The following is a 57,671-nucleotide window of genomic DNA, read 5'->3' on the forward strand; positions in this document are numbered from 1 at the left end:
CCTCCACGTCCGACCACCTGGTACTTGCGAAGGGAGACGGAAAGAGTGCCACCGTCCTCTTTGGCAAGCACGAGTTCTTCCTCTTTTGAAGACAATAATCTAAATCCAACCACGGTATCGTTCTGGTCCAATTTCAAGACGATGACTCCACGGCCGGGTCCGGCCAATTGCGCCACCTCTTCGGCCTGACAAAGCAAGGCTCGTCCTCGCGCGGAGACGACCGCCACGACGGTTTTTTGCAGAGGAGCGGTTACCTGGCTGACCCCGATAACTTCTTCCCCTTCCTTGAGTTTACAAAATTTTCGGCCCAGTCGGGTCGAGGGCTCCTGGAAGGGGTCAAGCTCAAACCGGATCCCCATCCCGCTTGAAGTCATGGCGACGGCTTCTCCGTATAGACCGGATGGGGTGCCGTCGAAGAGTGGCAGGTTGCGACCTTTTGACGGTGCAAGGGCGGACAGTCCCGTTGTCCGCATACGCGGGTCGAAGCTCAGCCCTTCAATAATACGTTCGCCATCTTTGAATTTAAAGAGCTTTTGCGCCGGATCTCCAAAGCCACTTCGGGCCGGTGGAATATCGCCGATGCGAATAGAGTAGGCGCTGCCGTAATTGGAAAAGAACACCACCGATTCCAGGGTACTCCCGCCTAAAATCGTCATGACCCGATCGCCTTCCCGAACCCGGGCTTTGGAAAGATCTTTAATAAGGCCGACTCGCCGGATCCATCCATCTGCGGAAACGGTGATCACCGCATCTTCTTTAACCCGGAACGCGTCCGGATCAAACTCGACTTCCTCGGTTTGTCGCCGGCCGATTTTGGTCCGACGTTTGTCCCCAAAAGCCGTGGCGACCTCTTCCAGTTCTTTTTTGACCACATCCCATAATTTGGTATTGGAAGCCAGAAGGGTTTTGAGATTCTTGGCCTGACGCAGCTTGTCGGCCAGCTCATCCAGCATTTTTTTAATTTCGGTTCGGGATAATTTATAGATGGGCGTTTCCAAAATCGCGTCGGTTTGAATGGGTTCGAGTCCGAATCGTTGTTGGAGTTTATTGGCAGAATCGGCTTTACCCTCACTTTGCCGGATGATCTTGAGCACCTGATCCAGAGCGTCGAAAATGAGTTTGAACCCATTCAGGATGTGGATGCGCTTTTCCAGCACTTGCAAATCGTAGCTGAATCTTCGCTTAACGGTGACAAAGCGAAAGTCGATGAACTGTTCCAGCATCTGCTTGAGATTCAAGCAATCAGGACGCGCCACGGTCGATCCCGGTACCGGAACCAGGCACGTCAAATTGACGGAAAAGTTATTTTGCAGCGGCGTATGTTTAAACAGATAGGCCATGGCCAGATGGGGATCGGCATCTTTTTGTGTCTCGAGCGCGATTTGAACTTCGGTCGTGGACTCATCCCGGACATCCACCAATTGCGGAACCTTTTTGGTGATGATTAATTCGCCGATCCGTTCCACAATCGTGGACTTATCGACGGCAAAGGGAATGGATGTAATGAGAATGGCTGATTTCCCGTGATCCAATGCTTTGACTTCATATTCTCCGCGAAGCCGGATCGACCCCTGTCCGGTCTCATACATTTCCCGGATCTCAGTTTTGTTGTTCAAAATTTCGCCGCCGGTCGGAAAGTCCGGGCCTTTCAGGTATTTCATGAGATCGGAAATTGAGGCATCCCGTTTCGCAATCAAGGCGATCGCGGCCTCGATCACCTCTCCTAAATTATGGGGAGGGATATTGGTGGCCATGCCCACGGCAATTCCCGTTGAGCCATTCACCAGCAGATTGGGAAAGCGCGCGGGGAGTACCAGCGGTTCTTCCGCTTTGCCATCATAATTGGGTTGAAAGTCGACCGTGTTTTTATTCAGTTCATTCAGCAGTTCGAGTGCGAGAGGTGTCAGACGGGCTTCGGTATAGCGATAGGCGGCGGGACGGTCACCGTCCTGGCTGCCGAAATTTCCATGTCCATCCACCAGGGTGTTGCGTAATGACCAGGGCTGGGCCATTCGAGCCATCGCGTCATAGACCGCCGCGTCCCCATGTGGATGCCATTCACCGATAACGGACCCCACGACCTTGGCGCTCTTGATGGGAGGCCGGTCAGGCACAAGGCGATGATTGTGAAACATGGAAAATAAAATGCGCCGCTGCACGGGTTTCAACCCATCCCGGATATCCGGAAGGGCCCGTGAGGTAATAACCGAGAGCGCATAATTGAGATAGCGTTGACGCGTGGTCTCATCCAGTAGAACCGGGATGATTGCTGAAGGGTTGTTGGTGGAATTATCGGTGCCAGACCGGGTTCGTTTGGCCATACGTTCGTATCCTTTGATGACTCAGAGGGTCTTGAAATTCATGTGGGATTCAGGATCTCGGAGGGTGAAGCCGCCTTATGATATTACTGGACAGGCGCGGGCGAGGGGCCTAAGTGTGTTGTGGCCGGTTCCGGTTCTTCATCCGTTGGTTTAACCAGAGAGGGCAATCCTAACTGGTCTTTGATGCGGGTTTTCACCCAAAACGGATCCCACCATTCCGTGGGATTCACCTGTTCGCCATGCAAAATCAAACTAAAGTGCAGGTGATCGCCGGCTGCGAGACCGGTGGTGCCTGATTTGCCAATGGGTTGTCCCAGGGTGACAGCGTCACCGGGTTTGCCTTCAATCGAGGAGAGATGCGCATACAAGGAAAGCAATCCATATCCATGATCAAGAATAATTGTGTTCCCATAAATTCCCAGATATCCAGCAAATATGACAATTCCGTTATTAGCCGCTTCGACGGGATAATGCTGGGTGACGGCGAGATCAAACCCTAAATGATCTTGGGTGTCGACGACCTGTCCCTTATACATATATTTGCGGTGATCGGCGAAGGAGGCTTCGACCTGTGAGCCCGACAATTGGCGAAACGCCCCTTTCCAGAGAAATTCATGGCGGCTGCTCTTGGCCAGTTTGGAAATGGTCTCGTTATTCATTTTGCGTAACGTGTCGTTGACCAGAAGGAAATCCTTCAGTGGATCGCCCATACTCTGTAATTCAGGAGTCTGTGCCAGGATGGTTGGAACCGTTTTACGAATGAATGAGTCGGAAATCGTGATGGAACGGGTACGCCAGGCTTGAGGTTTGACCTTGAAACTCACATCCATGAGAGCGGAGTTGCCATACCCGTCGTCGGCAATAACTTGAATCGGGGTCGAGGACGGCAAATTATAAGGAAAGGCAATAAAAGCAAACATTCCGGCTTTGTCCGGGGCAGGATATCCCGGGAAAAAAGCCTCTCCAATCTTTACCCCGTGAATAGACACGTCCGGGATCACTTGATACCTGACGATACCTGCTCCACCTTGCACGATGGTCGTGGGGGGTGACAGAAGTTCTAATCTGGGTGGTGTAAATTGCGGGGTAAATTCCTTCTCCAATCGTTGTCCGTTACCTTCAAACCAGTTTCGCCAGGAATAATCCCTGGCGGTCACAATGAGTTGGGCCTGACCTTGCCTACGAGGCAGGTCCGAGTCGGCATAGGGAATCACGTTCAGGGTGAATTCATGGTCCCGTCCTCCGGCTGCCGAAAACCACCCCTCAGAAGAAAAGGATTGGTCGGCCAGACTGAATGTTTCCAAGTTGTGAATAATGCGGACTGAGATATCCCGAAGACCGGTCCCATCATCATGAATTCGAAGAACCAGTGGCGTGGTTGGGCCGACCAGATCGAACGGTTGCTCGAGAGAGATTTCAGGGGCGGTGGAATCTCCCCATCGTGCGTTCCCAATTAATCCCAGGTAAATGGCGATAAGAGCCAGGACGATGATAAACAGCAAGCCTTTTTTAGACACGATCGAGGTAACTCTTCCTCCAGAGGATGGTGCGAGCAGGACAAAAAATGTTCCTCTTCTTATACCATACCCAGCCTTCAGAGCAAGTGTATGATCTGTCTGAAGAGACGGTGAAGCGCGCGCGCCTGATTCACAACCGTAGAAATCGGCTCTCTGTACTCTTGACATGGACAGGATGATCGCCTAGCCTGTGCCGGGCCACAGCCAGGCCTCATGTCTCATATCCCCTCCTCTCGGGCCAGGGGTTTCGTCCAGATGGATGATGTGGGAATTCCCGCTTCCTGAATGGTTGATCAGGAGCTTGGTTTCATGGAAGAAGCCGGTGGTTCTTGGTGACAAACACATTCCCGTACATTTTCTCAATATTCCTTTATTTTGACAAATGGTGTTCCGATATATGTCGGTAGTGCCGAACAGGCGACAGCCTGATCGGCATTTTCTGAATCAACCGTATTTCCACATGGGGGGCTCATGCCAGGGTTGAGTGATATTCTAGGTTGGTTTTCGAGTGATTTAGCCATCGATTTAGGTACGGCGACGACACTGGTCTATGTTCGTGGTAAGGGCATTGTCCTGAGTGAACCCTCGGTGGTGGCCATCGAAAAACAATCCAATACGGTATTGGCCGTGGGTGTCGAAGCCAAACGCATGGTGGGAAGGACGCCGGGTAATATTGTGGCGATCCGCCCGATCAAAGAAGGGGTCATTGCCGATTTCGCCATGACCGAGCGCATGTTGCACTACTTTATTACCAAAGCGCATAACCGACGGGCGTTCGTCAGGCCTCGCTGTATTATTGGTGTGCCATCCCGTATCACCGAAGTAGAGCAACGGGCCGTTCGTGAATCGGCCAGCCAAGCCGGCGCCCGGGAAGTCTATCTCATCGAAGAGCCGGTTGCGGCAGCAATTGGAGCGGGGTTACCGATTACGGAACCTTCGGGGAATATGGTGGTCGACATTGGAGGAGGTACCACCGATATTGCTGTCATTTCCCTTGGGGGCATTGTCTGTAGCGAGTCGGTGAAAGTGGCGGGTGACTCCATGGATGATGCCATTATGAGTTATATTAAGCGACGATATAACCTCCTGATCGGTGATCACATGGCGGAAAAGGTGAAAATCGAAGTCGGATCTGCCTATCCGTTAGAACAAGCCAAAACGATGATGGTCAAAGGGCGGGATATGATTTCGGGTATTCCCCGGACGGTAGTGGTGAATGATTCCGAGATTCGAGAAGCATTGGAAGATCCCATACATGCCATAGTGAATGCCTTACGAAACGCCTTGGAGAATACCCCGCCTGAATTGGCCGGAGATATTATTGATAAGGGAGTGGTGATTACAGGCGGGGGTTCGTTGTTGCCGGGAATTGCCACGCGGTTTCAGGAAGAAACCAATCTGCCCATTATTACGGTAGAGGATCCCTTGACCTCCGTGGTGTATGGCGTGGGAAAAGCTCTTGATGAAGTCGATTTGTTCCAAAAGATTCAAAAATTTTAATGGTAGGCTAGGGCAAGGCAGCCGAGGCGTCAGGTGCGATCTGAAAAATCTTGCCTTGGTGACCGATCACATAGAGTTCTCCCTCACGATCTTCCCCAAAAGACGCGATTCGTAGTTCCGTATCCAGCAGTTGTGTGGTCTGACCGTCGCGATAACCCCAGATTTCTCCGGTACAATAATCCCCGAACACATAGAGTCCTTCTAGCGAAGGCACGCGTTTTCCACGATAGACATAGCCTCCGGTCACCGAGCATCGTCCCTGTTCGTGCCGGTATTCTGTAATCGGCGGCGTGACCACATGCTGGGCCGATTCGCAGTTCTTGTCGGGATTGAAACAGTGGGTCCCCTCTAAGAGTCGCCATCCATAGTTTTTCCCTTTTGCAATCACATCGATTTCTTCCCAAAGGTTCTGTCCGACATCCCCGGTCCATAAGTCTCCGGTCTGGCGGTCAAAGGAAAAGCGCCAGGGATTGCGAAGGCCAAGCGCAAAGATTTCAGGTTGGCCCGGTTGTCCGACAAAGGGATTGTCGGCAGGGATGCGGTAGGGAGGCGGTCCATCTACATCGATTCGAAGGAATTTGCCCAGCAAAGACTTGCGATCTTGGGCTCGATTCTCCGGATCACCGCCTGCTCCGCCATCTCCCGTCCCAATATACAAGAATGCATCGGGACCAAAGGCGATCATGCCTCCGTTATGGTTGCTGTAGGGTTGTGGAATGACGAGTCGAATGGATTCTTGTGGGTCCGCCCGGGCGGGGTCGGATGATACTTGGTATTCAGCAATCACCGTGGCCCCGTCTTGTGCCCTGGTGTAGTTGACAAAGAACCGGCCATTTTTCGAGTACTGAGGGTGGAATGCCAGACCCAGGAGTCCTCGTTCCCCTCCTGTGGACAGCTTTTCAGCGATATCCAGGAAAAGAGACGGATTTCGTTGGCCTGGAGTCAGGATGACAATGCGGCCATTCTGTTCTACCACGAATAAGCGATTGGTCTGATCCGGACTGGCGGTGAGAAAGACCGGCTTGGAAAAGTCGTGTTCCACCAGGGGTTGCAATCCAATGGGGCCTTTGAAAGAGGCAGGTTTTCCAGAAAGACCCCAGCCCGAGGTTGACCAAAGTCCTACCGCTATCCCTATGACGATTCCCATCATCACGGGGGCCAGGTGTTTATGAGGGGCTACGGGAAGATGGGATGGTCGATTTCGGGATTGGATTGAGCGGAATAGGGATTGCCCGGGAAATCCATGCCTTGTTATAACTTGAGAAGCCATAACGGTCACGTGAAGGAGTGTAAGATGATTTTAAAGTACGAGTCCGATATCTTAGATGATGAAAATGCCCGAGGAAATTTCTATCATGTTTGTCAGGGAAAGGTCCAGGACACGCCGGTTGGCATTCCACCTGAGGATCAGCCCTATGAATGCCCTGCGTGTGGCATTGATCTGGAACAGGAAGACTTTTTGTTAGCGCAACAACGAGGGTGGTCCTAATGTCGGTTGAGACCGCACCCACCTTAGGCAGGGAGGACGGTATGCATTTACCACGTAGCCAAGGAAGAAAAACGGTATCGGTCATGCGCGGCCTCATGATGCTTTGCCCAGCATGTTACGACAGCATTCATGAAGAAAAGTTAGTGGATGAAAAAAACTATGTGGCGGATCATGAAACATTTTTTGACGTGATTTGTCCAGGCTGCGAAGATTTGAATCGTCCCCTCATCGACGATATGCTGGGCAGTTCGGAATAGCCTCGGTCATCTCTTGATCGGGCATGCTGAACCGGTTCTTATCCTCCATCCGACCGGAACTTCTATCCGGCCTCCCGATTTTCGCGAGTTCGCTCATCTTTCCTATCCATACTAAACGTCCGCATTTGCCTTGAGGTATCACGATTATGTTTTAGTGAGATCACGTGCGCATGCAGTTTGAGATAAAGACCGCAAAATCCACTGAACTGTTTGTGCCGCCATTGCACAAACTGATCTGACGGCCCATCCCATCCAATTGTTCAATCCATTTGCCTTTTCCGCACCTTTCAGGTCGTGAACTTACCTTCTTTGTTCGTTTCCTTAATTCCTGTGCAGATGTAACCGATAAGAAGATGAGGGTTAAAAGTTGTCGTGAAGATTCCCGAGCAGGAGGTGTCCGATGGGAGGCTTCAGAGCTGGTCCACTGATCTTTGCGGTCTTTGGTTTCTCACCCATCTTCTTGATTTCTTCCCCCCCTCCAACGTTGTCGTGTGATTCTTTACTCAATCCTTCAGCCTTTCAGATAACGACCTTCACCCAAAATACCCTCCTTCCCAATGGCATGATGGCCATTCGGTATCCTGAAACGGAGCAGGAGAGCTCTCCGCATGTCAGTGTGCATCGAGTGTTGATGGTGATTCCTGGACTACAGGAATCCCTTCCTGAAGCCTCGGATATGCACTATCGAATCGTTGAAGGGGATGGCACGATTGGATGGATAACCTACATTCTTTCGGCCCAGGCACTTTTCTATGGTGTGGGTGAAGATTCGTTAGGTTTTCCCGAAAAGATTTGGATTGATCCTGAAGAAGATGGCCTGAATGGTAATGAACATCTCCATGGCAGAGAGCCTGATTCGGGGAAATGAGAGTGTCATCTACTACCTAAGGTAGGCTTCCGGACCGCCTAATTCATCGAGCAGGCGCCTGGTCCACGGGGATCTCCGCAGGATCCGCAACTGCCTGGATCAACAATGTTCATTCCACTGCCTGTTCCCCCTACGGCAAATCCCGTCAACTGTTTTTCAAGTCTATTGGCCTGACATTCCGGACATTCCGGGATCGTTGAGCCATGGACAAGCATCTCAAATTGATGCGAACATTCCTGACACCTATAGGCAAAAATCGGCATGGGTTCTGGACCTCCTTTTGAATGAAATGGTACATCTAGTATAGGCGATCATGTGAGATGAGGACAATGGAGGTTCGCGATAGGGAGTGGCCTCCCATCATGATGGAGAAGGAGAAAAAGATGTATCAAGAGGAGGAATCGTTTAATCTAAGGTTTTCCCTGGAAGCCAACTTCCCGGATGAATATGAGGGCGAGGAGGATGAGAGAGCATGGCTCGCACATTGGGAAGAAACCGTGAAGCCTGCTATTGTGAAAAGTATATTTCGCACATTGGAACAGTATCCCGACTGGGTGGCCCGTTTTCGCAATCGAGGAAAGGCAGCTACTGACGAAATTGAAATTGTGCTAGAAAAAACCTATACAGATCCATCCCTGAATTAACCCGATCATGTTCCTTATGTCATTCATGAAACGGTGCTTGATCCTAGGTGTGGCCTGGGCTTGGATGGCAGGTTGCCCTATTCCTGTGTATGCCCAGAACCTCACGTATACCCCCACCCCGAGTAATCCGGTTGGGCGCGCTCCGCAATCCATTACCGCGGGAGATTTCAATGGGGACGGATTGTCGGATATCGCGACGGTTAACGGCACATCCGACGACGTCTCAGTGCTATTAGGCAACGGCAATGGCACCTTTCGATCGGCTGTGTCCTTTGGAGTCGGGAAAATTCCGCTGGCGGTGGTTGCTGCAGATATGGATGGCGACGGTCTCCTTGATTTGGTCCTGGCATTAAGTGGCGCTGATCAGGTGGTTGTGCTGAAAGGTGAGGGTACAGGCCTGTTCCAGAAGCTGGCCAGCCAGGAGGCAGGCAAGGGGACGACCTTTCTAGCCGTTCGGGATGTGAATGGGGACGGGTGGAGTGATGTGGTGGCGATAAATAGCGGACGCTTTGGGTATTACCCGCCTTTTGATCTCTCGGTGCTCTTGAACGATGGGAAGGGTGGACTGTTGGCCCCTGTGACCTATGAACAGGACGGGCGAGACGGCATGTTTCCGACCGGAGTGCTGGTCGAGGATCTGACCGGTGATGGAAAACCGGATCTGAGCGTGACGTGGAGTCAGCCGAGTTGGCGATCCCCGAACGGGCTTGTTTCCATTCTTAAGAATACCGGTAATGGGAAATTTGTCCTTGAGAAGGAACTCAAGCCGGGCTTCACCTTAAGCGCGATCCAGGGGGCCGACATCAATCATAATGGATTGGTGGACCTCGCGGTGACCAGTCTCTTTTCGGATTCCGTACGCATTCTGCTCCAGCGCGAGGGAGGATCGTTTACGGAATTGGATCCCATTAAAGTGGGTTTTGCCCCGGTGGGAGTGGTGTTTCGTGATTTCGACGGAGATCAAGAGATGGACATGGTTGTGGTCAATCGTGATTCCAATAGTTTGTCGATTTTATTGGGGAATGGAGCCGGACTTTTTACCTCGGCGGGCCATTTTGGTGTCGGAGCCACGCCTTCAGCAGTGGTAGTGGAGGATTTTGATCAAGACCAATTTCCCGATCTGGCCACGGCCAGCACGAATGTCGATGGTGTGTCGGTCCTGCTTAGCGGAGATGGGGCTATCCCCCTCCCAAGCTTGAGCACGGATGCCATGGTCTTTGAGATGGAGTCGGGTCAAGAGGCGAATCCTTCATCCTCTCATCACATGATGCGCGTCTCCAACATCGGGTTGGGACTGCTCAAAATTGTGGAGGTGAAGATTACCGGTAATGAAGCGGATGCCTTTTCTGTTGCGGATAACACCTGTGCGGATGTGACCTTACATACGGGCGAATCGTGCACGCTCCAGGTCGGATTCGCTCCACACGAACCGGGAACCCACCATGCCATGCTCACGATTCACGATAATGCCAGCGGTAGTCCACGACGCGTGGTATTAAAAGGCCTGGTGAAAAGTTAAGTAGGCGCGTTCGTTTAGAATGAATTCATAGCTGTACAGCCCCTTTTACCCTTCCTTCCCATCACGCCATGTGATTTTTGCGCTTCAAACCTTCCCCATAATCCGGTATGCTCTTCTTCCATTCCTTGAATGGTCTGTTGCATATTTTAAACACCTTGCTGTTTCATCAGCATATGAAAACCCAAGGCTCACCGGAAAAAATAGTGGAGTGTTTAAAAAACTCGTCCAGTCCTGTCCAGAGCCTTCTCGAAGAAAAGGCCTCAGCCGATTGAAACGGGCGGAGCGTACGGAGGGGTACGTGAGCACGGCCAGGCGGCGAGAACGCATTGCCGCCCCATCCTGAAAGGTGGCCCATTTGTTTTCAACACTCCCCTGAAGAAGAGTGTGTTTGATGTCGACTTCCGGTCAATCCAGTCAAAATGTATGGGTGGGGATAGATATTGGAGGAACCTTTACCGACTTTGTCATCTATTCCTCCTCGGATCAATCTCTCCAGCGATTTAAAATTCTTTCGACCCCGGCCGATCCTGCGGAAGCGGTCCTGCAAGGGTTAGCCCAACTTTCCCACCATCCCGGTCGTCATATTGTGCATGGTTCCACCGTCGCCACCAATGCCATTCTGGAGCGCAAAGGGGCGCGGACGGCTCTCATTACGACAAAAGGCTTTCGCGATGTGCTGCTGATCGGACGGCAAAATCGTCCTGCGTTGTACGACCTGTTCCCTGTCATATCTCCGCCCTTGGTCCCGCGTGAATGGTCATTTGAAATCTCGGAGCGGGTGGATTGTGAAGGGACTATTCTGACGCCTCTTCAGGAACAAGGCCTCGTCTCAATTCTTGAAATGTTACGGCAAGAAGCGATTCAGTCGGTGGCCGTATCGTTTCTGTTTTCTTTTGTGAACCCTGTTCATGAGCAATGGGTGACAAAGCGATTGCGTGACGAAGGATTCTTTGTGACGGGTTCTTCCGAAATCCTGCCGGAATTTCGGGAATATGAACGTACCAGTACGACGGTGGTAAATGCCTATGTGTCTCCGGTTCTTGATACCTATTTGGGCCGTTTAGAACGGGAGATGAAACCGACCGAGTTTCATATTGTGCAATCGAACGGGGGGCGTATTTCGGTCGCCCAGGCGCGAGGGCATGGAGTCCGTTCCATTCTGTCTGGTCCGGCCGGAGGTGTGGTGGGCGCGCGATACCTGGCAGGGTTGGCGGGCTTCAACCGGATACTGACGTATGATATGGGCGGGACGTCCACGGACGTGGCATTGGTTCATGAGACGATTCATGTCACCACCGAAGCCAAAGTCGGGGGGAATCCTATCCGTGTGCCGGTCATCGATATTCATACGGTCGGTGCCGGAGGTGGCTCTCTGGCCACCGTCGATGCGGGCGGCAATCTTCGTGTGGGACCTCAAAGTGCCGGGGCTCAACCTGGTCCGGTGTGTTATGGGCGGGGCGGGACCATCCCGACAGTCACGGATGCTCATGTAGTGTTAGGACGATTGCCGACCGACGGGTTTTTAGGTGGCCGGATGAGATTAAATGTTGACTCGGCGCAACAGGCGTTTGATGAACTGAGCCGGCAGATGGTTTTGGTCCCTCGTTCCGGCCTGGATGTCCGGCAGACCTTGGCCTTAGGTATGATCCAAATTGCCAATGTCCATATGGAGCGCGCACTGCGTGTCATGTCAGTGGAGCGGGGAGAAGATCCCAGGGAAACCGTTCTGGTGGCATTCGGTGGGGGCGGCGGATTACATGCCTGCGATCTGGCCAGAGCACTGGGTATTCCACACGTGTTGGTGTCACCCATGGCCGCCACGCTCTCTGCTCTGGGCATGTTGGCTGCGGAGGTGCAATTGGATTATGTTCAGACGGTGATGCTGCCGGGAGACACGCCGATTGAGATTCTTGAGCAGTGCACGCAACCGTTGGTTGATCAGGGGCAAAAGGACTTGCATCGGGAAGGGGTGGATTCTGAGCAATGGGTTCTCTCTCGAACGGTCGATGTCCGTTATGTCGGTCAATCCTTCGACTTAGCGGTGCCGCTGACTTCAATGTTCCGCGAGGAATTCCATCGGATTCATTGTGTGCGCTATGGCTATAGTCAGACAGAGACTCCAATCGAAATCGTGAATGTACGCGTCTGTGCAGTCGGCCATGTGACGCCGCCCACCATTCCCACCAGGCCGCTAGGTTCAGCGGATCCGACTGCAGCTCAATGGGAAGATCGTCCGGTGGTTTTGCCTCAAGGGATGCAACCGGTCCCGCATTATTGGGGAGCCCGCTTACGTCCGGGACATGAAATCAATGGACCGGCCATTCTGGTTCTGGATGATACCACCATCTATCTTGGCCCCACGGATCACGCAGCGATTGATACCTATTCGAATATTCTCATAAAGGTTGGAGCCACCAATGAATGATCCCATTCGCACTGAAATGATGAAGCACCGGTTGGTGTCCGTGGCCGAGGAAATGGGTGCTCGCCTGCAGAGGGCCGCCTTCTCGCCCAACATCAAAGAACGCTGTGATTTTTCCTGTGCGGTGTTTGATGCATCCGGAAATCTGGTCGCGCAAGCGGCGCATATCCCGGTTCATCTTGGAGCCATGCCCTTGTCGGTGCAAGCCTGCCTTGAGTCCTTGACGATGGCGCCTGGCGATGTAGCCATGGTCAATGATCCCTATCGCGGGGGCACACATCTTCCCGATCTCACCGTGGTCTCGCCCGTTTTTGTGGAAGACACCTCTCCTCCCACTCTCTTAGGGTTGGTCGCCAACCGCGCGCACCATGCCGACATCGGCGGAATGTCGGCGGGGTCGATGCCCTTGTCACAGGAAATCTATCAAGAAGGGCTCATCATCCCTCCGGTCAAACTCATGGTGGGCAATAAAAAAAATGATGACATCTGGCGGATGTTATTGGCGAATGTCCGTACGCCAGAGGAACGCATGGGTGATCTCCAGGCTCAATTGGCCGCGAATCAGATTGGAGGTGAACGGATACGAGCGATGGCTGAACGGTTTGGCATGCAACCGCTGCTCGCCGAAATGGATGCCCTGCTTCGTTACAGCGAACGCATGACCCGCCAGTTAATCCGCACGTTACCCAATGGCTGCTACCGTTTTGAAGATGCCCTGGATAACGATGGATTCACGGAGAAACCTGCCGACATTCGTGTGGCCATCATGATTGAAGATGAACAGGTCACGGTGGATTTTTCTGGAACCGATGCGCAACGGCCTGGTAGCATCAATGCGGTCTACCCGGTCACATTGTCCGCAGTGGCCTATGTGTTTCGATGTGTATTGGGGTTGGATATCCCTGCCAATAGCGGATGTTTGCGGCCGGTTCAGATTATCGCGCCTGAAGGTACATTGGTAAACGCCAGACGCCCTGCCGCAGTTGCGGCCGGAAATGTCGAAACCTCCCAGCGAATCGTGGATGTTTTACTTGGAGCCTTGGCGCAAGCCTGTCCTGATCGCATTCCGGCGGCCAGCCAGGGCACAATGAATAATCTCACCATCGGTGGATGGGATCAACGACACAACCGCCCCTTCGCCTATTACGAAACCATCGGCGGTGGTATGGGGGCGGGTCATGAATTTGAAGGGGCGAGTGGACGCCACTCACACATGACCAATACCCTGAATACGCCGGTGGAAGCCGTTGAATATGCCTATCCGTTTCGAGTTTCCCGCTATGCCCTGCGCGAAGGCTCCGGAGGAAATGGGCAGCATCAAGGCGGGGACGGGATCGTGCGGACGTACGAATTTCTTCAGCCTGCCGAGGTGACCCTGTTGTCCGACCGCCGGATCACCAAGCCCTATGGATTGGAGGGGGGCGCACCAGGAGAGTCCGGTCGCAATAGCCTAAGGCAAAATGGAACCGAAAAAGATGTCAGTGGAAAATGTTCATTCCCCGTTGAAGCGGGCGATGAACTCACCATCGAAACTCCAGGAGGAGGTGGATATGGATATGGAATCAACTAGAATCGCGGTAAGTTCGGGAAGAGGGACTCCACAAGTATGGAAAACTTTAAATTAGAAACCTCATACGTGAGACGGGGTCTTCCCGCCTGATACTCCTGGACAATTCCCTCATGGAACCCATCAAAAACCTCGTATCCGAATAGATACAAAGCGTATCTTAGGGCCTACCTGAATCCTCCCCATTCTTTTCTTTGAATTTGTTATCACCGTTCCTTTTTTTTAACAGTGCAATAGTTTTAAAGAGTTAGGGTCTTTGCCCATTGGTCGTCAGCGTGAGGAATGGGTTTTGCTGTTACTTTCCAAAGGCACAGAAAAAAAGTGGATATAACAAATGAATATTATGGTTCATTGGGGCGTAGCACCTGATCGGTATGACTAATGGAAAATCTGTTAAAAGGACTTTGAGTCAACTTCAGGTGCAGGTACACGTTTTGACAACGAGCCAAAAAAAGGAGTAGACCATGCCGGCTATACAGCTTCAATTCTTTCAAGTGGGCTCATACCCCTATCCCTATGCAACGACCGGAACCGGCAGTGCGTTGACAGTCTGTCGGCGATACAACGATCCGTATCTGGCGTTTCTCACGCAGACCTCTTATGAGGATGAAATTGTGTTTTTGTATTTGCATTTGAGTGTGTCGCAAGAAGCCGGTCGCCTTCAGACACCTCCCGGTCATGATGTCATTAGCGGGATGGACTATGCCATTTTTCGAAATACCATTTGGGCCGTGCAATCGACACAGAATCAGGACACGATCATCGGCATCGATCCAGAGACGGGGAACGTCACGGATACGATTCTTGTTCCACCGAGAAGCGGGGCCGCTCTGGCATATAACGGTTTGTATTTTGTGCGTTCTGACGGCAACGTGCTCGAAGCGATTAGCAATTCCGGTGTTGTCCTGGGAAGCGTGAATGTCCCGCTTGGATCCAGCGTACAAGGGCTAACTGCAGCGCCCTGGTCGTATGTCGCCAGTGATGCCAGTCGAAATAGACTCATCGTCTTAAATGTGTTTGGAAATATTATCGCGAAATGTCCGAATCCTCCTGGAGCAGCCGGCGGGATTACTGCAGTGGCGTATGACAATATTCTGGACTTTGACCAAATCTCACAGTTGCCAACAGAAAACGGTGCGTGGGGTGATCCGGGGACCCTATATCATCCAGACACCCTTTGGAGTCCTGCACCGTGGATGATGCGGCATAACATCTATCTGGCCAATGAATTGGACCAGACGATTTACTTTGGATATTTCTACGATTAAGGCCATGAGACAACTCGGAGCCACATCCTCATTCACCCCCTTAAGGATGTTCTGCAATGCGGAAAGGGGTCAGTCATGAAAATTTCACCAGGAGGTCCATGATGATGAAACAGGCAAGACGTCGAACTCATACCATCGTTGTATGGGCTGCAGTGCTCTGCGTCCCACTTGGTGTGTGTGGCCAGTCTGATAGTAACCAGGGGATACCCATCCAAGAGGCCGGTCAGACAGGAATATTAATTGGAGAAGATAGGAATCAGGACGCCAAGTTTATTTCCTTCATGAATAATGGAAGGGTTCAGTGGCGTCTGTCTTCCACTCCATTCAAATATTCACGAGTGGATCATGGGAGTGATGTTCCGATACGGCTTGTGGCGCTTGATTCTGTTGATGGCCCACCGCCTTGTGGGGCGGATGGCTATTGTAACTTGAACGCGTGCTCTGCCGACCCGGATTGTCCCGCCGGCCTTCCCCAGCAGGAGAGTGAAAGCGAGCCCTATGAACCTCCGCATGATGAAAAAGGCATTGGGGGGTCAGTTTGGCTGACTACAGGTCCTGACGGATTTGAGGGTGGACATTCCTGTGATTTTGACAAAGGCACTTGTAACATCAAAGTGACCTGGAGTGTGCAGCCAGATAAGTATGATAAATGGAAAATCTGCTGGAAGGATTGGGGTGATACCTTTACCAACGCGTGTGACGTGAACCAAAAAATTCGAAAATTTGAAAACAATTATTATGTCATTCCTGATTTGAAGGAAGACCATCACTATCGTATTCGGCTCGAAGGTCGAAAGGATTCAAACGATAAGTGGAAATGCCTGGCAAAAGCGCGATTGCGAAATGTTCACTTGAATGGGACGAATATAAGAGGAGTTGTGCCATGCATCGTACCGTAATTTTGCTTTTGAACAGGTGGAATTTAACTCTGATCTCCTTGGCGAAGGTCGAAGGTTTGTCAATAAATTATTAGGAAAGATCGCTTTGATAAAGATCGGTTGAAAGGACACTACGAGGGGGTTACGCTGACGATATAGGTGAATGTAATTAAGTGGGTTCGTACAGCTACCCCATTTCCCATCCAATCCCGTCAGGTGCCCTCACGATTTTGTATCCCAATTTTGACTCCTATTTGGTTTTCTCCTACTTCATGGTCTTATGGGGTTAAAACGTTCATTGTCCCGCCATGTTTTACCATTACCCTTTCAATGTTTTAGCTTGATAAAAGTTGCAGCCAAGAGAGCTCATGGCTATGCACACTATGAAATATTGCTAGAACACTTTTCCTCAATTTCCCGCTAGTGCTCCTGCCTGGGTAAAGTTGTCCTCCCACAGGCCGATAATGCAAAGGGCATTGTTCTCCGGGTATTCCCCAAAAATCTTTTAGTCAAAGGTCTTCGCATATTTCAACACTCCCAAGAATGCATGGAATGAGGTTTTCCACTCCATGCCGCTATTGAGTGACTTTGATTGAAGGGTTTCTGGAGATTCTCATCAGGTTGGGGGAACTTCACAATCCTCACCAAGGAAACACTCACATTTTTCTCAGGAGGGTTTAACAATGAGAACCACGATATTGTGTGCGGGTTGTCTTGTTTTTAGCATGGGAATGGGAAGTGTTGTGAGTCAGGTGAATGCTCAGGAGATTTGCCGAACGGCCGGATTCTGGGGTACCCATGCAGGCGAGGAGAAGTCTGGTAGTACGAACATTTCTGAAGAAGTTATCCGAGCCTGGTTGTCAACCGTCAATTCCTATGATCAAACGGCGACGGACAAGTGTACCTATGAAATGGATGGCACGGTAATTTGTAATTTTGAACCGCCAGGCCAGGCGGGAAGTCCGAAAGCCTGTCGAGATGCGAAGAAGAATGACATCACCCTGTTGCATAATTTCCCTATCGGATATGAGGGAATTGATATTTGTGGACAAATTATTTCCGTAGACCCCAATGGCGCTGGCCAAATTCCTCCCGTTCTCGAAGCGTTATGCGTTTCCCCAGGTGGGAATTCGAAACTTCAGCTCGGTCGCCAATTAACCGCCGCAGCGCTGAATTGCCTGCTTAGTGGAGGGGGGAGCGATTGCACGGGTACCTCCATTCAAACAGTCTTTGCATCCTGCAATTCGACCTGTGCGGTTTCCGGCCAGGAAGACCAGGTAAACACCTGTATTGAAAAATTGGATTGCTTTAACAACGGTGGGGCATGGAATGAAGATGATCCTCAGGCCATGTATTGCCAAATGGATGTTGCAGAATCCTGTCATGACCAGCCACTGATCGGAACGGTCATGAGCAACTCCGGAGAACCGGAGGATCCTGGACTCCCCCCTCAGTAATTTCCAAGGAGGTTCCTGATGCAAAAAGCCCTAAATTCCTGGACCAGAGCCCAGGAATTTTGGGGCCTTGCCAGAAAATATTTTGTTTGGAAGGAAGGAAGGGATATTTCCAGATGGAGAAGCTCGTGGTATTCTTTCTTCGAGCATATTAAAGGGCAAATTTCAGATTGAAATGAGGTGTCGTTAGGGTTTTTTATAGAATAAGCTCTTGGCTGTAAGTTTGTCTCGTGACCCCTGTCTATAGAATAAGGAACTTCCATCCCGCGAACGTGTGTTCTCTTTCATGGCCGAGCTGAAACCCGGGAATCGGGTTTCACTCATCGATTCCTGCAGCGAGCTATTGCTCGCCTCTTTCCCACATTAGTTGTGCCCCTTTCGACGCATCCTCCGAGTCCCGCTAAACAACACTTCAGGCATTATGGTGTATCGGGACCTGGAATTTCCCACCGTATGTTACCAAGATTTCTCAAACGAATATCCCGTCTGCCATCAGACCGGAAAAACTTTGCGCCGGGGATCAAGCAGTCTGGTTTCAGGCATGTGAATGGTTCCGGAATTCTCTTAAGGTTTTCTGGATACTTTGTCGATGTAGGTAACGGTTTTTTTGACTTTCGGTTCGGCGACTTAATTCCCTTTTAATCACCATTGTCACAGGAGTGGAATGTGCAGACCAGTTTGGTTGATTCCGGGTTCGAAAATGAGAAAGTTTCTGTTCTCGCATGTGCTCCATCGCTTCGCCATGAGTTGTCGGTGGCCGATTGTCGTGGTCTGACCCCAAAACTCGAGCAGTTCCTGGCCGGTCGTCCTGATACACCGTTTTTAGCCCTGGACCTTGAACAGGTCCGAAAGAAGTATCTTGAGCTTCAAGGAGAATTTCCTCATGCAGCGATTCATTATGCGGTGAAAGCCAATCCTGCCCCGGAAATTATTCAACTGTTAGCCACGTTGGGGTCACGATTTGATATTGCAAGCCGGTATGAACTGGACTTGTGTTTGTCTCTCGGGGTCCCGGCCACCTGGCTGTCGTATGGCAACACGGTTAAAAAAGAGGTGGATATTGCGTATGCCTTTGGCCGCGGGGTCAGGCTCTTCGCCTTTGACAGTGAGGCCGAACTCGAAAAATTGAGTAGACAGGCGCCTGGTGCGGGAGTGCAGTGTCGAGTCCTGAGCCAAGGGAAACACGCGGATTGGCCTCTTTCTAGAAAATTCGGCTGTGACTTGACCATGGCGTATGATTTACTCCTCAACAGTCGTAACCTCGGGTTGAACCCCCTGGGAGTGACCTTCCATGTGGGGTCTCAACAAACCGATCCGCAGGAATGGGTCGAGCCTCTAAAGGTGGCTTCGGAATTGTACCGCCAATTGAGGAGACAGGATCTTGAGCTGGAATGGATTAATATTGGCGGAGGACTTCCGGCTACCTACCAAACGACTCTTCGGCCATTTTCGCACTACGCCCAAACCATTCAACAGGCTCTACAGGAATCATTTGGTGTCACGCCTCCTCAACTGATGATTGAACCCGGTCGGTTTCTGGTGGCGGATGCGGGAGTGATCCAGAGCGAGGTTATCCTGGTAGCTCACAAATCCCGAGAAGATCTTCGGCGATGGGTGTATCTCGATATTGGTAAGTTTGGCGGTTTGGCTGAAACGATGGATGAATGTATTAAGTACCGGCTACGCACCTTCCGTGAGGGTCCAACGGGACCGGTGATTTTGGCGGGTCCCACTTGCGACAGCGCGGACGTGTTATATGAAAAAACCTCCTATGAGTTGCCTCTGAATTTGGCTATCGGTGATCGAATCGAAATTTTAAGTGCCGGTGCCTATACCAGCAGTTACGCCTCTGTGGGGTTTAATGGATTTCCTCCCTTGCGGACCTACTGTCTCTAACGGATACCCCCGTTATGGTAATGGGCTCGTTCCATTGGTCATCAGGGTTCGCAGGCCGGTGATTTATTTCCTTTGGTTTTCACCCGTCTTTTACTGATTCAGATAGAGCTGCAGGGGGGCTCTCCTAGAGCTAAAAGGCCTGGACCTCGACCTTCTCGGTGGACGAAGAGGACTGCCTACATTTCAGGCAAAGAGGAAAGAGTAAGTTGTCTCAAACGTTCCTTTTTTAATACATTATATAGAATGCTAGGGGCTTTTTCCGGAAAAACTAGGGATTTCACTAGTTGTGCATGAGATAGAAACTCTTATTTACTCTTTAGAAAGATCTAAAGAGCACTGAAATACATTAGTGGGAGAATTATCTCTATGATAGGGAAAATGGATAGAAACCAGGGAGGGTTCGATGTCCAGGGAACGTTGGTCGAAGGCCATGTGGGAAGAATTCCTGAGCAGGATTTTTTCAGGGGATCATGTCTCGTTTATTCCCCATAAAATCTTTCGCTGGGATGAAAATGGAATCTATCAGGATTGTTTTTTCCCTGTTCCCTGTCAACACCTTTTAGGTGGAGAGCATCTTCTTGGACGGACCATCAAGGAGGTCTTACCTAAAGACTCAGCCAGAAGTTTGAAAAAGGCCCTGATCAAAACTCTGAAAACCCAACGGCCGCAGGATGTTCAATTGGTTTTTCCTACCCTGGGAAAGACGGTTGTCGCGGTGGTCCGGTTATTTCCTTATGAGTCTGAGGCATTGGGCTTCGTAACAGATCATTACCTAGATGGGTGTCCCGTCATCTCGGTTTCCCCGCAGGATCCCTCCTTGTCCTTTCTGAAAAGCTCCTCGACTTATACCATGTAATTCGTGTGGGAAAAATCTTCTGAAAATTTCTCGCGATGACCGGGCTGGCAATTGGTGGGAATTCTCTGCGGTTGTCCTGACAGGGCTGCTGCATCTTGTATTCAAGAGTTTTGATGCCAAGGGACTCTTTATAGCCTTGGCGGGCATTAGTTGGATGAGCTATGTAGTCTGGCAGGTTCGGCAAGATCCGACGAGGTGGAAAGGGTGGGGATTTCGCACCGACAATCTTCGACAGGCCTTTATGTGGCCATCGGTGTTATTTGCCGGGTCGGGATTAGCCATGGCCTGGTATGGCATAGTGGCCGGTCGAGAGCTCTGGCAAGGCCACATGCTGTTGCTGTTGTTCCTATACCCTTTGTGGGGAATTCTCCAACAGTTTCTTGTGCAGGCGCTGGGTATCGATAATCTTATAAAAATATTTCCTCAGCATGGCCTGTGGCTGGCCATTCCCATTGGGGTGATTCTGTTTGCCCTGGTCCATTTCCCCGACTGGTGGCTGACGTTGGCCGCCGGCCTTATGGCCTGCTTTTTTATCCCGTTCTATACCCGTGATAGAAATCTTTGGCCGCTGGGACTCTATCATGGCTGGCTGGGCACGTTTTTTTATCTCTGGGTTCTTGGCCGCGATCCTTGGGTATCCGTTTTCGGAGGATAACCACCCACTTGACGAGTTTGATGAGAGCGGAGTAGAAAAAGAACCATTGTTGTTTATGTGAAGGGAGAGGAATGGCTATGGAAAATAATCCGCTCGTAATTTCTGATCAAGAACGGTTGCAGCTTTTGTATGAACGGTTTCGGGATGTGTGTTTGGTGGAAAAGGAAGTGTGGACGGAAATCTATATGCCCCGGCAAACGGAGAAGGGCATGGTGCTCACCAATCAACACGAATGTTATGAAGTGATCATTGATGATGAAGCGGTTGAAAATGCACTGGAGGCCAATATTCCCTTAGGATCGAAGGCGTTGGGCGCGGCGATTCAGGAGTATAAAGACCATATTTCGTTTCGAAAAAAATAGTTCGTCGATGCGAGCAAGGTGCATCAAAGCCTGATGGTTACCGCCATGACTATTGCCAGCTCTTCTCCAGCCTTGATATCAATGTTCTGCAGGGTGCAACCGGCTTAACCCGGCCTCATCCGGCTTTCTTAAATTCGAGAATTGAAAAATTGAAGCGTTTCCCCCCTCTGCTTTTTGGGCAAAGGGGGGAACAATGATGAGGGTTCTGAAGCGAACGGCGCCTTTCTTAGCACTGACACGTTCTTTAATCGGGGAGGGGTTGATTACGTTGCCGCAATCGCTTCTTTCGCAGGCGCGGCGACTTTTGCTGCAGCAGGCGCTACCTTTTTGGCTTTTTCGGTATCCTGATAGGCTTTGTCTTGCGCCATCCAGTCATGTCTGAGTTTTTCAGAAATGATTTTAGTGCTTTCCAGCATTTCCGGGATTTTGGTCAGGGTTTTGTCGTGGGCCTCCATGGCGAAGCCGATGTGGTTCGAGCTGTATTGATCGAATTGCACGCGAATGATTTCCACGTTTGGAAGAATATCCGAAAACCGAGCGGTGTAGGTTTTCCCCTTCGCCGTTAAGCTTGTTCCGTCTTCTTCCACCAGGGCCTCGGTGCCTGCCGGGACATTCTTTCCGGTAAATTTATGCAACTTTCCAAAATCTCCAATGGCATAGCGTGTTATTTCGGTTCCCATGTGACCCACCCCTTGTTGTGTGTTGATGATAAGAGCCTCGGACTAGACAGACGGGGTGTGAGTGTATTTGGAGTTGTGGTCCAGACAAAGACACCATACATTCCGGTATGTCTCGAATAAGTATTATGAAGCCTCCAGGGCTAGAGAGCAATGGGTCAGATTTCCAAAAAGGCGAGTTGAACGTCCCCTCAACAGCGTTCCCAGGGGTCGAACAGCGTTAGGAAGTGGCTCTATGGAGTCACTTGCATTCTGTGTTGATGTTAGACCATTCAGCGTGAAAGGGGAAGGTTCGATAGGCCATGGAGGCTGGTGGTAGCAAGGACTTCAGGTGTGCAAGGCGGTCTTGGGTCGCTGGATGGGTTGAAAAATAACGAAGGACGTCGTTTGCAGGTTGTTCTTTCCCAAGTTTAGCGAAAAAGGTGACCATCCCCTCGGGATTAATTCCCGACCGTTGTAATAACCGGAATCCCTGTTCATCGGCTTGGTCTTCCGCCTCACGGCTATAGGACAGGGTCTGAAGAGTTTGGGCGGCTTGGAATGCATACGCCACCATGCCGCTGGCATCCCCGCTAAGGGCGGCGATGACGAAAGCCATCGACACATGGCGCACGATGAGGTGCATGGTGTGTCGAAGCAGAACGTGTTGAATTTCATGAGCCAACACTCCCGCGAGTTCTTCGGGCGAAGCGGTGTCTTGTAGAAGACCGCGAAAGACCATGACATATCCGCCCGGGGCAGCCATGGCGTTGACGAGGGGGCTATCCACCACGGTGATTTGAAATTGATAGGGAAGGTGGTCGATGGACCTGGTCAGGGCCGTCAATATGGAGTCGACTGCGTGGATCAGTTTCGGGTTGTCGCAAACCGGTTTCCCGGCTGTGACTTCCTGTTGTACAAATTGGCCCAACTGAATTTCCCAGGAAAGCGGAATGGCGGCGGTGATTGGCTGGGCCAACGAGGGAATACCCCAGGCGAAAATGCCATACACGATGGGGATGCTGGCGAGTGCGGCCAGCACCGTCCAATACACACGAGTGTGTCGTGTGCGGGGATGATGAAAATGACTGGCGCCCGGTCCGCCATGCTCATGAATCGCCAGCAGAATTGTGGGGCTGGGGATGACCAGGGTTTCCCCAATTCCTGTCCCTCGCTCAAATCGTACTTCTTCGCCGGAATAGCGCCCCTGGGTTTGTCGAAGATCATGATAGTTCCATGCCGTGGTTGTGTGGTCAGCAAAGTGAAGGGTCAGGCCGACACCTGAAATGGTAATGGTCACAAACTGTGGAACGACCGATTGTCCGTCATAATAGGACCCTTTCCATTCGGTGGAGTATGCCATGATCGAATTGGTTTAGCCTAAGGAACGCATAAATCGTCGATGGATGGAAAGATTCATACCGGGAGGATCGGAGCGGAACATGCACAATGCCCAAATTAGCCTAAATCAAAACCAGCGTCAAAGTATCCCGCAAGCTCTTCTCCGGTGGGAGACGCATCCAGGGCTTCCTGTTCGATGCGTTGAAAATCTAAAGGGCCTTGAAGGTTCAGATGATAATAGAGAAATTGGAGATTCCGGACCTGGACCCACGGCCAGGCTAATCCAAACGTGAGAATAAGCATGAGGAAGTTCGTAATCCGCAACTCCATGAGATTCCACGTGGAGGCAGAAAAATGAAAATGCGCGTCTCCAAAATCTGAATGATTCCATTGGTACCGTTGCTTGGCTACCTGCAGGTAAAACCATGGAAGCAGCAGCGTGAGCAGTCCGGTGACGAATAGGGAATTAAAAAAAATGTCCCGCCAACCCTCGGATGGCCATTGGGCGAGGATGGAGAGACCGTCAGGTCCCGCGTGAATCCCGATGAGTGTGACCAAAATGATCATGCTGAAGGCGAGGGAGGTGACATAGATCCTCAAGAGCCCGCTTCCCGTTCCGGAATAGGTGAATGGGCGATTACCAAAGTAGGTGTGAGCGACGAGAAATTTTCGTCTGGCATTTTCGAAAAACGGGTAATAGAGGCCGGCGGTCAACAAGGTCAGTACGCTTCCCAGGACCCATATTTTCGTATAATCTTTCACGTGTCCCCGGAAGGAGAAACGAATCGTTCCCAACGAGGTTCGACTCAACCGATAACGATGCGATCCGACCACGGCGACTGGAATGAAGCACAAGGCCATGGTCCCTGCAAGCGCATTGGGAATCCAGATCGGAATCTGGTCCCATATGGGTGGGGCGAGACTGAGAAACGCATAGGGAAGACCAAATACCAAAAACGCTTTTGACCATCCTTTCAATAATTCCTGAGGAGTTCCATGATAGGAAAAGCGAGTGTGGGCAAAGCTCGTCTGACTGCTCAAAAATCGGCGAATACGCACTCTCCCCCAAAAAGAATACAGGCCAAGTGTCAGTAATGTGAAAAAGGTATTGACAATGAATATGCCAAAGAGCGTTCGCCCACGCCCCCAAAAAATGGGATGGTAGATGGGAAACAAATCGGAATCGTCTGACCTGTTGTCCGGGCCGGAAGGGGGTATTCGGGGAAGGGCTCGAGTCTGGTCTCTTTGATCCTGGCCCCAGGTGGCCAAATCGGAACTGTGTTTAGCCGATGAGTCTGATTTATGAGTGGTCAACGGCTTTTGAGATTCTGATGAAATGAGGGAATGATCTGTGCTGAGTAATGGTTCATTGGAGTGGTTCACGGATTCCTCTTGTGGAGAGGGAAGCGCGGCTCCACATTGCGAACAGGTCTCTCTACCATTTCTGACTGACCCGCATGTTGTGCAAATCAACGCGGGCGTCAATTCCATGGATCAGGCGCTTCCGTCTTGATGGTGCGCATCAGTGGTGCCTTTCGTGATACATGGTTTCACCTATCTGGGTCTATCGGTCCTATCTGATACAATCCTAAGGTTTATTTCAATTCAATTGTCGCGGGGGAGCGAGAGAAAATTTATGCTGAAGAGTATAGTCAAAATGTTCCTGATCATCATAAATGTATTTGCCGGCGTGGGTTGTGCCGATCTCTCGCTTCAGATTCCTCAAGGGGAAGGAAATGGCCTTGATCCCTCCCATCCGCCTCAACAAGTTCAAGATCTTGCCGGGATCTGGAAGTATGCAGATAAAACGGGGTCCAATACCATCACCTTAAATGAAGAAGGAAAAGGGCATTATGAGTGGGAGGATGGCTGGTTTGAAACCCAAGAACTAAAGGATGGGGTATGGAAGGGCAAATGGATGCAAGCCGGTAACGATCGGGAGGGAGAGTTTGAGCTGAAGTGGTTAGATGATTCGCCGGTAGCCCAGGGACGTTGGTGGTACACCCGCATTGGCCAGGATCACAAACCTCTTGAGCCTGGAGGTACCTTTACCATGCAACGGATATCCCCTTTCCTGACAGGTGGGAAGTAGCCTCTTCGCAGTATTTTCATAAAGAGAGAAGAATCACGCCTGGAGAGAAGGCCTTCCCTGAAAGCTTAGTGACTGCCTATGACGGATTTCTGCTCACTTCCGGCAGGCTGGGTGTGAGGAGGATTCTTTTCTCTCTCACGATTGTCCGGCGTTTTGAGCAGGACAGCATGTAGCGCCTCTTCAATTGTTTCCACGAACACAACGGACAATTCTGATCGCACAGTGTCAGGCACATCTTTCAGATCTTTTTCGTTGGCTTTGGGAAGGACAATGCGGCGCAATCCGACCCTATGTGCCGCCAGAATCTTTTCTTTAATCCCGCCCACAGGCAGGACCAATCCGGTTAACCCTATTTCTCCGGTCATCGCCGTATCCTTCTTAACTGGGATTTTCAGTAAAAGTGAAGCCAGAGCACTGGCCATGGTTACACCGGCGGATGGCCCGTCTTTGGGAATGGCGCCCTCCGGCACATGAATATGCATTCCACTCTGCTTAAACACCGCGATATCCAAGCCCAGCGATTCGGCACGCGACCAGAGATAGCTTCGAGCCGCTTGAGCTGATTCCTGCATGACATCCCCAATGTGGCCGGTAATGGTGAGGTCGCTTCCTCCCGGGAGAAGGGCACTCTCAACATAGAGGACATCCCCGCCGGTTTCTGTCCAGGCCATTCCGGTCGCTACCCCCAGGGGCAAGGTTTTTCTGGCTTCCTCAGGCATAAATCGTTCGATGCCCAACCATTCCGGAAGGTCCACTTGGGTGATCGTAAGAGGTTCCTCAGGCTGGTCCGGCGGATGTTCTGCCAGCTTCAGCGCCACTTTGCGAGTTAACCGTCCCAACATCTGTTCCAATTGGCGAACACCGGCTTCCCGGGTATATCGTTTGATGATATGAGGAATCACCTGTTCCTCTAGCGTCAAAGGTTTGGACTCCAAGCCGGCTTCCTTTAAGCGACGAGGCCACAAATAGCGATTGGCAATTTCAAGCTTTTCTTGATGACTGTAGCCGCCCAGACGGATGGTCTCCATCCGATCCAAGAGAGGACGGGAGATGGTGTCCAAAGAATTGGCCGTGGTGATGAACATCACTTTAGAGAGGTCAAAGGGCAGATCTAAGTAATTGTCGCGGAAAGTATGATTTTGTTCCGGGTCAAGAATTTCTAACAAGGCTGACGCGGGATCTCCCCGGAAATCCTGTCCAACCTTATCGACCTCGTCCAGCATCAGGATCGGATTTTTGGCTCCAGCACGTCGAAGAGCCTGAATCAGACGGCCTGGCATCGCGCCAACATACGTGCGGCGATGCCCACGCAATTCGGCTTCGTCATGAAGACCCCCTAAGCTCAACCGTTCAAACTTTCTTTCCAGGGCGCGGGCAATGGATTGCCCCAAGCTGGTTTTCCCCACCCCCGGAGGTCCCACCAAGCACAGAATGGGAGCCTTCGCAGAAGGATTCAACTTCAACACGGCCAGGTGCTCAAGGATGCGTTCTTTGACATCCTGAATGCCGTAATGATCTTCATCTAATATCGTTCGAACATGAGTCAGATCCAGGTGGTCTTCTGTGAGGGTGTTCCACGGTAATTCTAAAACCAATTCCAGATAGCTCCGAATGACTTGATGATCCGGGGAGGCAGGAGGCAGCTTAATCAGACGCTTCAGTTCTCTGGTGGCTTCAGTTCTCACGATCTCGGGAAGGTCGGCTTTCTCGATACGGGCTTTTAATTCCCCTACCTCGCCATCCTCGGGTTGGGTCTCCAGGTCTCCCAGTTCTTGTTGAATTTCTTTTAACTGTTGGCGCAGGAAATACTCCCGTTGGGATTTTCCAATTTCTGCTTGGGCCTGGCTCGCGATTTCATGGCGAATTTTGAGGATATGGAGTTCATGGGCCAACGCGCCATACACCTGGCGAAGGATTTCCTTGGCATCGGATTGCTCCAGAAGCCCTTGCAATCGTTCCACATTGAGGTTCAGGAGGGACACGAGCCGATAGGCCACTGAAAGGGGATTTTTTTCGGCTCGAAGCACGGTCACCAATTCCAACACGCCCTGGGTCGTCAATAATTCCGGTAATTGGCCAATAAGTTCAACCAGTTCACGATGCAAGGCTTCCAGTTCAAGGTCGGATTCAAGCGCAAGAGCGAGTGGCCGGGACCGAACGATCATATGGGGTTCGTCTTGTTCCTTCTTCAGTAAGACGACGCGTTCGATTCCCTGTGCGAGAACCTGAAGATGGCCATCCGGAGTTTTGCCCATTTGCTTGATGACGGCTTTCGTGCCGATGCCATACAGGTCATCGAACTCGGGTTCCTCCTTTTCTGAGTCACGCTGGGTAACGAATACCAAGGCTTTGTCTTCCGAGTTCATCGCGGATTCCACCGCGGCGATCGAGCGGGGTCGACCAATCGTGAAGGGAACAAGGGTATCGGGAAACAAGACCGTTCGTTTAACAGGGACGAGCGGGAGGGAAACGATGACTGTATTCTCGGCAGCTGGGGGAGTATCCATTTATATCTTCACCGTCCTTCAGGTGTATACCAACATATAACTAATCTCCCCAACAAGATAGGCATCTTTTCCGTTGAGTCAAATTGATTGGCACGAACTGCCGGTTGTGCCATGTGGAGTAAACTCAAAAAGCCATTCATGTGCGCAATCGAAAATCTGCACCTGAACCTGGGTTGGTGATGAACTCTGGTGCTCATAGCGGGAGGTGAAATCTCCCTGGTGTCCATCTGAACATCTCAGAACATCCGAAATAATGATGCCCGTGATGAAACAGGATTGGGTGGATAAGTTATACGAATTTTCCACCGTTCCCGAAAAAATTGCAAATGATCCAGGTTCCTTGACAGGTTTCTGGTGAGATCTTAACATGGTAAGTGAATACTCACTATATTGGAAGGTAGAAGATGCCATTAGTACCGAAACGAATAAGCGGTCCGGTGCGGAAGGCCAAAATCATTCAGTCGGCGGCCTCCTTATTTGCCAAAAAAGGGTTTAGCGGGACCAAGACCCGGGAGATTGCCCAGAGGGCAGGTGTCAGCGAAGCCCTTATTTTTAAACATTTTCCCAGTAAAGAGGATTTGTATGCGGCCATTCTTGCGGAGGAATCGCCCGTGCCGGGATTACTCTCCAAAGTAAAAAGTCTCGCTGAGCAACAAAAGGATGTGGAGGTGTTTTCCGTGATTGCCCGGACGGTGGTCGGAGGGGCTCCGGATTCCGATTTGATGAGGCTGATTTTGTTTAGTGCACTAGAAAACCATGAGATGTCGGATATGTTTTTCCACAATCACATCCGGGTATTTTACGATTTTTTGGCCGGCTACATTCAACAGCGCATAGATGATGGAGCCTTTCAGCCGGTTCAGCCCCTCATCGCTGCACGCGCCTTTATGGGCATGCTGATTTATCATCGGTTATTGACGGTCTTATTTCAGGCCCAACTTCCTCAAACTGCCGCAGACATTTCGCGGACCTTTGTGAACCTCATAATGAACGGACTTAAACCCCCTCCACCGAAGGGAGCGGTACGCAGATCAGGGCAGACAAATAAACCCCGGACGCGGACGGCACGGAAGGTATGAATTACGTTGCACTGAAAATGTTGTTTGGCGATCGCCCCAAATACCTCATGTTGCTGGCGGGGCTCACGTTTTCCACGATGCTCATCGTTCAGCAGGGATCCATTTTCTGGGGGTTGATGACCTGGTCGCAATCGGGCATCACCAATGTGAATGCCCCTGTGTGGGTTGCCGATTCCAATATCAATCAAGTCGAAGAGATTAAACCGCTGGCCGATACAACAGTGAACGTGGTTCGAAGTGTTTCCGGTGTCGAGTGGGCGGTTCCTCTCTATAAGGGCGTTCAGCGGGCGAGGTTGCGGGATGGGAACTATGAGCAAATTGCGTTAGTCGGGATTGAATCCAGTACGTTAATCGGTCGACCCGGTCGGGTGTTGGAAGGCAACATTGAAGAGCTGCGGTCTCCTGACGCCGTCGCGATCGATCAATTAGGGGTGGAGCGGTTAGGTGGGCCCGAAAACATTCATCTCGGCACCACGTTTGAAATCAATGATCACCGTGTCAGGGTCGTGGCGATCGTGCAGACACAAAAAAGTTTTCAAAATTTTCCCTTCGTCTACACCACCTACGAACGAGCCTTGAGTGTGACACCCGAAGAACGGCGGAAATTGTCGTATGTCCTTGCCAGTCCGGTGAGTGGGATCAGCCCGGAAGAATTAGCCAGGCGAATTCATGAGCAAACCGGATTGGGAGCATTTACCGCAGACCAGTTTGGTTGGAAAACGATTCGATGGATTCTCCAAAACACCGGTATTGGCGTGAATTTTGGTACCACCGTGTTATTAGGATTTATTGTGGGGATGGCGATTTCCGGACAAACCTTTTACCTGTTTACGGTTGAGAACCTGCCGCAGTTTGGCGCACTGAAAGCGATAGGAGCCAGCACGGGTATGCTGGCGCGTATGATCCTCCTGCAGAGTTTTACCGTCGGATCCATTGGATATGGAGTCGGTGTGGGATTGGCCACCATGTTTGGATTGACCGCTGCAGGTGGAGACCGGTTGCCCTTTAAAGAAACATGGCCTCTTCTCGTCGGAGTGGCCGTTGCGCTCCTCTTGATCTGTAGTGTCTCGAGTGTGATTAGCATTCGAAAGTTGGCCAAACTTGAACCGGCGATTGTGTTTCGGGGGTAGCGTCGTGAAGGGGAATCCGTCTCCGACTCTCAACCAGGATTCGCCTCAGTGGCTGGTGCAGGCCAGGGGGGTGGTGAAATCATTTGGGGAAGGAGAGACCCGGATTCCTGTCCTGAAGGGAGTTGATTTAACTGTCGCCCACGGGGAGGTCTTGTTGCTGGTGGGGCCTTCGGGTAGCGGGAAAACGACTCTCTTGTCGGTGATTGCCGGCATTTTAGAAAGCGATGAGGGAGAGGTGAAAATTTTGGGCGAATCCATTCTGGAAATGTCCGCGTCGGAAAAAACGAAATTTCGCTCGGATCATCTCGGATTTATTTTTCAGCAATATCATCTCTTGCCCACGCTCACCGCGGTTGAAAATGTGGCCGTGCCGTTATTGATTCGCGGAGTCGCCAAACACGAGGCCCTGGCTCAAGCGGAGAAGATTCTTGGGAGCATGGGCATGGGAGAGCGCTTGGCCGCATTGCCGACCAGACTGTCGGGAGGCGAGCAGCAGCGGGTAGCGATTGCCCGGGCCCTGGTGAGTGATCCCCAGTTACTGCTGTGTGACGAACCGACGGCGAACCTGGATGGAGAAACGGGACACCGAATTGTGCAGCAATTGCACGATATCGGAAAACAGCATGATCGGGGGGTCATTATTGTCACGCACGATACCCGGATTTTTGAATTTGGCGATCGCATTGTCCATATGGAAGATGGACGAGTGGATCAGATCCAAGAAGGACAGGAGACACCCGTTTAAATGGTACTGCGGCGTTTGAGTTTTTGGATCGCGTTGGGGGGCATCCTTTTGACGATTGCGACGTTGTGGGGCGCTAATAAGAAAGTGGCTCCGCCTCCACCGATGGAAGCTCCTCCTCAGAATCCGTATCCAGTCACGGTGGCCGCAGCAGGCATTATTGAAGCGGTGAACGAAAACGTCAGGATCGCGCCTCCGGTCTCCGGTCTGGTGACGAAGGTGTATGTCACGGTGGCGGATCATGTTGAGCAGGGAGATCCGTTGTTTCAGTTGGATGATCGGGCGTTGCGGGCCCAACTGCAAACCAAGACCGATTCGCTCCCGTCTGCAGCGGCGCGGATCGCCGAGCAGGAGATCCGGCTCCGGGATGTCCAGGACCAATTAAAGCGGCTTCAGTCGGTCACAGACCGTCGGGCGGTCAGTGAAGATGATGTGAAGAGGAAATGGCATGAAGCGGAAGGCGCCAAGCGGGGGTTGATTCGGGCAAGGGCTGATCTCCATTTGGCAAAGACAGAACGGGATGAAGTGCAGGCTTTATTAAACCGTCTTACGGTTCGGGCACCGCGTGCGGCGACGATTCTTCAGGTTAACGTTCGAGCCGGGGAATATGCCACGGTGAATCCCATCGAGCCGCTCATCATATTAGGGGATACGGAAACCTTACAGGTGCGGGCTGATATCGATGAAGTCAACGCGCCGTTGATGGTGCCGGGAAGTCCGGCTGTGGCCTACCTTAAAGGGTTTACGGATAAAGCCATTTCGCTCACCTTTGCTCGGATTGAGCCCTACATTGTGCCCAAACGGTCCCTGACCGGGGACAATCGGGAGCGGGTCGACACCAGGGTGCTCCAGGTGATTTATCGATTTGAACGGCCTGCTTTCCCGGTCTATGTCGGCCAACAAGTCGATGTCTATATCGAGCGCCCTGTTGAACGGGTTTCGGGTCAGGACCATAACCGATCCGAGAACGGAACTCCGCCATCTCATACCTCCCGTCCGTTGTCGGAGACAGGGAAGACTCCGTAAGGAGAAACGTATGATCGCAACGAAACATCTACCCATGCTGCTTATGATCCTCTTTCTGCCGGGATGTCTCATGGGGCCGGACTATCAGCAGCCGGACCTCAATGTCCCGGAAGACTGGAACAGGATGACCCTGGGAGGCTCATCCTCTCAGCTTCCCATTACGATAGGACAGGTGCCGGAGGCCGAGTGGTGGCGAATGTTTGGCAACGATGAATTGAATGGATTGATTGAACAGGCCTTGGATCGTAACCACGATCTCCGACAAGCTGCGTTTCGGGTGCTGGAGGCCCACGCGATTGCCTATGGGTCGGGAGCCGGGCTTTATCCCAATGTGTCCTTGGGTGGATCGTATAGCCGAATCCGTCGGTCGGAAAGCATTTTGGTCGGTCCCACAGGAGGGGCGCCTGAAGGGTTCGCGCCACCGGGTGCCAATTTTGATATTTGGCGTGCGGACATCGATCTTCGATGGGAACTGGATTTATGGGGTCGGATTCGACGCGGGAAGGAGGCCTTTACTGCAGAAGCGTTGGGGAGCGAAATGAATCGCCGCGGTCTGTTGTTGAGCCTGGTCGGTGAGGTGGGAGATTCCTACTTCCGGCTTCGTGAACTCGACGAACAAGTGGAAATAGCGGAACGGAACTTGGCCCTTCAACAAGACTCACTGTCGATCATCCGGAGCCGTGCGCAGGCCGGTCTGGTATCGGACCTGGATGTGAAACGAGAGGAAACCCTTGTGGCTCAAACGGCCTCGCAAATTCCCGAGTTTCGGCGTCAACGGGCTGTGCAACTGCATCAACTCGAAGTGTTGACCGGGGCCAATCCTGGGACGCTGGTGTTGTCCTCCAAACCCCTTCGGTCCGTGATGGCACAACCAACGATCCCTGTCGGTCTGCCTTCAGATCTCTTGCAACGGCGCCCGGATATTTTGGAAAAGGAAGAAATCTTAAAAGCCGCCAATGCTCGAATTGGAGAAGCCCGCGCCTACTTTTTCCCCAGCGTGGCCATCACGGGAAACGGAGGGTTTCTCACCAGCGAATTCGATCAATGGTTCAAATGGGGCAGCCGCAACATGGCGATCGGTCCCTCGGTTACCCTTCCGATCTTTGAAGGCTATACCAATTTGGCCAGATTAGAGGTGGCGGAAAACCGATATCAGCAAATGTTGGAAGACTACCATCAAACCATTCTGAATGCGTTTAGGGAAGTGGCCGATGTGCTGGTCGCCCTGCAAACGCGCAAAGAGCAACTGGTCAGTCAGCACCAACATGTAGCAGCCGCCCGTGAATCGCTGGAGCTCGCGGACATCCGGTATCGCAAGGGATTGGTCAGCTATATCGACGTCATAGATGCTCAGCGCATCGTGCTCGATGCAGAATTGGGAGTGGTCCAAACCGAACGGGCACGTCTCACGGCTATGGTGGATCTATTCAAAGCCGTAGGCGGCGGTTGGAAACAGGAACAACTGGCTCAAGTCATCCACGAGAAGCCCTGACCTGTAGAGACGTTCCGGTGGGACGTCTTTCCTGAATTGCCGAACGACATGCTGTGAAGACGACATTCCCCCGGAACGCCGAGACAAAAAAACAACCATTCTTGTTGCCTATAATCATTAACGACCCTACCCCATGCTGTAGAGACGCCCCGGTGGGACGTCTTTCCGAGAAGAGCCTTGCAGTTATGTCTTGATTCTGGCCAAATAGGTCCATTCAAGGGAACGGAGCTGTGTATCTTGGGATAAAGGTCATGTCCTCCATTTTTCCAATTTCTGAACAAAGCGGGCTGGGGGCCTCATGGGCCTACCGCCTAACCATGGGTTGTCTCTCTCTGCTGCTAGGGTTTCCTGTCATAGGTTTGGCTGAAGTGGAATTGGATTATCAGCGTCGTGGCAACTACAACGAGGGAGTGAGAGGGAAATCGGTGGGAGGGGAAGATCTGGTGCTTATTTCCGCGATGGTGGATTACCAAGAGCCGGTCAAGGAGCTTCCGGACAAGCTGCAAGTTCAATTTTTCCTGGAGAAAGCGGATGCCGTGGATATACGGGTTCGGGAAATCGAACAAAAATATTTTTACTGGCTGGATACGGTCACACCCACGAACCCCTGGATTAAGGGGGCTCACAATCATTTTTCTTGGGACACCGCTTCGGTGCTCCAAGTCTTAAACAGCCGTATGAATATGTATGCTCTGGGAATTGTGATCAAACTGACACCAAACAGGCGCGCAGATATTGATTATCAGGTTGCCCTGCCCGTCTTTTTTTCGCAGACGCTCCCGTCTCGCATTGCTGCCTACCGCTTTGATCTAAAACCTGGTGAAAATGCGCTGTTGAACATTTCTATTGACCATGGCACGGGGACCGATCCGGTGTATTCCACCAGGATTCGCCGAGCCGTAGGAGGACGTCCTGTTCCCATTATTTGGAATGTGGATCAGGCGGATCCAGGATTTTACCGGCTGGTGGTTGATGGATATTTTCTGAGTTCCAATGCCCTCATTCTCCGGCGAATCGGGTTTGTTCATCAGCCAACCCTTAAACCCTAAATCTCTTCCTGATCAAGACGAGGATCCGTGAGCCAGATCTTTATCAGCTATGCCAGGGAAGATCAGGCCAAAGCGAGTGCGCTGGTGCGCCGTTTAGAGCAAGAGGGCTGGGAGATATGGTGGGATCAGGAATTGATCCCAGGGGAGGTTTGGGATGATCGCATTCAAAAAGCCGTGGATGAGGCACAATGCGTAATCGTCCTGTGGTCAAAGGAATCCGTCCAATCCGAATGGGTGCGGGCGGAAGCCCGGGAAGCCCGTCGTCAGAAAATACTCATTCCCATTCTGTTGGATCAGGTCAAGTTGCCCATGCCCTTCTCTTTGATCCAATCGGGGAAATTAGTAGGGTGGACGGGCGACCCCGATGATCCCAGGCTCGACCCCATCGTGGCTGCGGTCAACAAACGGCTTGGTGGAAAACCCCGTGTGGCGCTTTCTCCGGGGGTGGCGGCGGGGGAGAGGTGGGGCCAGCTCAAAACAAAAACCAGCACCCTGACCATGTTGGTGTTGCCCGCACTGCTGACGGGATTGGTCGGGTGGGGAGGCGTGAACTATAAAGTACCCACGAAGGTTGAACTCTCCATTCGGACCAGCCGTGTGGATTTGACGATCAGGTCAACTGTCCCGGCATCTAAGCAACTTCGTCAAACTCAACATAATCTGCTCAACCCCATTCCGGTCGATTTCATCCAACTCGAACATGTTTCGGCCATAAAGGTGGTAGCAGAGAGCCTGGAAGAATTCGTCAACGCTCAGAAGGGTGATCCGGTCATTGCCATCGACGACCAGAGCTGGCGTCCTTTGGAGGAATCCCAGGGACCGGTCGTCTTTCAGCCGGCCCGTCCGGGAGCGATGCCGGTCATACAGGTGGAGTTTTTCAAGAAGCCAGGGGAAAAGGTAAGCCAAGGAAGTTTGGAAGCCGTGACGATCGAAGGGGGAACTGAGTTAGCCCTGACCATCGCCAGGGATAAGGACGCCGGGGGCCAAGCCATAGACCAACTCACGATCGATGGGTGGGGCAACACGATGGGGGCCCAGCTGACCGTTCCGCGGAATTTTCTACTCACTGTCCGGAACGTGGCACGCCAGCCTCTCCCCAATGGTGAAAAGCGGGTCATGAAGGATGGCGTCTATCGCGTTGAGGTTCAACCGGCCAATGGGAGGCTGCAGATTGAAGGCAAGCGTGAAGCGCGAACGATTCAGAAGCGTCCTGGTGAGGGAAGGCGACTCATCATGACGCTTAGCCTGAATACGGAAACGTCAATCCCCATGTTTGGAAAAGAGGTGGTGGCCTTGGAGACGATCCGGTTTTTGGAGGGGCAGGATAGGCTTGGCAACGTACAAGCTCCTGTCATCTTCGAAGGGCAGATCGTACTGTCCCAGCATGCGGAGCAGAGACAGATTTCCATCCGTCAGAATGATATCCTCGTGCTGGAGAATCTGAAAGAAGACTTTCATCTGCAAAGTCTCCAGCGTGACCCTCAGCGTGGGGCGTTGCAAGTGAAGGCCGCAGGCACCGTGGAAGGCATTCGCCTGGGGAGTGCCATAGACAAACAAGACCTCCGGTTGACGGCCTTTGAACGGTTGCAAGGGGATCAGAAATTGATGATGCTTGGGGGACTGATTGTCGTGGTGTTCACGACCACCCTGGGAGGGTGGAGGTTATGGAAGGAACTCTCGACATGAAAGGCGGTCGCCTGATCTTCTGGATACTGGGGTGGGCATTAGCGGGGCTCGTCATGGTATCACCCGCTCTAGTGTCTGGCGAAACCTTACAGGACATGCTGCCGGGGGTGGTCCGCATCAATGCCAAGCTGCCCAAGGGAGGTGAGCGGCATGGGTCGGGATTTATCATTTCAAAAAAGTCCGATGAACTGGCCATCCTCACGGCAGCGCACGTAGTGGCCGGGGATAAATATCCCATGGTGGAGTTTTTCACCGCGCGCGGCCAGAGAGTGAAAGCCGAAGTGCAGGAGGGGTCGGAACTGGATGATCCGTTCCGTGGGTTAGCCCTCCTCATCGTGCGCGAGATGAAGAAGGTGCCGCAGGATGTGAAGGTCCTCAGCCTGTCACGCGAGGCAGTGCAGGTCAGCAGCGGAGAGGCCATGGCGGTTCTGGGTCTTCCTCGAGGGGCGGGGGACTGGGCCGTCATTCATGGCCATATGGTGTCCAGGCGTGGACGAGATTTAAAGTTTAATGCCAATATTGATGAGGGCGCCTCCGGCGGGCCGGTCATTCGCGAAGTACAGGTCGTTGGTCTGGTGCAGACCATTGAGACGTATGGACAAGGTAATCCGGCCGACAGCATCTGGGTCTTTTTGCAAGGTTTCGGCATTCGAAAGGAATCGGAGGGGGTAGCAGGGGGAGGCATTATCAGTAGCATGGGAACCGGATCGGAACCTTCTGGGGGTTTCATGCCTCCGCCGGTCTCCGCATTGACTTCAACCAAAACCGGGAAAGATGGAGCGCCGATGGTGTTGGTGCCAGCGGGTGCGTTTACGATGGGATCGCCGAAAGGAGAAGGTAATGCGGATGAACATCCGCAGCATACGGTTGACCTTGATCCCTATTACATTGATCAATATGAAGTAACGGTGGAACGATACCAGCGGTTTAAGACGCAGACGAACCGAGCCAATGCAGAGTTTTGGGATCAGGTGCAGTTGAATCGTGATGGGCAGAAGCCGGTGGTAGGGATCGATTGGAATGATGCCAAAGCCTATTGTGAATGGGCGGGGAAGCGGTTGCCTACCGAGGCGGAATGGGAGAAGGCGGCGAGGGGCACAGACAAGCGGACCTATCCGTGGGGAAACTCCAAGCCCAATTCCAACACCGCCAATTTTAATAAAGATTGGGATCTGGATGTGGTGTATGCAGAGAAGTTGAAGACCGTCGGGTCATATGAAGGGGGGATGAGTCCCTATGGGGCCTATGACATGGCCGGGAATGTGTGGGAATGGGTCTCAGACTGGTATGCGAAGGATTATTATCAAGCCAGTCCCAAGAAGAATCCCCAAGGGCCATCGAGCGGTGAATTCAAAGTCCTGCGGGGCGGCTCCTGGGGCAATTATCCGGCGGGTCTCCGATCTGCGACCCGGTACAGGGCCTATCCGCCGTCTCGCTATGCGCTTCACGGAGTTCGTTGTGCCCAAGACGCCCGCTAACCCTGTGCACTTTGACCCTGTTTCCCTTTTCATTTTCCCCTCCTTTGTAAGGAGGGGTTAGGGGAGGTAGAAGCGTAGGATCAGAACTCAAGGATTATATTGGCTCGACAGTTCTTCATATTTTTTGGCATGGTCCCGTAAGGTGAAACAACGATGCCCGACGATCCTTCTCTGCCGACGGTGGTCACGAAAGCCTACGATGTTTTGCTGTGGTGTGTGAATCATGTGGGCAAGTTTCCGCGTTCTCATCGATTTGTGCTTGGGAAACGCATTGAAACGGCGATGCTCGATACCGTGCTTCTACTGGTCGAGGCCTCGTATGTGGGAGGAAACCTGCCACTTCTTCGTCGTGCCAATGTCGAACTTGAAAAATTGCGCATTCTCATTCGATTGAGCAAAGATCTTGGGTTCACCAGTCTGAAACAATATGAATATATTTCTCAAGAATGTCTGCTGTTGGGGCAACAGGTTGGAGGGTGGCTACGCTACCAAAAGGGGAAAGGATGAAAAATTCCTTGTTTGCTCGCCTGACCGCCTTTCCGAATGTGTTGCTCGCGTTTCAACGGGCACAACGTGGCAAACGCTTTCGGCCCAATGTCAGTCTGTTCAGTCTGAATGTGGAAAAAGAACTCCTGACGTTGCAGCAAGAGTTACAATCTCGCACCTATCAACCCGGGTCCTATCGAACCTTTTATATTCGAGATAAAAAGTTGCGAATGATTAGCGCGGCACCGTTTCGAGATCGGGTGGTCCACCATGCCTTGTGTAATCTCATTGAACCCATTTTTGAGCGAGGGTTTTTGGATGATAGTTATGCCTGTCGAAAAGGCAAGGGAACGCATGCGGCGGTCGATCGGGCCTGGTCCCATGTCAGGCGTTTCCCCTATGTCTTGAAATGTGATATTTCCCGGTATTTCCCAAGTATTGACCACGACATATTATTGGCCAAGTTACAGCGGAGGATTTGGGACGAAGGCGTCGTCTGGCTTTTAGACTCCGTGATTGATGGCAGCAATCCGCAACCCCCTGTCTTAGAATATTTCCCAGGAGACGACCTCTTTGAGCCCTCTCGATGAAAACGAGGGCTTCCCATTGGTAACCAGACCAGTCAATTCTTTGCCAACGTCTACCTTGATGGCTTGGATCATTATGTTCGGGAGCACTTGAAGGTTCCGGGATATGTTCGGTACGTCGATGATTTCCTGTTGTTCCATCGCGACAAAACTGAACTCCAAATCGCCTTGAAAAGAATTCACGAGTTTTGCGAAGGACTCCGGTTGCGGTTGCATCCACGAAAGTGCACCATAAGCCGAACGCAAGATGGTGTGACGTTTTTGGGCTACCGGCTCTTCCCCACGCATCGAAGACTTGATGCTCAAAACGTCCGGCGATTTTTGAGGCGACTTCGGTGTCTGCAGACGGCCGTGGGAAGGGGTTCGATGACGGAAGAAGATGCACACCGTCGTGTGCAGAGCTGGGTGGCTCATGCACGTCATGCGGATACGAAACAATTGAGGGAAACATTATTGTCAGGTGTGAATTGGGCAGCGTAGGGCGCTGCTCACGGGATCGGTCCACAGGTGAGGCTGCCCTGCGGGGCGGCTCCTGGAACAATAATCCGACGAATCTCCGATCAGCGAACCGGAACAGGAACAATCCGACGAAACGAAATGCGAATAACGGAGTTCGTTGTGCCCAAGATGCCAGCTCGGTGACCAGAGTTCGCCTCTTCATTCCGGAGGGGCGAAGCGTGTCATGCGGGCGTCTAGACCGATCCCGGGCCTGCCTGTTTGGGGGCCGAATAGCGTGGTGTCCTGCTTCAAGGCTGGCCTGATCCAGGGCCGGTCGGGGAGTGGGGGTAAAGTCGAAGATGATCATCTTGCTTGATAGGGTTCGACGACCAGGGTATGCACGGTATGCCAAGATTCCTATGGCTATCGGATTTTGTAACTTTGTGTTGCTGGTGGGTCTGTTTGTCTTTCTCGAAATGGGGGAGGTCTACGGGCAAACCCCCTCGGTGGAAAATCTCAAACATGGGGTGGTGAAGATTACGGCCAAAAATCCCAACCGCATTGGCACTGGCGTCATTGTGGGTGTGAAAGGGAAGACGGCGTATATTGCCACGGCCTCACATGTGATTGAGGGAGATCCTTTGCCACGCGTCATGTTCTATCAGGACGGGACGCGTTCTTATCCCGCTTCCATTCAGGGCATGGAAGGGGGTAATCGCAAAGGATTAGCCGCCTTGGTGGTCGAAGGTGACCTTCCCTCAGGAATTCGACCAATTGCGTTTAATGCTGAAACCCAGTTCACAGGTGGAGAAAAAGCCACGGTGATTGGGTTCCCACGAAGGGTGCCGGTCCCTTGGGCTGTGGCAGAAGGGACGATCACCGGTTTAGTGGGGCCGGATTTGATCTTTACCGGCCCCGTGGAAGAGGGAAATTCTGGAGGCCCCTTACTGTTTGGCGGACGGGTCATCGGTCTGATTACGGATATTGTGGGTTCGTATAACTATGCGAAACCCTCGGTGATTGCCCAGTACGAACTCAAAAACTGGCAATTGGTGTTTACCGGGGCGGGTTCATCCACCCCGTCAGGAAAGGTGAACCAAGTGCCTGCGGATATGGTGTTGATTCCCGAAGGCACCTTTCAAATGGGATCACCTGATGGAGAGGGCGATACAGATGAACATCCGCAACATGCGGTTACGCTTGATACGTTTTATTTGGATACGCATGAAGTGACGAACCGACAATTTCAACAATTCGTTCAGGCCAATAGTTATCAGACGACTGCTGAAAAAGAAGGCACTGCGTATGGACTAACTTCTCAAGGTGATTGGAAGGAAATCGCAGGGGCGAATTGGCAGAGGCCGGAAGGTGAAGATTCGGTGTTTACTTCGGGGCGAGAATCTCATCCGGTCGTGTCTATTTCATGGGAGGATGCCAAGGCCTATTGTATGGGGATGGGCAAACGTCTGCCGACGGAAGCCGAGTGGGAATATGCGGCCCGTGCAGATGCCACTACAACCTATTGGTGGGGCAAGGAGCTTCCCCGTTCATCCAACCGCGTAGCGAACCTCGCGGACAAAGCAGCCAAAGAAAAATTCGGATGGAGTTATGCCATCGATTCGTATGATGATGGGTATGCCCGCACGGCACCTGTTGGATCGTTTCAGGCGAATCCATGGGGACTCTACGATATGGCCGGGAATGTGTGGGAATGGGTCGCAGACTGGTATGCGGAGGATTATTATCAAGCCAGTCCCAAGAAGAATCCCCAAGGGCCATCCAGCGGTGAATTCAAAGTCCTGCGGGGCGGCTCCTGGGGCAGTTATCCGTCGTATCTCCGATCTGCGGTCCGGAGCAGGGACTATCCGACGGAACGGGATGCGAATCTCGGAGTTCGTTGTGCCCAAGACGCCCCGTAACCCTGTGCTCTTTTTTCTTTTACCCTTTTCTTTCTTGTCATGCGGAGTCCCTTCAACTAAGGCTCAGCGAAGCATCGCCCCTGTCGGATAGTTTGGACACAGATTCTTTGTTTCTTTCAAGAAAACACCTTGGATACTGGTTTGAAAAATGCGTTGGGTACTTACCGGGTAATTGAGATGTCTGCAGCCCCTAGCAAGCATGATGAGAGAAAACCCCTGTGTTATTCTGGCCGGCTTTGGCCGGAATTAAAAAAGTTTATGCAAAGGTCTATCACTCAATTTTGGCGTTCTTTCCCCCTTTGCTCCTCCGTCAGATGTGCTTCTTCCAGCTTACCTGCTCGAGGACCTGTCCCAGTGCCTGTCAGTGTCTCATTGAAATTGCCGTGCGAAGGGTAGGAATTATTCGACGGATTTGCTGTAATGCAATTCCGTCTTGTTTGATTGGCCAAACGAATGGAACGCATATGTGTCATCGTCGATATGATAATGAACCGCTTGTTCCGCCGGAAGGATTCGGGGGTCATGCCAAAAACATCATGTGAGGAATAGACAATGAAACGTCTTGTCGTGCATGGACAAACTGAGCCGTTCGAACTGAAATCCGCAACTCCCGATTTTCCTGCCAATCTAAAGGACCTGGTCACCCTGAAACATAGTGCCAGAGTCCAACGGGCTCGCGCGGGCCAACCACCTCTGGAATTTGATGATTTGAGCCCGAACGATCTCATCCAGTTGGAGCTGGATCAGGGATTGAAATTGTGGGTCCGGGTGGATGATCTGGAAAGGGATTTTGGATTGACTCCCAGTCGAGGGCCTGCCGGTGACGTGGTCGAACTTCCCAGCGTGTTGCCTATTGGGGCCTCCAGTCGGGGTATCGTCGGAAATTGGGTGATAAAAGGTTTCAAAGTGTTTGGCCTGGACCCGGTGGGCGCAACCACGGACTTGATTAAGGATAAGGTTGAGGGTGTGTTGAAGCCGGGTCCGGGTCTCTATCGGTGGGAAGGAAAAGAGTCGTCTAATTACACCCGGATCAAATCTCTGGAAAAGGAAAAGACAGATAAACCGTGGCTGGTCTTCATTCATGGAACCGCCTCTTCGACCGAGGGCAGTTTCGGCGGACTCTGGGAGGGGGGCGCCAATGCCCGTATGGTGCAACTCCTTGGGCATTACCCCAAACGTGTGCTGGCCTTCCAACATCGAACGCTTTCTCAGAATCCCATTCAAAATGCGTTGGAACTTGCCGGGTATTTTCCCGAAGGGGCTCGTCTGCACCTGGTCTCGCATTCCCGAGGTGGACTCGTGGGGGAATTGCTGTGTCGTAGCATCATGGAGGGCCGATTTCCCTTTGATCAGGATGATCTCCAGGTCTTTGCCCAACCGGATCGAAAGGCCGATCTGAAGCAGTTGGAGCAACTCGGTCACCTGCTCCAACAAAAGCAATTGATCATTGAGAGGTTTGTCCGGGTGGGATGTCCAGCCCGCGGCACCACGTTGGCGAGTGGCCGGTTGGATCGGTACCTCTCGATTATCCTGAACGTGGTCGGGGTGATCCCTGGACTGAAGGGCAACCCGGTGCTTGAGGGACTCTCCGCATTCCTGCTGGGCGTGGTGAAAAACCGGACCAAACCGGAAGAGTTACCCGGATTGGAAGCGCAGATGCCGGATTCGCCATTGGTTCGCATCCTCAATCGACCGGGGGTGCGTTCGATGGCGGGCCTGCATATTTTAGGCGGGGATGTGGCCGGAGAAGGGGTGCTGGGGCGACTTAAAACCTTCGTGACGGATTTATTCTATCGGGAAGATCATGATCTGGTCGTGAATACCCCGGCGATGTTCGGCGGGACAGAGCGGACAGGGGAGGTGCAGTATTGGATCGACACCGGAAAGGAGGTGGATCATTTCCATTATTTTCGCAATCCGGATACGGCGAATCGGCTGATGCAGGCTCTCACCAAGGACGTGCCCCATTCCCTCTTTCACCGACTGGAGCGCGAGCCGTCCGAAGTGACCGAAGATGATTACCACAAACGCGCTGTCGGATCCCCACAGCCTGTTGTTTATGTCCTGCCCGGCACCATGGGCAGTCAACTCAAGGTGGGAAAGGATCGGGTCTGGTTGGATAAGTTGGATTTAGCTTTCGGAGGCCTGAAAAAGCTGAAGCATACCGCGAAAAATGTCGTGGCTGACCAACCTATCGGGAGTGGCTATAAGGACCTCATCAAGTATTTGGCCAATTCACATACCGTTAAACCCTTTGCCTATGATTGGCGAAAATCGCTGGTCGAACTTGCTGACCGGTTTCGTAAGGATTTAGAGGAAACGGTCAAGGCACAGGAAGCTGTGGGACAACCGGTACGGATCCTCGCGCACTCCATGGGCGGGTTGGTGGTGCGGGTCATGATGGCGACGGAAGAGGGAAAAAAGGTGTGGGATCGCATGTGCCAGCATCCCGGTTCCCGGTTCATCATGCTGGGCACTCCCAATGAGGGGTCGCATGCCATCACCGGTATGCTCATGGGGCGTGATCCACTGGTGCGAATGTTAGACCTTCTGGATATCACCAATTCCCAATCGACGTTACTGGGAATTATTTCCAGATTTGATGGAGTTCTGCAGCTTCTCCCGCATAACGGGGCCCTTGATGTCTATCAGTCGGAAACCTGGAAGTCACTCCTGGAGCATGACCGGGATCGGGCACGAGGGTTATTCGGGGCAAAGGTGGCGACCTCACAAACAGCAGGTATTGAGTGGCCCGTGCCAAATGCTGAGCAACTGGCTGAAGCCTTCAAGGTTCAGCAACTTCTTCAGGCCAGCCCGATTGATTCTCAACGGATGCTCTATGTTGCGGGGCGAGCGGATGCGACACCATGCGATGTCTCCATTGACCTCTCGGCTCCAGCCAAGCGGCGAGTACGGATTGATGCGACCTCCTTTGGGGATGGGCGGGTTCCCTGGGATACCGGCATTCCCGAAGCACTCAAACACCAGACGTATTATCTGGACATTGAGCATGGTGATCTGGCCAATGCTCCGGAACACTTTGATGGCCTGCTTGATTTATTGAATGCCGGGGTCACCACGAAGTTGTCCCAAGTGCCTCCCGTTCGTCGCGGCGTGTCCGTCGTCCCCTTTGAACTCCCCGAGGTTCGGCTCGAAATGTATCCCAGCGAGGAGGATCTTATTGCGTCCGCCCTGGGCTCGACTCGGGTCAAAAAGAAACGCCAGCCTACCCGGAAAATTACCGTGACCATGGTCCATGGCAATTTGTCCCGCGCCTCGTCTCCTGTGGCGGTGGGGCATTATGAAGGAGACACGATTGTCAGTGCCGAGGCCTATCTGGACCGGCAACTCAATGGTCGATTGCGTGAACGGCAGTGCTTGGGCCTCTATCCGGATAAACTCAATACTTCTGCGGTGGTGCTCAATGATGGGGATTGTCATCAGGGAAGAACGCATCCCGGGGCCATAGTGGTGGGGTTGGGCATGGTTGGGGATTTAACCCCGGGAGGGTTAACGAGCACCATGGCCGATGCGATGGTCAACTATGCGCTTACATGTATCGAGGTCGAGCGGGAACGCCGCCGCGCCACGACGGTGGATGGTTCGTGTGGTCCAAAACTGAAAATCCCTCTGACCATGTTGCTGATTGGGACGGGTGCGGGAGGCCTGTCCCTGGTTGATTCCCTCCAATCGCTCCTTCGTGGAATTCTTCAGGCGAATCGGCGTTTGGACCGACTGGAACGGACAGAGACACCTGAATCTGAAAAGCCGACCGCAGATGATGAAAGTCTCACGGGCTCCATCGAGACGGTCGAGATACTCGAGTTGTATCAGGATCTGGCCATTCAAGCCACGAAGTCACTACTGGAACTGGGACGATCACAAGATTTTCGTGAACATCTGCATATCCATGAAGTCATGGTCGAAGGAGTTGAGGGGCGTCGCCGTGCCTCATTTGATGAGGATGCGGGGTGGTGGCAACGAATGCGCATTGCCACCCAGAATGACGGCTCCTTGAAATTTGAAGCCCTCACCAATCGTGCGCGGGCGGAAACCTATTTGCAGCCGGCACAACGCAAGCTCATTGAACGGTTTTTAGAACGAGCCATGGCTACCACCCAGAATGATCTGGAATTATCCAGCACGTTGTTTGAGCTCATCATTCCGAATCGGATGAAAGAATATGCTCCGGACCGTCGAAGTATGGTGCTGGTGTTGGATGAGAAGTCGGCCGCCTATCCTTGGGAATTATTGCACAATCGGTTTGATCCCAACTCGCGTCCTCTCGCTGTGGAGGCCGGGATGGTGCGGCAAATGGCGGTTCCCCAATTCCGGGAAAAAGTTCTCCATGGAACAGCTCTCAATGCGCTCGTCATTGGGGACCCCACCAGTCACGAATCTTCAGGAAAATTTTCTCCCTTGCCGGGTGCCGCGGCCGAAGCGCGGGAAGTGGCGCAACTCATTCGTCACCAGGAGTACCGTGATGTCGTGGAACTCGTGGAGGGTGAAGCGACACCGGATGCGATTCTGACTGCCCTGTATCAACAGCCCTATCGAATTGTGCATTGTGCGGCGCATGGCGTCTTTGAATTCCCTTTAGAAGAGGAGGCTGCCAAGTCCGGAGCGATAGTCACCAAAACGGAATCTTATACGAAACCTAAAACGGTCACGGGGATGGTCTTAGGGGAAGGCCTGTTTTTGACCCCGGCCGAAATTGATCAAATGCGGTATGTGCCCGAATTGGTATTTTTGAATTGCTGCCATCTGGGACAAACCAAAGGCAGTGCTGAACAATCGAACATTCCGTTTCATCAACTCGCCTCAAACCTGGGGACTCAGCTGATTTGTATGGGTGTGCGGGCGGTGGTTGCGGCAGGTTGGGCAGTGGACGACCTTGCCGCCAAAACCTTTGCCAAGAAATTTTATGAAGAGATGTTCCAAAATCGAACATTCGGTGATGCCGTGCGGCTGGCGCGTGAGGAGATATTTCTTCGCCAGGGCGGATCCAATACGTGGGGGGCGTACCAATGTTATGGGGACCCGGATTTTTCGTTAACGATCGGAGCGAAAAGCATGGGTAGGCAACGCCGGATGGTGGCTCCTGTCGAATTGCGAGTGGAATTGTACAATCTGGTTCAAGAGGCCAAAACAGCCGAGCCGAAAGATGAGCCCCGGTTGCGACGCCGATTGCAAGAATTGTCTGCCGGTGTTGGACAAGGGTGGACGGAGTCCGCGGCCATGTGTGCGGCGCTGGGGTTGGCCTATGGAGAATTGGGCCTCTTTGCGGAGGCGGTCCGATTCTATGATCGAGGGAGAATGCTGCAACCGGCCGATGCGACGGTGGAGTCGCTGGAGCAGTTAGCCAACCTGAAAGTCCGGTGGGCGCTCGATCGTCTTGAAAGCCAGGGAAATGTAAAAACACAAAAGCTCGACCCCCTGGAAAAGGAATTCCCGATCACGGACCTGTTTAAGGATGCGGAAAAAATTCTCGCGGGCCTACTTACGATTCAACACACACAAGAGCGGTATGCGCTCAAAGGGAAGCTCTACAAAGGAAAAGCCATGCTCCTCACCAAGAAGGGGGAGCAACGGAAAGCCTTACTGGAAATGAGGAATTGTTATGCGGAGGGCTACAAAATCGGCAAAGCGGCAAAGCGAAACGATGTGTATTATCCTTTGGGAAATCGGCTCGCGGCTGAGATTGTGCTCTCGTGGGATAAGCCTAAAGGGCGGTCAACTCAACGCGGGAAGACAAAAGGCGCTGATCCTCTCGCACAGGGGCTTGCAGAATTTTCAACCTATGCACAAGATTTAATCGGAAAAGGACAATCCTTTTGGGATATGAGTCTGACCCCGGATCACAAACTGCTCGAGGCATTATATGCACAGCGTCTGACAGTCAACGGTCAAAAGGAAATTCTCGGTGGATATCTTGCTGCCAAACGACTGGGAGGTTCAGCCAGAGAAATAAATTCCGTGATCAACAATATCAAGTTCTTTGAATCGATGGTTGCCACTCAGGCCCCTCTCAAAATTCGTCAACAGCTGAGCGCCGGACTGAAAACATTACATGAGAGTCTTGTGTCCGGTGTTGGCGCAAATGGCGAGCCTGAATCGTAATGATTTTTTCAGATGAAAGGTGATCGCCTATGGTGCTCCCTTGGGAAATTGCCCAATGCACCATCTGTTATCCCTGCCGCCATGGGACCCTTCTACTTACCCGTCTCGTTCAGGGGGACCTGGTTGAGACTCTCGGTCCTGGCGTTCTTGACTGGTGTGTGAAGGGCCTTTAGATGCACTGCAGGCGATGGAGTACTTGAGGTCTAGTCCCAGTATATCCAGGTGTCTCGGCTTGCAAGTCCTGTAGAGCGTGCTCGCGCAAATCAGCCGACTCATACCGCTTTTAAAAAGACATCCGCTTCAGAAGGATAGGTTCCGTATCCATGTAATGATCCGGTTTCTCGAATCCTGTCAAATTAAACTAAAAATCAGATATATTTTGAAAATTGCAGATCAGGAATTGGATAAATGGATTGCTTGATCTTGCCATGAACGTCATCCGAAGGAGGGTACGACTTCAGCCTGCGTTGTCATGTTGAGCTGTGGAGAAGCATCTGGTCCATCCGAAATTTGTAAGGACTGAAAAGAATTAATCGAATTCTCGATCATTCATCCAACTTCTTTTCCCGCTCCGCTGCCGGTTTTCCGCTAGATTCATTTTTCCGTCCGCGGTAGACTCCTCCTTATCTTCATGAGGGTTGTCCAATCGAACGCACTTTAAGGAAGAGCTTCCCTGAAAACGTGGAGGAGTTGTTAGCCATGAAAAAGGGTGTTTTAGGATTACTCCTGATTCTGGTGTTCATCGCTGGGGTCCCATCGGTACCCTGGGCTCAACTGGATATTCAATATCAATCCCGCAGTCAGGATCACTTAGGCAGTTGGAAGGAAGGCGTCAAACCGAAGCCGGTCTCGGGATTGAATATCGAATTGATTTCAGTTCTGGCCGATTACCAGGAACTGGTTTCCTCTGACAACTTTCCGAATGCGGTGAAGCTTCAATTTTATTTAGACGATGAGCATGCGGTGTATCTGACCGTTCGCGAACTGGATTATCGCACCTACTATTGGTTGGATAAGGTGGAACCTGCCCGGGTCTGGGAAAAGGGGTTTCAGAATGTCTTTGCCTGGCCGACCGATCCTGTTTTGCAGCACCTGACTCCCAAACTCGGTCTCTATGAATTGGGGGCACTGGTTCGCCTCGATGCCGAGTCGACTTCCAGCATAGAGCGAGTGGCCCCGGCGGTGCTCTATCACAAGGCTGCGCCATCGAAAATTGAAGGGTATTTCTTTACCTTAAAAACCGGTGAAGATGCGAGACTCCTGGTCTCCATAACACGCAAGGCTTCCGGCAAGGAAATTGAGAGGCAACTCTTCAGAAGAAAACGTGCCGGTCTTCCCTTTACGATTCATTGGGACGCCAAAGATGCAGAGCCAGGCTCCTACAAACTGGACATCAGCGGGTTTTCTCTTTCCTCCAATCAACCCATTTCCAAAGAGATTCACTTCTACCATCAGCCAATCGTGAACCCGTAAAGGGAGGCTTCCCTTCAGTCATGAAGGACGTGTTCATCAGTTACGCCAGCGAGGATCGACCCTTGGCCCAACAATTGGCTGCATCCTTGGAGCAATCAGGGATGTCGGTTTGGTGGGATCGCCAGATTCAAGTGGGAAGCGAGTGGGATAAAACGATTGAAGACGCGTTGGCCTCGGCGCAATGCGTAGTGGTGTTATGGACCGCTCACGCTAAAAATTCCCGGTGGGTGCGGGCAGAGGCTCGGGAAGCTCTGAATACGGAAAAGGTCATACCGGTCATGTTGGAGGCCAATGCCATCCCCTTGGCGTTTACCGGTATTCAGGCCTTGTGCTTTCTTGGGTGGGCAGGCACGGCCGGATCCAGGGAATTTGAAATTCTCCTTTCTGTCATCCGTGCCAAATTAGAGGGAAAGCCTGTTGAGCTCCCTGAAGCCTCTTCCACCCAACCTTCTCTGCTCGGAAAATTGGTCGCTCTTTTTGGGGTCAAGGCCGGGGTGGGAGGGGTTCTTGCCATCCTGCTGATCGGCAGTTCTTTTGTGCGAGTCGATCCGGATATTTCGGTGCATGTGGAAACCACCCGGATGGAATTTAGCGTGGCGCCGGGCGTGGATGATAAACGACTGACGGATACGGTGACCTTTGAGACCCTGACCGTTGAAAATATCGGCAAACTCGCTATCAGTCCAGACCGGCTGTTGGTTGCGGATCCGGCTGATTATGATATGGAGTCGGATAGTTATCCGCCGAAAGCCTGGTTTGATATCCCCGTCAATGGGCGAACCGTGCAATTTGATGTGGGCAGCTCTGGTATGGCCTCGGAAATCACCATTGAACCCACGGATCATCAGGAGGCCGTTGCGGGGCAACTCGATGGTATCGTGCTGACCGACGAGACGTTTGTCACGATGCAGGTTTCCAATGATAATGCGGTCACTTTGGCATTCCGAAAGAAAGAGGGGCCACAGCGAGTGGTGGTGTCCCGCATACATGCCGTCCAATTCATTCAAATCGGATTACAAGCGCCGCCCGAACTTTCCATTCCTTTTCCCCAGGATCAAGAGCTGACCTATCACATTATTTTTGAGAAGAAGCCGGGAACGATGGAACTGTTTGGGCAGGATGAGTCTCTGGTCCTGGTGATGAAAGAAAAAGAAATCACAAGCAAGAAACCGATTTCCAGTTCAGTCTTGCCGATACAATCCATTGACTTTTCCTCGCAGGATCCTGGGACTGGTGAACGCAAACCGCCAGAGGGATTTGCAGGAACGGTGGAATATGTGAGTCCCGAAGGAATGCCCTCGGTGCCGATGGGAACCAATGCGTTTCTGACCCTGGACCATCTGGACCATTTTGAGATCACTTCAATCAGCATAGATCCGATCGGCCATAAATTGGTGGTGGATCTGAAGGGCAAGGCCGGCTATGTCAAAACCGGCACAACTGACAATCCACAGGATCTTCGCCCGACCCTCTTTGATAAAATTCGACTAAGTCCTCTGTTTGAACCAGTCCGTAAGCTGATCGGGTTGTAGAGGATGAAGAGTGTGCCAGACATCGTGCTATCCAAAGAAGACGACGTGTCACCGACACGTCGCTCCAGAATGAGATCAACCGGGTTGCTGTCTTAATGTAGAGACGTCCCGGTGGGACGTCTCTCTTGGATTGCTGGACGATGTAGGGGGGGCCACATGGTAAAGCACATCTACCTTTCTTGGATACGCTGGCCGATGTGTGCCGCGGACGACGTTCCACTGGAACGTCGCTACGAGGAGAGGAGCCCTTGTTGTGGCCTGTGATCATGGGATAACCCATCTCCCTTGGTTTCGATTCATAGGAATGATACAGATGTGGCTCCTTGTGAAAATTCACGCTGTCATAGGTCTTTTAGGAATTTTCTTTTGGGTTGGGATGATAGGGTGGAGTGAATCTGTCATGGGCCAAGACCTGGATTCGCTCAAAGCCGGTGTCGTCAAAATTACAACCAAAAGTGGACAGGTGGGGACCGGGTTCATCGTTCGGCTCGAATCGGAGAAGGTCTATGTCATTACCGCAGCTCATGTCATCGCGGGGGATCAGCAACCGACGGTCGAATTCTATTCAATGAATCTTGTGTCAGGAGGACAAGCGGTTGCCAATGGTTCGGTATTGCCAGGAGCTCAAGTGAATGATGACCTTCGAGGGTTAGCGGTTTTGATCGTGAGGGGGAAAGAACATATCTCCAAGGATGCGCGTGTCCTAACCATTGAATCATTAACTCCTTTGGTTTCTGTTGGCGAAAAAGCGATGGTCTTTGGCCATCCGGGAGGCGGGGGAGACTGGGCCATGGTGAAGCGCGATATCTCTAATCGTGTTGTCCACGATATCACTTTGGATCCAGGAGTGGCGTCCCGTTTTTCCGGAGGACCGATCATCGTAAATACCAAGGTTGTGGGGATGGTGATGTCCAATAGAGGAGAGTTTGGCTTGGGCATTACCCACAAAAGCCTGTTGAGTTATTTGGACGGCATTGGCATTGAACCCGGATCCATGAACGAAAATGTCAACAGAGAATTTGGCTCTGAAGCCCATGCCCACCCAGTTCCGACACCTATTCCGACACCTAGCATCTTTCCCAAAACCGAAACCGGCGCGGGTATCGGCACGTTGAAAAAAGGTGTGGTGAAGGTGACCGCTCATTTTACTCAGAATCGAAAAGTCGGAACCGGCTTTATCGTCGGACAAAGCCAGAAGAATCTGTTTATTGTGACCGCTTCCTATGTGGTGGAAAGCGAAGTTGAGGTGCCGCAATCGGTCACGGTGACATTTTTTACGCGTCAGGAAGAATCACTGGTTGCAAAGGTGGTGAAAAAAGAGGGTGGAGATCCGCACGGCCTGGCACTTTTGAAAGTTGGCGGGAATGTTCCGGGGGATGTACAGATTTTGGAATGGGATACTCAAACCCGGTTTCAGGGTGGGGAGGAGTTCCAGCTCATCGGCTTTCCACGTATGGGCGGCAATGCCTGGGCGGTTACTAAAGGGATTTTGTCGGGCTTTGACGGCCAAGTTTTGAAGTATTCCGGGGCGGTTGAAGAGGGTAACTCTGGAGGGCCTTTATTGTATCAAGGCAAAGTTATAGGGGTGGCGATGGAAGTCACCGGGCAATTCGGCAATGCGAAACCGGCTCAAATTGCGAAATTTACCCTGGACAATTGGTTAGTGTTAAATGAGCTAACTAATCGAGAGGAGCAATAGGGTAAAGATGATGTTCCCATGGCGGTGACCCTTGGGGAGGGTTTGTTTACCATTATTATCTTGCTTCGGAAGGGCTTTAAATTTCTCTTTCATTTCCTTCATTCATTTTCATAATTAAATTCGTTGACGGTGGAATCCATCATTGCCGTTTCAGACAGATCAGATTCACAAGATATTTTCAGGGCCGTCCGGACGATTTTTTCTGCTGATCTTTCTCCCTTCCACTGAACGAGCTCTGAGTGGATGGGCTTGGCTTCATGTGATAGTTGTGACAAGATGGTTGCAAATGAGGACCTCATACACAGGGTAAAGGATTTGACGATGGTATCCATCCATTCTCTGGTTGTCTTGCTTGTTGCCATGCTGGGCATGGTCCCACCGGTGTGGGCCGATGTGGATATCGACATGCTGAAAAAGGGTGTGGTCAAGATTACGGCTCAATTCCCCAACAGGCAAAAGGTTGGAACCGGCTTTGTGGCCGGACAGGGCAAAAAACATGTGTTTATCGTGACCGCTTCACATGTGATTGAGGGAGAGGCTGAAGTCCCTCAGTCGATCACCGTCACTTTTTTTTCTCATCAAGAAGAACCGTTGGTCGCTGAGGTGATCAATAAAGAAGGCGGGGATCCCAGAGGGTTGGCCCTGTTGAAAGTGGGCGGAGATCTCCCCGATGACGTGCAGATTTTAGAGTGGGATACCCAGAGTCAATTGCATGGGGGCGAGGAAGTGCGGGTGATCGGGTTTCCACAGGTTGGTGGCAATCCATGGGCGGTGACCCGGGGGACTCTGTCTGGATTTGACGGTCCCATTCTTAAATTTTCTGGTGCCGTTGAAGAAGGGAACTCTGGAGGACCACTGCTCTACCGGGGAAGAGTCATCGGTGTCATCGTGGAAATCATCCGGCAGTTTGGTAATGCCAAACCTTCTCAAATTGCTCAATTCACGGTGGACAATTGGCCGGGGTTTAGCCGTCAAGTCAGGATTGAACCCCAAAATATTTCACCGGGGAGCGCCACAGATACCGGTGATTCAGCTGGAAAGAGGTTGGCCGCGTTGGTCGTCACCACCGTTCCCAAGGATGCGGAGGTGTTTGTTGACGATGAACTTGTTGGAAACACGACACAGGGATCAGTCGTCGTGGGTCAATTACCTCCCGATGAATACGAGGTGGCGGTCAAAAAGAAAGGCTATCGACCTTGGACTAAGAGTGTCGAACTTCTTCCCGGCGAACGTCGGGAGTTGAACGCGACCCTCCAGGAAGGAGCCGTGGTTGATGTGACGGGCATCTGGAAAAACCCCAATGACCCGACCGTGTCCTATGTCCTGCAACAAATTGGAGATCGGGTGGTCATGAGAGAGGTGACCACCAGTGTGTTGGGAACCATGGTGACCGCGGAGGGAGAAGGACAATTGCAAGGCAACCAATTATCTATTTTCTATCGGACCGTGTTGGGAACGATGGGCCAATCTACAACCACGATGTCCGATGATGGGAGAACCTTAACCGGGACCTTCCAGGATTTTTCCAATATGATTCCCATGAATCTCTCGTTGGTTCGAACGGCAGATTCTCCCGCCTCCTTTGGTTTACCAGGCAATGATGCGTGGAACGCCATTCAGGGTTTTGGGCAGTAAGCACCATTTGTTTTCGTGCATTCCTTTTCTGCAATCATACAAACATGCGTAGTGTTCGGGTCTCAACTGTGCAGCCGATTAAAGGGTGTTACGTTCTACCTGAAAGAGGACTTTCTCCACGATTACTCGACAGGGGTTTCAGATGAAATCGTTGGTCATCGGTGGAACCGGGCAACTTGGAGCGAATTTAGTTCGGGGGCTACTTGAGCGTGGGGACCAGGTTCGTGTGTTGCATCGATCCACCAGTAACACCTTCACGATTGATGGGCTGAATGTTGAGCGTGTGGTGGGTGATCTCAATGACGGAGAGTCCTTGCGCCTCGGCTGTGAGGGCAGGGATGTGGTCTATCACACCGCCGGGTATTATCCGTCTGGGACGATTCCGGTTGAGGTGGCCAAAGGGCAGGCTCTGAAAGAAACGGCACTCGTGTTAGAGGCTGTCCGTGCGGCCAGGGTGGACCGGCTTGTTTTCGCCAGTACGCTCACGACTGTGGGATTTCCCAAAACGGTCGGACATCCAGCCAATGAAACCTGTCAATTTTCAACCCGATATACGAACAATCCGTATCTCATGGCCAAGGCCGCCATGGAAGAGAAGATTCTGCAATCGGTTCACCAGGGTATTCCCGCAGTGGTGGTGATCCCGACGGAGTTTTTCGGCCCCTACGATCAGCAACCGACAAGCGGCACCCATATTCTCATGCTCGCGAAGGGGCGGATGCCGGTATATGTCCCAGGCCGGGTGAATGTCACTGATGTGCGGGATGTGGCCGTGGCCATGATCCGGGCGGCAGAGCGCGGTCGTGTCGGGGAACGCTATCTGGTGGGTAACTGGAATACGACACAAAAAGACTTGAATGAACTCATTGCGCAGGAGGTTGGAGTGCCGCCTCCTTTTTTTCCGGTTCCATTAGCTCTCGCCCGGTGGGGAGCAAAAGTCGGGGAGTGGGTTTCACGTTCTCTCTTACGCCGGCCCCCCTTTGTGCCTGCCTTTTTTGTCGAAGTGATGGCGCACATGCAGCATTACGATTGCTCAAAAGCTCAGCGAGAATTGGATTATCCGCGGAGTGCCCCTCAAGGGGCAATTGAGGATGCGGTTACCTGGTTTCGGGAAAATGGGTACCTCTAGGGTAAAAATTTTCATTTCATAGTTAGACATTGCATGGGCCAATTGTGATTGCAGGGCTCTTCAATTCCCCTGTCATACTGATCCAATGGCCAAGGGGCTGTGCCCGGGTTGATGTGCTAAGGCTGTGCCAGATCCTTCGATTCCCTCAGGGTGGCAACTTCATCACGGCTTACTCTAATCGTTGCTTGCTCAGCATTCATGATACATCGTCTGATAAATGCAGCGCAGATTCTTGTACCTGTAGTGAGCCTGTGGAATGTTCCCATGCGTCACCTCTCCTCACAGCCCCTTTTCTTTTGACGGTGGAGAGCCGGCGTGCCGAAGTGCAATTTGGGCCGCCTGAAAGGAGATCTTGCCGGAAGAGTCTTGAGGGGTCGAACGGGAGGAGAAATTGAGAATGCCGCCGCCCGCAGGGAATGCGATCTTTAATATCTGGAGTCAAAGCAACGGGCGGTCGCTTTCAAGCCGTACCACCTGATTCTTCTTCGGCCTTATTTAAGACTTGTGAAAAACGACCTCCGACAAGTGTGGTGACTTTTCCCATCACTTCGGTCAGCTCTTTCCACTCTTCGGGTTTCAACTCTTCTTTGAGATTCGGATGGAGTCCCCATTTAGCACTGACCTGCTTGCCATCCCGTTGAATCACGACGTAGAGAATTTCTGTTTCCTGGGAATCGGTTGCTGCTGGTGTCGTTCCCGAACTGCTTTGTGCCATGCATGTTCCCCCTGTTAAGAATGTGTTGAGCCGATTGTACTGCATTGCCCTGTTCCCTGTAACCACCCACCATCCCTCATGTTGACCATCGCTCCGCGTTTGTGTGACTTTTGGCGGTAGGGTACATTCTTTCATGGGGGGACGGTCTGCCCATTCCTGATATTTTCAGGAAAAAGGCGAAGTTTCGAAATGACAGTGTTTGGTGAGCTGACCATGCGGGTGTTCACTTTTTTATGGGGGTAGTCTGATATGGAATTACAACGGCCCAAGTTTTGGGACAATATCAATATGAACGATCTGGCCAGGAATTTTTTCGAAGGTCTCTTAATCCTGGTGCCGGTAGTGACGACGTTGTATGTGGCGTGGTTGGTACTTCAAACCATTGATGGCTGGCTGAATATTCCCGTACCGGGTGTGGGATTTCTGATCACGATCGGGTTAATCACCTTAACCGGCCGATATGCGTCCACCGTGTTTGTACAAAAAATGTTGGATGTATTGGAACGGGTGTTGGTGAAAGCGCCTTTCGTCAAAATTCTCTATACCTCGCTCAAAGATCTGATTGCAGCGTTTATGGGAGAAAAGCGGCGGTTCGATCAGCCGGTTTTGGTGTCTCTGGTTCCTGGTGGTCATGCCGAAGCGGTAGGCTTTGTGACTCGAACGGATTTGGATTTTCTCGGCCTGCTTGACCATGTGGCCGTCTATTTTCCGCAATCCTATAATTTTGCGGGAAATATCTTAATCTTTCCCAAAGGACAAGTTCATCCCTTGGAGGCAGAAAGTGCGGATGTCATGGCATTTATTGTGTCAGGGGGCGTCTCCGGGGGACAAAATGGGGAAGGGGGTTAGGACTACAGGAACTTTCCTCAGTAATGTAAATGGGGCCGGTGGTAATTTCATTCCCATAACTGAGAGAAACAAGTCACAATTTCTGAAGGAATGTGTTTTACCGTTCCATCATGAAAGACAAACATTTACCCCTCGTCATTCAAGTTGCTTCGAACGTACCGCCTGTCATATGTGATGACCCTGAAATATGTATTTAGCCGCCCTGTATAGCGGCTCTTTGCACCTGGAGCGATCCCCGTTGGGGGACGTGCGCGCCAAGCTAGGATGGCCCGCAGTGGATGAGCGAGTGTGATCCACGACCCCCATGTTCACATGTCTGAGCAAACGAACAGATTCAACCCTTTCGGAGAAACTTACCAATGGGGATTGGGCAGATACGCATCACCGCATGTATGTGATGAATCGGAGGGTTTTTTGAGAGATACACGACTGGCAGTCATTATTATGACAGGATGATGGGAGATTGATCGTGAACATGATGACCAAAGAGATTCAAGTTGTGAAAATTGGACTGGGCCTCGTGCTGTTGGGACTGATGTTTGGTGTGGGAATGGGAATTCTTTTCGGTATCAATGAAGATATGTATAAAGGTTATATTAAACAGGGAATTGAAGCGAATCCGGCAGTCCATGATGCCAAAAGTGCGGATAAGATTTGGCGATATGCCCAACGTGCGCACTTCCATGCAACGGGTATTGCCGCCTTTTCACTGGGACTGATCATACTCACCATGTTGTCTGGAATGAAATCCCGATACAAAAAGGCCTCTGCAATTTTTCTCGGCCTCAGCAGTTTGTATCCACTTTCTTGGCTGACCATGTTTCTCCTGGCTCCGTCCATCGGGCGTGGTCCGGCTCATGAACATTTTCTTACGGAAATTTTCGTGTATACGGGTGTGGGAGGCTTATTAATAGGCGGTGCTCTTCTTTGCGGAAATCTGTTTTTAGGATCCTTTCGCGAAGAGACCTCGTAGGCCTTGTTGCGGGAAGTATTTCACTCGGCACCAAACCACCGGAATTAAATGGATGAAAACACCAGCCATCTAGCCTGAGAAAGACCAACCATGCTTTTCCCTCAGGCCGATGTAAACGGACGGTAATTTCACTTCCCCTCCTTCAAATGAGTATCCTATTAGGAGGTTTCTCGAGAATTTGAGGAAGCCGGTCTCCACTCATCATCTTCTCTTTATGGCGCTCCAAGCAAATTTCCTCTATACGTGTGAAGAGATCATGTAGTCCCGGGCGCCGTGTCCAAATAGTATTCTCCCCTATTTTTCTCTTTTAAACATGAAATAATGGAAGGCAAAGGAGGATGGGATGTGTGGATAACCCGTTAACC

Annotated in this window: 47 protein-coding genes (1 of these 47 running past the window's edge); 37 read left to right on the plus strand and 10 right to left on the minus strand. The window is 51.8% G+C overall.

All coding sequences use genetic code 11. From position 1 onward, the window contains the following. Window positions 1-2,321: the 5' portion of a DNA topoisomerase (ATP-hydrolyzing) gene (locus tag LX98_RS01265; protein WP_496427178.1), read on the minus strand. The gene continues 94 nt to the left of window position 1, outside the view; only the first 2,321 of its 2,415 coding nucleotides appear in the window; its start codon is at window positions 2,319-2,321; its stop codon lies off the left edge, out of view. An 83-nt stretch (window positions 2,322-2,404) separates the two neighbouring features. After that, window positions 2,405-3,838 (minus strand): peptidoglycan DD-metalloendopeptidase family protein, encoded by a 1,434-nt coding sequence (locus tag LX98_RS01270; protein ID WP_496427179.1) that lies wholly within the window; start codon window positions 3,836-3,838, stop codon window positions 2,405-2,407. A 471-nt stretch (window positions 3,839-4,309) separates the two neighbouring features. Here LX98_RS01270 and LX98_RS01275 point away from each other — a divergent pair, with 471 nt between their 5' ends. Further along, window positions 4,310-5,338 (plus strand): rod shape-determining protein, encoded by a 1,029-nt coding sequence (locus LX98_RS01275; protein ID WP_312644576.1) that lies wholly within the window; start codon window positions 4,310-4,312, stop codon window positions 5,336-5,338. A 7-nt stretch (window positions 5,339-5,345) separates the two neighbouring features. On the opposite strand, the gene LX98_RS01280 is transcribed toward LX98_RS01275, so the two are convergent. After that, window positions 5,346-6,380, minus strand: coding sequence for a PQQ-dependent sugar dehydrogenase (locus LX98_RS01280; protein WP_496427180.1), 1,035 nt, complete (start codon window positions 6,378-6,380; stop codon window positions 5,346-5,348). 252 nt (window positions 6,381-6,632) lie between these two features. On the opposite strand from LX98_RS01280, the gene LX98_RS01285 reads away from it, so the two are divergent. The 3 genes from LX98_RS01285 to LX98_RS01295 all read left to right on the plus strand — a co-directional run bounded on the left by LX98_RS01285 (window position 6,633) and on the right by LX98_RS01295 (window position 7,952). Continuing rightward, on the plus strand, window positions 6,633-6,827 hold the full coding sequence (locus LX98_RS01285) for a hypothetical protein (protein ID WP_312644570.1): 195 nt from the start codon (window positions 6,633-6,635) through the stop codon (window positions 6,825-6,827). Window positions 6,828-6,868: 41 nt separating this feature from the next. Further along, window positions 6,869-7,084 (plus strand): hypothetical protein, encoded by a 216-nt coding sequence (locus tag LX98_RS01290; RefSeq protein ID WP_312644567.1) that lies wholly within the window; start codon window positions 6,869-6,871, stop codon window positions 7,082-7,084. A gap of 400 nt (window positions 7,085-7,484) precedes the next feature. Next, window positions 7,485-7,952, plus strand: a complete 468-nt coding sequence (locus LX98_RS01295; RefSeq protein WP_496427181.1) for a hypothetical protein — start codon at window positions 7,485-7,487, stop codon at window positions 7,950-7,952. A 38-nt stretch (window positions 7,953-7,990) separates the two neighbouring features. Here LX98_RS01295 and LX98_RS01300 read toward each other — a convergent pair whose 3' ends face one another. After that, a complete protein-coding gene (locus LX98_RS01300) occupies window positions 7,991-8,215 on the minus strand; it encodes an FmdB family zinc ribbon protein (protein WP_312644563.1) in 225 nt (74 codons plus the stop codon). 120 nt (window positions 8,216-8,335) lie between these two features. On the opposite strand from LX98_RS01300, the gene LX98_RS01305 reads away from it, so the two are divergent. Next, window positions 8,336-8,596: a hypothetical protein gene (locus tag LX98_RS01305; RefSeq protein ID WP_496427182.1), complete on the plus strand. Its 261-nt coding sequence runs from the start codon at window positions 8,336-8,338 to the stop codon at window positions 8,594-8,596. A 25-nt stretch (window positions 8,597-8,621) separates the two neighbouring features. Continuing rightward, window positions 8,622-10,115: an FG-GAP-like repeat-containing protein gene (locus tag LX98_RS01310; RefSeq protein ID WP_496427183.1), complete on the plus strand. Its 1,494-nt coding sequence runs from the start codon at window positions 8,622-8,624 to the stop codon at window positions 10,113-10,115. 14 nt (window positions 10,116-10,129) lie between these two features. On the opposite strand, the gene LX98_RS01315 is transcribed toward LX98_RS01310, so the two are convergent. Further along, window positions 10,130-10,258: a hypothetical protein gene (locus LX98_RS01315; protein WP_496427184.1), complete on the minus strand. Its 129-nt coding sequence runs from the start codon at window positions 10,256-10,258 to the stop codon at window positions 10,130-10,132. A gap of 248 nt (window positions 10,259-10,506) precedes the next feature. Between LX98_RS01315 and LX98_RS01320 the strand changes: the two genes are divergently transcribed. From LX98_RS01320 to LX98_RS01360, 9 genes are all read left to right on the plus strand, one after another. Then, entirely contained in the window at window positions 10,507-12,540 is a 2,034-nt protein-coding gene (locus LX98_RS01320; protein WP_496427185.1) for a hydantoinase/oxoprolinase family protein, read from the plus strand. Beyond that, window positions 12,533-14,107, plus strand: coding sequence for a hydantoinase B/oxoprolinase family protein (locus LX98_RS01325; RefSeq protein WP_496427186.1), 1,575 nt, complete (start codon window positions 12,533-12,535; stop codon window positions 14,105-14,107). The genes LX98_RS01320 and LX98_RS01325 overlap by 8 nt, the downstream gene beginning before the upstream one ends. Window positions 14,108-14,568: 461 nt before the next feature. Beyond that, complete coding sequence (locus LX98_RS01330; RefSeq protein ID WP_496427187.1) at window positions 14,569-15,372, plus strand: hypothetical protein; 804 nt, start codon at window positions 14,569-14,571, stop codon at window positions 15,370-15,372. Between the two features lie 98 nt (window positions 15,373-15,470). Then, entirely contained in the window at window positions 15,471-16,271 is an 801-nt protein-coding gene (locus LX98_RS01335; RefSeq protein WP_496427188.1) for a hypothetical protein, read from the plus strand. Between the two features lie 662 nt (window positions 16,272-16,933). Beyond that, on the plus strand, window positions 16,934-17,707 hold the full coding sequence (locus tag LX98_RS01340) for a hypothetical protein (RefSeq protein WP_496427189.1): 774 nt from the start codon (window positions 16,934-16,936) through the stop codon (window positions 17,705-17,707). A gap of 663 nt (window positions 17,708-18,370) precedes the next feature. After that, window positions 18,371-19,600, plus strand: a complete 1,230-nt coding sequence (locus LX98_RS01345) for a type III PLP-dependent enzyme (protein WP_496427190.1) — start codon at window positions 18,371-18,373, stop codon at window positions 19,598-19,600. Window positions 19,601-20,003: 403 nt separating this feature from the next. Beyond that, window positions 20,004-20,456: a PAS domain-containing protein gene (locus LX98_RS01350; RefSeq protein WP_496427191.1), complete on the plus strand. Its 453-nt coding sequence runs from the start codon at window positions 20,004-20,006 to the stop codon at window positions 20,454-20,456. 154 nt (window positions 20,457-20,610) lie between these two features. Then, window positions 20,611-21,111, plus strand: a complete 501-nt coding sequence (locus LX98_RS01355; protein WP_496427192.1) for a CPBP family glutamic-type intramembrane protease — start codon at window positions 20,611-20,613, stop codon at window positions 21,109-21,111. 77 nt (window positions 21,112-21,188) lie between these two features. Continuing rightward, complete coding sequence (locus LX98_RS01360; protein ID WP_443147570.1) at window positions 21,189-21,473, plus strand: hypothetical protein; 285 nt, start codon at window positions 21,189-21,191, stop codon at window positions 21,471-21,473. A 263-nt stretch (window positions 21,474-21,736) separates the two neighbouring features. Here the strand turns inward: LX98_RS01360 and LX98_RS01365 are convergent, their stop codons facing one another. From LX98_RS01365 to LX98_RS01375, 3 genes are all read right to left on the minus strand, one after another. Continuing rightward, entirely contained in the window at window positions 21,737-22,153 is a 417-nt protein-coding gene (locus LX98_RS01365) for a hypothetical protein (RefSeq protein ID WP_496427193.1), read from the minus strand. Between the two features lie 238 nt (window positions 22,154-22,391). After that, a complete protein-coding gene (locus LX98_RS01370) occupies window positions 22,392-23,492 on the minus strand; it encodes a M48 family metalloprotease (RefSeq protein WP_496427194.1) in 1,101 nt (366 codons plus the stop codon). A gap of 95 nt (window positions 23,493-23,587) precedes the next feature. Then, a complete protein-coding gene (locus LX98_RS01375) occupies window positions 23,588-24,853 on the minus strand; it encodes a DUF898 family protein (RefSeq protein WP_496427195.1) in 1,266 nt (421 codons plus the stop codon). 253 nt (window positions 24,854-25,106) lie between these two features. On the opposite strand from LX98_RS01375, the gene LX98_RS01380 reads away from it, so the two are divergent. Continuing rightward, entirely contained in the window at window positions 25,107-25,562 is a 456-nt protein-coding gene (locus tag LX98_RS01380) for a hypothetical protein (protein WP_496427196.1), read from the plus strand. A 65-nt stretch (window positions 25,563-25,627) separates the two neighbouring features. Here the strand turns inward: LX98_RS01380 and lon are convergent, their stop codons facing one another. Beyond that, window positions 25,628-28,069 carry an endopeptidase La gene (gene lon, locus LX98_RS01385; protein WP_496427197.1) on the minus strand — a complete coding sequence of 814 codons (2,442 nt, stop codon included), beginning with the start codon at window positions 28,067-28,069 and terminating at the stop codon, window positions 25,628-25,630. Between the two features lie 404 nt (window positions 28,070-28,473). Here lon and LX98_RS01390 point away from each other — a divergent pair, with 404 nt between their 5' ends. From LX98_RS01390 to LX98_RS01480, 19 genes are all read left to right on the plus strand, one after another. Then, window positions 28,474-29,148: a TetR family transcriptional regulator gene (locus tag LX98_RS01390; RefSeq protein ID WP_496427198.1), complete on the plus strand. Its 675-nt coding sequence runs from the start codon at window positions 28,474-28,476 to the stop codon at window positions 29,146-29,148. Further along, window positions 29,145-30,278, plus strand: a complete 1,134-nt coding sequence (locus LX98_RS01395; protein WP_496427199.1) for an FtsX-like permease family protein — start codon at window positions 29,145-29,147, stop codon at window positions 30,276-30,278. The genes LX98_RS01390 and LX98_RS01395 overlap by 4 nt, the downstream gene beginning before the upstream one ends. 4 nt (window positions 30,279-30,282) lie before the next feature. Further along, window positions 30,283-31,023: an ATP-binding cassette domain-containing protein gene (locus tag LX98_RS01400; protein WP_496427200.1), complete on the plus strand. Its 741-nt coding sequence runs from the start codon at window positions 30,283-30,285 to the stop codon at window positions 31,021-31,023. Beyond that, window positions 31,024-32,046 (plus strand): efflux RND transporter periplasmic adaptor subunit, encoded by a 1,023-nt coding sequence (locus tag LX98_RS01405; protein ID WP_496427201.1) that lies wholly within the window; start codon window positions 31,024-31,026, stop codon window positions 32,044-32,046. Between the two features lie 10 nt (window positions 32,047-32,056). After that, window positions 32,057-33,538 (plus strand): efflux transporter outer membrane subunit, encoded by a 1,482-nt coding sequence (locus LX98_RS01410; RefSeq protein ID WP_496427202.1) that lies wholly within the window; start codon window positions 32,057-32,059, stop codon window positions 33,536-33,538. Window positions 33,539-33,789: 251 nt separating this feature from the next. After that, on the plus strand, window positions 33,790-34,587 hold the full coding sequence (locus LX98_RS01415; protein ID WP_496427203.1) for a hypothetical protein: 798 nt from the start codon (window positions 33,790-33,792) through the stop codon (window positions 34,585-34,587). A gap of 27 nt (window positions 34,588-34,614) precedes the next feature. Continuing rightward, window positions 34,615-36,273, plus strand: coding sequence for a TIR domain-containing protein (locus LX98_RS01420; protein ID WP_496427204.1), 1,659 nt, complete (start codon window positions 34,615-34,617; stop codon window positions 36,271-36,273). Continuing rightward, a complete protein-coding gene (locus LX98_RS01425; RefSeq protein WP_496427205.1) occupies window positions 36,270-37,751 on the plus strand; it encodes an SUMF1/EgtB/PvdO family nonheme iron enzyme in 1,482 nt (493 codons plus the stop codon). The genes LX98_RS01420 and LX98_RS01425 overlap by 4 nt, the downstream gene beginning before the upstream one ends. A 153-nt stretch (window positions 37,752-37,904) precedes the next feature. Continuing rightward, complete coding sequence (avd, locus tag LX98_RS01430; protein ID WP_496427206.1) at window positions 37,905-38,258, plus strand: diversity-generating retroelement protein Avd; 354 nt, start codon at window positions 37,905-37,907, stop codon at window positions 38,256-38,258. Further along, complete coding sequence (locus tag LX98_RS01435; protein ID WP_496427207.1) at window positions 38,255-38,827, plus strand: hypothetical protein; 573 nt, start codon at window positions 38,255-38,257, stop codon at window positions 38,825-38,827. Before avd ends, LX98_RS01435 begins: the two co-directional genes overlap by 4 nt. A gap of 63 nt (window positions 38,828-38,890) precedes the next feature. Further along, window positions 38,891-39,304 carry a reverse transcriptase domain-containing protein gene (locus LX98_RS01440; protein ID WP_496427208.1) on the plus strand — a complete coding sequence of 138 codons (414 nt, stop codon included), beginning with the start codon at window positions 38,891-38,893 and terminating at the stop codon, window positions 39,302-39,304. Next, entirely contained in the window at window positions 39,292-39,585 is a 294-nt protein-coding gene (locus LX98_RS01445) for an SUMF1/EgtB/PvdO family nonheme iron enzyme (RefSeq protein WP_496427209.1), read from the plus strand. Before LX98_RS01440 ends, LX98_RS01445 begins: the two co-directional genes overlap by 13 nt. A 36-nt stretch (window positions 39,586-39,621) precedes the next feature. Next, window positions 39,622-41,181: an SUMF1/EgtB/PvdO family nonheme iron enzyme gene (locus LX98_RS01450; protein WP_496427210.1), complete on the plus strand. Its 1,560-nt coding sequence runs from the start codon at window positions 39,622-39,624 to the stop codon at window positions 41,179-41,181. A 552-nt stretch (window positions 41,182-41,733) separates the two neighbouring features. Further along, the gene (locus tag LX98_RS01455; RefSeq protein WP_496427211.1) at window positions 41,734-47,301 is read left to right on the plus strand and encodes a DUF7379 domain-containing protein; all 5,568 of its coding nucleotides are present in this window, start codon (window positions 41,734-41,736) and stop codon (window positions 47,299-47,301) included. 699 nt (window positions 47,302-48,000) lie between these two features. After that, window positions 48,001-48,774 carry a hypothetical protein gene (locus LX98_RS01460; RefSeq protein WP_496427212.1) on the plus strand — a complete coding sequence of 258 codons (774 nt, stop codon included), beginning with the start codon at window positions 48,001-48,003 and terminating at the stop codon, window positions 48,772-48,774. A 20-nt stretch (window positions 48,775-48,794) separates the two neighbouring features. Further along, the gene (locus tag LX98_RS01465; protein WP_496427213.1) at window positions 48,795-50,306 is read left to right on the plus strand and encodes a TIR domain-containing protein; all 1,512 of its coding nucleotides are present in this window, start codon (window positions 48,795-48,797) and stop codon (window positions 50,304-50,306) included. Between the two features lie 400 nt (window positions 50,307-50,706). Further along, window positions 50,707-52,005 (plus strand): trypsin-like peptidase domain-containing protein, encoded by a 1,299-nt coding sequence (locus LX98_RS01470; RefSeq protein ID WP_496427214.1) that lies wholly within the window; start codon window positions 50,707-50,709, stop codon window positions 52,003-52,005. Window positions 52,006-52,326: 321 nt separating this feature from the next. Further along, the gene (locus tag LX98_RS01475; protein WP_496427215.1) at window positions 52,327-53,640 is read left to right on the plus strand and encodes a trypsin-like peptidase domain-containing protein; all 1,314 of its coding nucleotides are present in this window, start codon (window positions 52,327-52,329) and stop codon (window positions 53,638-53,640) included. A 142-nt stretch (window positions 53,641-53,782) separates the two neighbouring features. Beyond that, window positions 53,783-54,769, plus strand: coding sequence for an NAD-dependent epimerase/dehydratase family protein (locus LX98_RS01480; protein ID WP_496427216.1), 987 nt, complete (start codon window positions 53,783-53,785; stop codon window positions 54,767-54,769). A gap of 460 nt (window positions 54,770-55,229) precedes the next feature. Here LX98_RS01480 and LX98_RS01485 read toward each other — a convergent pair whose 3' ends face one another. Further along, the gene (locus LX98_RS01485; protein WP_447963368.1) at window positions 55,230-55,484 is read right to left on the minus strand and encodes a hypothetical protein; all 255 of its coding nucleotides are present in this window, start codon (window positions 55,482-55,484) and stop codon (window positions 55,230-55,232) included. Between the two features lie 249 nt (window positions 55,485-55,733). Between LX98_RS01485 and LX98_RS01490 the strand changes: the two genes are divergently transcribed. Both LX98_RS01490 and LX98_RS01495 read left to right on the plus strand, forming a co-directional pair. Beyond that, window positions 55,734-56,333, plus strand: a complete 600-nt coding sequence (locus tag LX98_RS01490; protein ID WP_496427217.1) for a DUF502 domain-containing protein — start codon at window positions 55,734-55,736, stop codon at window positions 56,331-56,333. 475 nt (window positions 56,334-56,808) lie between these two features. Further along, window positions 56,809-57,306, plus strand: coding sequence for a hypothetical protein (locus LX98_RS01495; RefSeq protein ID WP_496427218.1), 498 nt, complete (start codon window positions 56,809-56,811; stop codon window positions 57,304-57,306). Window positions 57,307-57,671: the final 365 nt, after the last annotated feature.

The organism is Nitrospira marina (genome assembly GCF_059568365.1).

Coding starts and splice junctions, on each gene's coding strand:
- LX98_RS01450 (WP_496427210.1), top strand. CDS start 39,622: ATGATCATCTTGCTTGATAGGGTTCGACGACCAGGGTATGCACGGTAT.
- LX98_RS01320 (WP_496427185.1), top strand. CDS start 10,507: ATGTCGACTTCCGGTCAATCCAGTCAAAATGTATGGGTGGGGATAGAT.
- LX98_RS01405 (WP_496427201.1), top strand. CDS start 31,024: ATGGTACTGCGGCGTTTGAGTTTTTGGATCGCGTTGGGGGGCATCCTT.
- LX98_RS01370 (WP_496427194.1), bottom strand. CDS start 23,492: ATGGCATACTCCACCGAATGGAAAGGGTCCTATTATGACGGACAATCG.
- LX98_RS01480 (WP_496427216.1), top strand. CDS start 53,783: ATGAAATCGTTGGTCATCGGTGGAACCGGGCAACTTGGAGCGAATTTA.
- LX98_RS01285 (WP_312644570.1), top strand. CDS start 6,633: ATGATTTTAAAGTACGAGTCCGATATCTTAGATGATGAAAATGCCCGA.
- LX98_RS01365 (WP_496427193.1), bottom strand. CDS start 22,153: ATGGGAACCGAAATAACACGCTATGCCATTGGAGATTTTGGAAAGTTG.
- LX98_RS01390 (WP_496427198.1), top strand. CDS start 28,474: ATGCCATTAGTACCGAAACGAATAAGCGGTCCGGTGCGGAAGGCCAAA.
- LX98_RS01360 (WP_443147570.1), top strand. CDS start 21,189: ATGGAAAATAATCCGCTCGTAATTTCTGATCAAGAACGGTTGCAGCTT.
- LX98_RS01465 (WP_496427213.1), top strand. CDS start 48,795: ATGAAGGACGTGTTCATCAGTTACGCCAGCGAGGATCGACCCTTGGCC.
- LX98_RS01275 (WP_312644576.1), top strand. CDS start 4,310: ATGCCAGGGTTGAGTGATATTCTAGGTTGGTTTTCGAGTGATTTAGCC.
- LX98_RS01475 (WP_496427215.1), top strand. CDS start 52,327: ATGGTATCCATCCATTCTCTGGTTGTCTTGCTTGTTGCCATGCTGGGC.
- LX98_RS01290 (WP_312644567.1), top strand. CDS start 6,869: ATGCATTTACCACGTAGCCAAGGAAGAAAAACGGTATCGGTCATGCGC.
- LX98_RS01490 (WP_496427217.1), top strand. CDS start 55,734: ATGGAATTACAACGGCCCAAGTTTTGGGACAATATCAATATGAACGAT.
- LX98_RS01325 (WP_496427186.1), top strand. CDS start 12,533: ATGAATGATCCCATTCGCACTGAAATGATGAAGCACCGGTTGGTGTCC.
- LX98_RS01355 (WP_496427192.1), top strand. CDS start 20,611: ATGAGCTATGTAGTCTGGCAGGTTCGGCAAGATCCGACGAGGTGGAAA.
- LX98_RS01460 (WP_496427212.1), top strand. CDS start 48,001: ATGAAAAAGGGTGTTTTAGGATTACTCCTGATTCTGGTGTTCATCGCT.
- LX98_RS01295 (WP_496427181.1), top strand. CDS start 7,485: ATGGGAGGCTTCAGAGCTGGTCCACTGATCTTTGCGGTCTTTGGTTTC.
- LX98_RS01470 (WP_496427214.1), top strand. CDS start 50,707: ATGGGCCAAGACCTGGATTCGCTCAAAGCCGGTGTCGTCAAAATTACA.
- LX98_RS01380 (WP_496427196.1), top strand. CDS start 25,107: ATGCTGAAGAGTATAGTCAAAATGTTCCTGATCATCATAAATGTATTT.
- LX98_RS01485 (WP_447963368.1), bottom strand. CDS start 55,484: ATGGCACAAAGCAGTTCGGGAACGACACCAGCAGCAACCGATTCCCAG.
- LX98_RS01315 (WP_496427184.1), bottom strand. CDS start 10,258: ATGCAACAGACCATTCAAGGAATGGAAGAAGAGCATACCGGATTATGG.
- LX98_RS01425 (WP_496427205.1), top strand. CDS start 36,270: ATGAAAGGCGGTCGCCTGATCTTCTGGATACTGGGGTGGGCATTAGCG.
- LX98_RS01330 (WP_496427187.1), top strand. CDS start 14,569: ATGCCGGCTATACAGCTTCAATTCTTTCAAGTGGGCTCATACCCCTAT.
- avd (WP_496427206.1), top strand. CDS start 37,905: ATGCCCGACGATCCTTCTCTGCCGACGGTGGTCACGAAAGCCTACGAT.
- LX98_RS01340 (WP_496427189.1), top strand. CDS start 16,934: ATGAGAACCACGATATTGTGTGCGGGTTGTCTTGTTTTTAGCATGGGA.
- LX98_RS01350 (WP_496427191.1), top strand. CDS start 20,004: ATGTCCAGGGAACGTTGGTCGAAGGCCATGTGGGAAGAATTCCTGAGC.
- LX98_RS01310 (WP_496427183.1), top strand. CDS start 8,622: ATGAAACGGTGCTTGATCCTAGGTGTGGCCTGGGCTTGGATGGCAGGT.
- lon (WP_496427197.1), bottom strand. CDS start 28,069: ATGGATACTCCCCCAGCTGCCGAGAATACAGTCATCGTTTCCCTCCCG.
- LX98_RS01495 (WP_496427218.1), top strand. CDS start 56,809: ATGATGACCAAAGAGATTCAAGTTGTGAAAATTGGACTGGGCCTCGTG.
- LX98_RS01305 (WP_496427182.1), top strand. CDS start 8,336: ATGTATCAAGAGGAGGAATCGTTTAATCTAAGGTTTTCCCTGGAAGCC.
- LX98_RS01410 (WP_496427202.1), top strand. CDS start 32,057: ATGATCGCAACGAAACATCTACCCATGCTGCTTATGATCCTCTTTCTG.
- LX98_RS01300 (WP_312644563.1), bottom strand. CDS start 8,215: ATGCCGATTTTTGCCTATAGGTGTCAGGAATGTTCGCATCAATTTGAG.
- LX98_RS01415 (WP_496427203.1), top strand. CDS start 33,790: ATGTCCTCCATTTTTCCAATTTCTGAACAAAGCGGGCTGGGGGCCTCA.
- LX98_RS01395 (WP_496427199.1), top strand. CDS start 29,145: ATGAATTACGTTGCACTGAAAATGTTGTTTGGCGATCGCCCCAAATAC.
- LX98_RS01335 (WP_496427188.1), top strand. CDS start 15,471: ATGATGATGAAACAGGCAAGACGTCGAACTCATACCATCGTTGTATGG.
- LX98_RS01455 (WP_496427211.1), top strand. CDS start 41,734: ATGAAACGTCTTGTCGTGCATGGACAAACTGAGCCGTTCGAACTGAAA.
- LX98_RS01435 (WP_496427207.1), top strand. CDS start 38,255: ATGAAAAATTCCTTGTTTGCTCGCCTGACCGCCTTTCCGAATGTGTTG.